General features: G+C 69.0%; 83 protein-coding genes and 1 pseudogene. 27 read left to right on the top strand and 57 right to left on the bottom strand.

Annotated elements, in window-relative coordinates; translation table 11 throughout:
• The first annotated feature begins 17 nt into the window (after nt 1-17).
• From BFN33_RS45060 to BFN33_RS45050, 3 genes are all read left to right on the top strand, one after another.
• Nucleotides 18-275 (top strand): hypothetical protein, encoded by a 258-nt coding sequence (locus tag BFN33_RS45060; RefSeq protein WP_069766030.1) that lies wholly within the window; start codon nt 18-20, stop codon nt 273-275.
• Between the two features lie 236 nt (nt 276-511).
• Nucleotides 512-1,852 (top strand): hypothetical protein, encoded by a 1,341-nt coding sequence (locus BFN33_RS45055; protein WP_069766029.1) that lies wholly within the window; start codon nt 512-514, stop codon nt 1,850-1,852.
• Nucleotides 1,845-2,774 carry a DnaB-like helicase C-terminal domain-containing protein gene (locus BFN33_RS45050; protein WP_069766028.1) on the top strand — a complete coding sequence of 310 codons (930 nt, stop codon included), beginning with the start codon at nt 1,845-1,847 and terminating at the stop codon, nt 2,772-2,774. Before BFN33_RS45055 ends, BFN33_RS45050 begins: the two co-directional genes overlap by 8 nt.
• A gap of 40 nt (nt 2,775-2,814) precedes the next feature.
• Here BFN33_RS45050 and BFN33_RS53535 read toward each other — a convergent pair whose 3' ends face one another.
• Complete coding sequence (locus BFN33_RS53535) at nt 2,815-2,979, bottom strand: hypothetical protein (RefSeq protein ID WP_176742634.1); 165 nt, start codon at nt 2,977-2,979, stop codon at nt 2,815-2,817.
• Between the two features lie 96 nt (nt 2,980-3,075).
• On the opposite strand from BFN33_RS53535, the gene BFN33_RS54995 reads away from it, so the two are divergent.
• The 3 genes from BFN33_RS54995 to BFN33_RS45035 all read left to right on the top strand — a co-directional run bounded on the left by BFN33_RS54995 (nt 3,076) and on the right by BFN33_RS45035 (nt 4,291).
• Entirely contained in the window at nt 3,076-3,663 is a 588-nt protein-coding gene (locus tag BFN33_RS54995; RefSeq protein ID WP_069766027.1) for a hypothetical protein, read from the top strand.
• A gap of 16 nt (nt 3,664-3,679) precedes the next feature.
• Nucleotides 3,680-3,913, top strand: a complete 234-nt coding sequence (locus tag BFN33_RS45040; RefSeq protein ID WP_069744763.1) for a hypothetical protein — start codon at nt 3,680-3,682, stop codon at nt 3,911-3,913.
• Nucleotides 3,914-4,018: 105 nt separating this feature from the next.
• Nucleotides 4,019-4,291, top strand: coding sequence for a DUF6225 family protein (locus BFN33_RS45035; protein WP_069766026.1), 273 nt, complete (start codon nt 4,019-4,021; stop codon nt 4,289-4,291).
• A gap of 14 nt (nt 4,292-4,305) precedes the next feature.
• Here the strand turns inward: BFN33_RS45035 and BFN33_RS53745 are convergent, their stop codons facing one another.
• The gene (locus tag BFN33_RS53745; RefSeq protein ID WP_256096056.1) at nt 4,306-4,551 is read right to left on the bottom strand and encodes a hypothetical protein; all 246 of its coding nucleotides are present in this window, start codon (nt 4,549-4,551) and stop codon (nt 4,306-4,308) included.
• A gap of 365 nt (nt 4,552-4,916) precedes the next feature.
• Between BFN33_RS53745 and BFN33_RS45025 the strand changes: the two genes are divergently transcribed.
• From BFN33_RS45025 to BFN33_RS51585, 12 genes are all read left to right on the top strand, one after another.
• Complete coding sequence (locus BFN33_RS45025; RefSeq protein ID WP_069766025.1) at nt 4,917-5,153, top strand: hypothetical protein; 237 nt, start codon at nt 4,917-4,919, stop codon at nt 5,151-5,153.
• A 95-nt stretch (nt 5,154-5,248) separates the two neighbouring features.
• Nucleotides 5,249-5,443 (top strand): hypothetical protein, encoded by a 195-nt coding sequence (locus BFN33_RS45020; protein ID WP_069766024.1) that lies wholly within the window; start codon nt 5,249-5,251, stop codon nt 5,441-5,443.
• Nucleotides 5,440-6,228: a hypothetical protein gene (locus tag BFN33_RS45015; protein ID WP_069766023.1), complete on the top strand. Its 789-nt coding sequence runs from the start codon at nt 5,440-5,442 to the stop codon at nt 6,226-6,228. Before BFN33_RS45020 ends, BFN33_RS45015 begins: the two co-directional genes overlap by 4 nt.
• Before the next feature lie 2 nt (nt 6,229-6,230).
• Nucleotides 6,231-6,767 carry a hypothetical protein gene (locus tag BFN33_RS45010; RefSeq protein WP_069766022.1) on the top strand — a complete coding sequence of 179 codons (537 nt, stop codon included), beginning with the start codon at nt 6,231-6,233 and terminating at the stop codon, nt 6,765-6,767.
• Nucleotides 6,767-7,048 (top strand): hypothetical protein, encoded by a 282-nt coding sequence (locus BFN33_RS45005; protein ID WP_069766021.1) that lies wholly within the window; start codon nt 6,767-6,769, stop codon nt 7,046-7,048. The genes BFN33_RS45010 and BFN33_RS45005 overlap by 1 nt, the downstream gene beginning before the upstream one ends.
• Nucleotides 7,045-7,287: a DUF6011 domain-containing protein gene (locus BFN33_RS45000; protein ID WP_069766020.1), complete on the top strand. Its 243-nt coding sequence runs from the start codon at nt 7,045-7,047 to the stop codon at nt 7,285-7,287. Before BFN33_RS45005 ends, BFN33_RS45000 begins: the two co-directional genes overlap by 4 nt.
• Before the next feature lie 19 nt (nt 7,288-7,306).
• Nucleotides 7,307-7,741, top strand: a complete 435-nt coding sequence (locus BFN33_RS52885) for a hypothetical protein (RefSeq protein WP_141758070.1) — start codon at nt 7,307-7,309, stop codon at nt 7,739-7,741.
• A 2-nt stretch (nt 7,742-7,743) separates the two neighbouring features.
• The gene (locus BFN33_RS44990) at nt 7,744-8,424 is read left to right on the top strand and encodes a hypothetical protein (RefSeq protein WP_069766018.1); all 681 of its coding nucleotides are present in this window, start codon (nt 7,744-7,746) and stop codon (nt 8,422-8,424) included.
• Entirely contained in the window at nt 8,421-8,858 is a 438-nt protein-coding gene (locus BFN33_RS44985) for a hypothetical protein (protein WP_069766017.1), read from the top strand. The genes BFN33_RS44990 and BFN33_RS44985 overlap by 4 nt, the downstream gene beginning before the upstream one ends.
• A 2-nt stretch (nt 8,859-8,860) precedes the next feature.
• The gene (locus BFN33_RS51590; protein WP_069766016.1) at nt 8,861-9,661 is read left to right on the top strand and encodes a hypothetical protein; all 801 of its coding nucleotides are present in this window, start codon (nt 8,861-8,863) and stop codon (nt 9,659-9,661) included.
• Nucleotides 9,658-10,143, top strand: a complete 486-nt coding sequence (locus BFN33_RS44975) for a hypothetical protein (RefSeq protein WP_069766015.1) — start codon at nt 9,658-9,660, stop codon at nt 10,141-10,143. Before BFN33_RS51590 ends, BFN33_RS44975 begins: the two co-directional genes overlap by 4 nt.
• Entirely contained in the window at nt 10,124-10,591 is a 468-nt protein-coding gene (locus tag BFN33_RS51585; RefSeq protein ID WP_069766014.1) for a hypothetical protein, read from the top strand. Before BFN33_RS44975 ends, BFN33_RS51585 begins: the two co-directional genes overlap by 20 nt.
• A gap of 38 nt (nt 10,592-10,629) precedes the next feature.
• Here the strand turns inward: BFN33_RS51585 and BFN33_RS44965 are convergent, their stop codons facing one another.
• Nucleotides 10,630-11,670: a hypothetical protein gene (locus BFN33_RS44965; protein ID WP_176742633.1), complete on the bottom strand. Its 1,041-nt coding sequence runs from the start codon at nt 11,668-11,670 to the stop codon at nt 10,630-10,632.
• A gap of 329 nt (nt 11,671-11,999) precedes the next feature.
• On the opposite strand from BFN33_RS44965, the gene BFN33_RS44960 reads away from it, so the two are divergent.
• The gene (locus tag BFN33_RS44960) at nt 12,000-12,287 is read left to right on the top strand and encodes a hypothetical protein (protein ID WP_069766012.1); all 288 of its coding nucleotides are present in this window, start codon (nt 12,000-12,002) and stop codon (nt 12,285-12,287) included.
• A gap of 337 nt (nt 12,288-12,624) precedes the next feature.
• Here the strand turns inward: BFN33_RS44960 and BFN33_RS44955 are convergent, their stop codons facing one another.
• From BFN33_RS44955 to BFN33_RS44770, 41 genes and pseudogenes are all read right to left on the bottom strand, one after another.
• Nucleotides 12,625-13,272, bottom strand: coding sequence for a nuclease-related domain-containing protein (locus tag BFN33_RS44955; RefSeq protein WP_069766011.1), 648 nt, complete (start codon nt 13,270-13,272; stop codon nt 12,625-12,627).
• Nucleotides 13,269-13,667 (bottom strand): hypothetical protein, encoded by a 399-nt coding sequence (locus BFN33_RS44950; protein ID WP_069766010.1) that lies wholly within the window; start codon nt 13,665-13,667, stop codon nt 13,269-13,271. Before BFN33_RS44950 ends, BFN33_RS44955 begins: the two co-directional genes overlap by 4 nt.
• Nucleotides 13,664-14,092 carry a hypothetical protein gene (locus BFN33_RS44945; RefSeq protein ID WP_069766009.1) on the bottom strand — a complete coding sequence of 143 codons (429 nt, stop codon included), beginning with the start codon at nt 14,090-14,092 and terminating at the stop codon, nt 13,664-13,666. The genes BFN33_RS44950 and BFN33_RS44945 overlap by 4 nt, the downstream gene beginning before the upstream one ends.
• Entirely contained in the window at nt 14,089-14,814 is a 726-nt protein-coding gene (locus BFN33_RS44940; RefSeq protein ID WP_069766008.1) for a hypothetical protein, read from the bottom strand. The genes BFN33_RS44945 and BFN33_RS44940 overlap by 4 nt, the downstream gene beginning before the upstream one ends.
• On the bottom strand, nt 14,811-15,068 hold the full coding sequence (locus BFN33_RS44935; RefSeq protein ID WP_069766007.1) for a hypothetical protein: 258 nt from the start codon (nt 15,066-15,068) through the stop codon (nt 14,811-14,813). Before BFN33_RS44935 ends, BFN33_RS44940 begins: the two co-directional genes overlap by 4 nt.
• A gap of 72 nt (nt 15,069-15,140) precedes the next feature.
• Nucleotides 15,141-15,458, bottom strand: a complete 318-nt coding sequence (locus BFN33_RS55735) for a response regulator transcription factor (protein ID WP_370743383.1) — start codon at nt 15,456-15,458, stop codon at nt 15,141-15,143.
• Between the two features lie 14 nt (nt 15,459-15,472).
• A complete protein-coding gene (locus BFN33_RS44925) occupies nt 15,473-16,033 on the bottom strand; it encodes a DUF1643 domain-containing protein (RefSeq protein ID WP_218109080.1) in 561 nt (186 codons plus the stop codon).
• 5 nt (nt 16,034-16,038) lie between these two features.
• Nucleotides 16,039-16,398, bottom strand: a complete 360-nt coding sequence (locus tag BFN33_RS44920; protein WP_370743382.1) for a hypothetical protein — start codon at nt 16,396-16,398, stop codon at nt 16,039-16,041.
• A gap of 194 nt (nt 16,399-16,592) precedes the next feature.
• Nucleotides 16,593-16,997: a hypothetical protein gene (locus BFN33_RS44915; protein WP_069766005.1), complete on the bottom strand. Its 405-nt coding sequence runs from the start codon at nt 16,995-16,997 to the stop codon at nt 16,593-16,595.
• Complete coding sequence (locus BFN33_RS44910) at nt 16,994-17,509, bottom strand: hypothetical protein (RefSeq protein ID WP_069766004.1); 516 nt, start codon at nt 17,507-17,509, stop codon at nt 16,994-16,996. The genes BFN33_RS44915 and BFN33_RS44910 overlap by 4 nt, the downstream gene beginning before the upstream one ends.
• Nucleotides 17,510-17,603: 94 nt before the next feature.
• Nucleotides 17,604-18,464, bottom strand: a complete 861-nt coding sequence (locus tag BFN33_RS44905; RefSeq protein WP_069766003.1) for a hypothetical protein — start codon at nt 18,462-18,464, stop codon at nt 17,604-17,606.
• A gap of 149 nt (nt 18,465-18,613) precedes the next feature.
• Nucleotides 18,614-19,078 (bottom strand): hypothetical protein, encoded by a 465-nt coding sequence (locus tag BFN33_RS44900; RefSeq protein ID WP_069766002.1) that lies wholly within the window; start codon nt 19,076-19,078, stop codon nt 18,614-18,616.
• 15 nt (nt 19,079-19,093) lie between these two features.
• A complete protein-coding gene (locus BFN33_RS44895; RefSeq protein ID WP_069766001.1) occupies nt 19,094-19,282 on the bottom strand; it encodes a hypothetical protein in 189 nt (62 codons plus the stop codon).
• A gap of 133 nt (nt 19,283-19,415) precedes the next feature.
• Nucleotides 19,416-20,228 (bottom strand): hypothetical protein, encoded by an 813-nt coding sequence (locus tag BFN33_RS44890; protein WP_069766000.1) that lies wholly within the window; start codon nt 20,226-20,228, stop codon nt 19,416-19,418.
• Between the two features lie 176 nt (nt 20,229-20,404).
• Nucleotides 20,405-20,692: pseudogene (locus BFN33_RS54990) on the bottom strand (WhiB family transcriptional regulator); the annotation flags it as partial.
• A 49-nt stretch (nt 20,693-20,741) separates the two neighbouring features.
• Entirely contained in the window at nt 20,742-21,113 is a 372-nt protein-coding gene (locus tag BFN33_RS44880; RefSeq protein ID WP_069765999.1) for a hypothetical protein, read from the bottom strand.
• On the bottom strand, nt 21,110-21,334 hold the full coding sequence (locus BFN33_RS44875; RefSeq protein WP_069765998.1) for a hypothetical protein: 225 nt from the start codon (nt 21,332-21,334) through the stop codon (nt 21,110-21,112). The genes BFN33_RS44880 and BFN33_RS44875 overlap by 4 nt, the downstream gene beginning before the upstream one ends.
• Nucleotides 21,327-22,091 carry a hypothetical protein gene (locus BFN33_RS44870; RefSeq protein ID WP_069765997.1) on the bottom strand — a complete coding sequence of 255 codons (765 nt, stop codon included), beginning with the start codon at nt 22,089-22,091 and terminating at the stop codon, nt 21,327-21,329. The genes BFN33_RS44875 and BFN33_RS44870 overlap by 8 nt, the downstream gene beginning before the upstream one ends.
• Complete coding sequence (locus BFN33_RS54985; RefSeq protein WP_256123045.1) at nt 22,088-22,219, bottom strand: hypothetical protein; 132 nt, start codon at nt 22,217-22,219, stop codon at nt 22,088-22,090. Before BFN33_RS54985 ends, BFN33_RS44870 begins: the two co-directional genes overlap by 4 nt.
• A complete protein-coding gene (locus BFN33_RS44865; protein WP_069765996.1) occupies nt 22,216-22,878 on the bottom strand; it encodes a hypothetical protein in 663 nt (220 codons plus the stop codon). Before BFN33_RS44865 ends, BFN33_RS54985 begins: the two co-directional genes overlap by 4 nt.
• Nucleotides 22,875-23,132 carry a hypothetical protein gene (locus BFN33_RS44860; protein ID WP_069765995.1) on the bottom strand — a complete coding sequence of 86 codons (258 nt, stop codon included), beginning with the start codon at nt 23,130-23,132 and terminating at the stop codon, nt 22,875-22,877. Before BFN33_RS44860 ends, BFN33_RS44865 begins: the two co-directional genes overlap by 4 nt.
• 26 nt (nt 23,133-23,158) lie before the next feature.
• Nucleotides 23,159-23,563: a hypothetical protein gene (locus BFN33_RS44855; protein ID WP_069765994.1), complete on the bottom strand. Its 405-nt coding sequence runs from the start codon at nt 23,561-23,563 to the stop codon at nt 23,159-23,161.
• A gap of 76 nt (nt 23,564-23,639) precedes the next feature.
• Complete coding sequence (locus tag BFN33_RS44850) at nt 23,640-23,999, bottom strand: hypothetical protein (RefSeq protein WP_069765993.1); 360 nt, start codon at nt 23,997-23,999, stop codon at nt 23,640-23,642.
• Between the two features lie 204 nt (nt 24,000-24,203).
• Complete coding sequence (locus BFN33_RS44845; protein WP_069765992.1) at nt 24,204-24,470, bottom strand: excisionase; 267 nt, start codon at nt 24,468-24,470, stop codon at nt 24,204-24,206.
• Between the two features lie 131 nt (nt 24,471-24,601).
• The gene (locus BFN33_RS44840) at nt 24,602-25,141 is read right to left on the bottom strand and encodes a hypothetical protein (RefSeq protein ID WP_069765991.1); all 540 of its coding nucleotides are present in this window, start codon (nt 25,139-25,141) and stop codon (nt 24,602-24,604) included.
• 249 nt (nt 25,142-25,390) lie between these two features.
• Complete coding sequence (locus BFN33_RS44835; protein WP_141758068.1) at nt 25,391-25,714, bottom strand: hypothetical protein; 324 nt, start codon at nt 25,712-25,714, stop codon at nt 25,391-25,393.
• Nucleotides 25,715-26,533: 819 nt separating this feature from the next.
• Entirely contained in the window at nt 26,534-27,463 is a 930-nt protein-coding gene (locus BFN33_RS44830; protein WP_069765989.1) for a hypothetical protein, read from the bottom strand.
• Nucleotides 27,460-28,440 (bottom strand): ParA family protein, encoded by a 981-nt coding sequence (locus tag BFN33_RS44825; protein WP_079141353.1) that lies wholly within the window; start codon nt 28,438-28,440, stop codon nt 27,460-27,462. The genes BFN33_RS44830 and BFN33_RS44825 overlap by 4 nt, the downstream gene beginning before the upstream one ends.
• Nucleotides 28,441-28,665: 225 nt before the next feature.
• Nucleotides 28,666-28,830, bottom strand: a complete 165-nt coding sequence (locus tag BFN33_RS53530) for a hypothetical protein (protein WP_176742632.1) — start codon at nt 28,828-28,830, stop codon at nt 28,666-28,668.
• Nucleotides 28,831-28,842: 12 nt separating this feature from the next.
• The gene (locus tag BFN33_RS53525) at nt 28,843-29,016 is read right to left on the bottom strand and encodes a hypothetical protein (RefSeq protein ID WP_176742631.1); all 174 of its coding nucleotides are present in this window, start codon (nt 29,014-29,016) and stop codon (nt 28,843-28,845) included.
• 70 nt (nt 29,017-29,086) lie between these two features.
• Nucleotides 29,087-29,881 carry a DciA family protein gene (locus BFN33_RS44820; protein WP_069765988.1) on the bottom strand — a complete coding sequence of 265 codons (795 nt, stop codon included), beginning with the start codon at nt 29,879-29,881 and terminating at the stop codon, nt 29,087-29,089.
• Nucleotides 29,874-30,557 (bottom strand): DciA family protein, encoded by a 684-nt coding sequence (locus BFN33_RS44815; protein ID WP_218109079.1) that lies wholly within the window; start codon nt 30,555-30,557, stop codon nt 29,874-29,876. The genes BFN33_RS44820 and BFN33_RS44815 overlap by 8 nt, the downstream gene beginning before the upstream one ends.
• Nucleotides 30,554-31,663 (bottom strand): hypothetical protein, encoded by a 1,110-nt coding sequence (locus BFN33_RS52880; protein ID WP_069765987.1) that lies wholly within the window; start codon nt 31,661-31,663, stop codon nt 30,554-30,556. The genes BFN33_RS44815 and BFN33_RS52880 overlap by 4 nt, the downstream gene beginning before the upstream one ends.
• A 455-nt stretch (nt 31,664-32,118) precedes the next feature.
• On the bottom strand, nt 32,119-32,901 hold the full coding sequence (locus tag BFN33_RS44805) for a hypothetical protein (RefSeq protein WP_141758067.1): 783 nt from the start codon (nt 32,899-32,901) through the stop codon (nt 32,119-32,121).
• A gap of 361 nt (nt 32,902-33,262) precedes the next feature.
• On the bottom strand, nt 33,263-33,658 hold the full coding sequence (locus tag BFN33_RS44800) for a hypothetical protein (protein ID WP_069765985.1): 396 nt from the start codon (nt 33,656-33,658) through the stop codon (nt 33,263-33,265).
• Entirely contained in the window at nt 33,655-34,563 is a 909-nt protein-coding gene (locus BFN33_RS55300) for a WhiB family transcriptional regulator (RefSeq protein ID WP_176742630.1), read from the bottom strand. The genes BFN33_RS44800 and BFN33_RS55300 overlap by 4 nt, the downstream gene beginning before the upstream one ends.
• A gap of 32 nt (nt 34,564-34,595) precedes the next feature.
• Nucleotides 34,596-34,874 carry a hypothetical protein gene (locus BFN33_RS44790; RefSeq protein ID WP_141758066.1) on the bottom strand — a complete coding sequence of 93 codons (279 nt, stop codon included), beginning with the start codon at nt 34,872-34,874 and terminating at the stop codon, nt 34,596-34,598.
• Nucleotides 34,875-34,910: 36 nt separating this feature from the next.
• Complete coding sequence (locus tag BFN33_RS44785; protein WP_069765982.1) at nt 34,911-35,195, bottom strand: hypothetical protein; 285 nt, start codon at nt 35,193-35,195, stop codon at nt 34,911-34,913.
• Nucleotides 35,196-35,288: 93 nt separating this feature from the next.
• A complete protein-coding gene (locus BFN33_RS44780) occupies nt 35,289-35,591 on the bottom strand; it encodes a hypothetical protein (RefSeq protein WP_069765981.1) in 303 nt (100 codons plus the stop codon).
• The gene (locus tag BFN33_RS44775) at nt 35,591-36,559 is read right to left on the bottom strand and encodes a Rad52/Rad22 family DNA repair protein (protein ID WP_079141350.1); all 969 of its coding nucleotides are present in this window, start codon (nt 36,557-36,559) and stop codon (nt 35,591-35,593) included. The genes BFN33_RS44780 and BFN33_RS44775 overlap by 1 nt, the downstream gene beginning before the upstream one ends.
• A gap of 70 nt (nt 36,560-36,629) precedes the next feature.
• Nucleotides 36,630-37,724, bottom strand: a complete 1,095-nt coding sequence (locus BFN33_RS44770) for a hypothetical protein (RefSeq protein WP_141758064.1) — start codon at nt 37,722-37,724, stop codon at nt 36,630-36,632.
• Nucleotides 37,725-37,778: 54 nt separating this feature from the next.
• On the opposite strand from BFN33_RS44770, the gene BFN33_RS44765 reads away from it, so the two are divergent.
• The 4 genes from BFN33_RS44765 to BFN33_RS44755 all read left to right on the top strand — a co-directional run bounded on the left by BFN33_RS44765 (nt 37,779) and on the right by BFN33_RS44755 (nt 39,957).
• Nucleotides 37,779-38,117 carry a hypothetical protein gene (locus BFN33_RS44765; RefSeq protein ID WP_069765978.1) on the top strand — a complete coding sequence of 113 codons (339 nt, stop codon included), beginning with the start codon at nt 37,779-37,781 and terminating at the stop codon, nt 38,115-38,117.
• Between the two features lie 150 nt (nt 38,118-38,267).
• Nucleotides 38,268-38,585 (top strand): hypothetical protein, encoded by a 318-nt coding sequence (locus tag BFN33_RS44760; RefSeq protein WP_069765977.1) that lies wholly within the window; start codon nt 38,268-38,270, stop codon nt 38,583-38,585.
• An 82-nt stretch (nt 38,586-38,667) separates the two neighbouring features.
• The gene (locus BFN33_RS53520) at nt 38,668-38,823 is read left to right on the top strand and encodes a hypothetical protein (RefSeq protein WP_176742629.1); all 156 of its coding nucleotides are present in this window, start codon (nt 38,668-38,670) and stop codon (nt 38,821-38,823) included.
• A gap of 273 nt (nt 38,824-39,096) precedes the next feature.
• Nucleotides 39,097-39,957: a hypothetical protein gene (locus tag BFN33_RS44755; RefSeq protein ID WP_069765976.1), complete on the top strand. Its 861-nt coding sequence runs from the start codon at nt 39,097-39,099 to the stop codon at nt 39,955-39,957.
• A gap of 80 nt (nt 39,958-40,037) precedes the next feature.
• On the opposite strand, the gene BFN33_RS44750 is transcribed toward BFN33_RS44755, so the two are convergent.
• From BFN33_RS44750 to BFN33_RS44730, 5 genes are all read right to left on the bottom strand, one after another.
• The gene (locus tag BFN33_RS44750) at nt 40,038-40,661 is read right to left on the bottom strand and encodes a hypothetical protein (RefSeq protein ID WP_069765975.1); all 624 of its coding nucleotides are present in this window, start codon (nt 40,659-40,661) and stop codon (nt 40,038-40,040) included.
• Nucleotides 40,658-41,803 carry a hypothetical protein gene (locus tag BFN33_RS44745; RefSeq protein WP_069765974.1) on the bottom strand — a complete coding sequence of 382 codons (1,146 nt, stop codon included), beginning with the start codon at nt 41,801-41,803 and terminating at the stop codon, nt 40,658-40,660. The genes BFN33_RS44750 and BFN33_RS44745 overlap by 4 nt, the downstream gene beginning before the upstream one ends.
• Before the next feature lie 8 nt (nt 41,804-41,811).
• The gene (locus BFN33_RS53515) at nt 41,812-41,985 is read right to left on the bottom strand and encodes a hypothetical protein (protein ID WP_176742628.1); all 174 of its coding nucleotides are present in this window, start codon (nt 41,983-41,985) and stop codon (nt 41,812-41,814) included.
• A 54-nt stretch (nt 41,986-42,039) separates the two neighbouring features.
• On the bottom strand, nt 42,040-42,222 hold the full coding sequence (locus BFN33_RS44740) for a hypothetical protein (protein ID WP_069765973.1): 183 nt from the start codon (nt 42,220-42,222) through the stop codon (nt 42,040-42,042).
• A gap of 449 nt (nt 42,223-42,671) precedes the next feature.
• On the bottom strand, nt 42,672-42,902 hold the full coding sequence (locus tag BFN33_RS44730; RefSeq protein ID WP_069765971.1) for a hypothetical protein: 231 nt from the start codon (nt 42,900-42,902) through the stop codon (nt 42,672-42,674).
• A gap of 83 nt (nt 42,903-42,985) precedes the next feature.
• Between BFN33_RS44730 and BFN33_RS44725 the strand changes: the two genes are divergently transcribed.
• From BFN33_RS44725 to BFN33_RS44715, 3 genes are all read left to right on the top strand, one after another.
• The gene (locus BFN33_RS44725) at nt 42,986-43,243 is read left to right on the top strand and encodes a hypothetical protein (protein ID WP_069740712.1); all 258 of its coding nucleotides are present in this window, start codon (nt 42,986-42,988) and stop codon (nt 43,241-43,243) included.
• A 77-nt stretch (nt 43,244-43,320) separates the two neighbouring features.
• The gene (locus BFN33_RS44720) at nt 43,321-43,776 is read left to right on the top strand and encodes a hypothetical protein (RefSeq protein WP_069740713.1); all 456 of its coding nucleotides are present in this window, start codon (nt 43,321-43,323) and stop codon (nt 43,774-43,776) included.
• A 92-nt stretch (nt 43,777-43,868) separates the two neighbouring features.
• Nucleotides 43,869-44,087 (top strand): hypothetical protein, encoded by a 219-nt coding sequence (locus tag BFN33_RS44715; protein WP_069740714.1) that lies wholly within the window; start codon nt 43,869-43,871, stop codon nt 44,085-44,087.
• A gap of 570 nt (nt 44,088-44,657) precedes the next feature.
• On the opposite strand, the gene BFN33_RS44705 is transcribed toward BFN33_RS44715, so the two are convergent.
• From BFN33_RS44705 to BFN33_RS44670, 8 genes are read right to left on the bottom strand one after another with little or no spacing between them, the layout of a single operon-like run.
• On the bottom strand, nt 44,658-44,936 hold the full coding sequence (locus tag BFN33_RS44705; protein WP_069765969.1) for a hypothetical protein: 279 nt from the start codon (nt 44,934-44,936) through the stop codon (nt 44,658-44,660).
• Nucleotides 44,937-44,940: 4 nt separating this feature from the next.
• Nucleotides 44,941-46,431: a hypothetical protein gene (locus BFN33_RS44700; RefSeq protein WP_069765968.1), complete on the bottom strand. Its 1,491-nt coding sequence runs from the start codon at nt 46,429-46,431 to the stop codon at nt 44,941-44,943.
• A gap of 37 nt (nt 46,432-46,468) precedes the next feature.
• Nucleotides 46,469-46,906 (bottom strand): hypothetical protein, encoded by a 438-nt coding sequence (locus BFN33_RS44695; RefSeq protein ID WP_069765967.1) that lies wholly within the window; start codon nt 46,904-46,906, stop codon nt 46,469-46,471.
• Between the two features lie 21 nt (nt 46,907-46,927).
• Nucleotides 46,928-47,656, bottom strand: coding sequence for a hypothetical protein (locus tag BFN33_RS53510; RefSeq protein ID WP_069765966.1), 729 nt, complete (start codon nt 47,654-47,656; stop codon nt 46,928-46,930).
• Complete coding sequence (locus BFN33_RS44685; protein WP_069740722.1) at nt 47,656-47,946, bottom strand: hypothetical protein; 291 nt, start codon at nt 47,944-47,946, stop codon at nt 47,656-47,658. Before BFN33_RS44685 ends, BFN33_RS53510 begins: the two co-directional genes overlap by 1 nt.
• A 13-nt stretch (nt 47,947-47,959) precedes the next feature.
• Entirely contained in the window at nt 47,960-48,322 is a 363-nt protein-coding gene (locus BFN33_RS44680) for a hypothetical protein (RefSeq protein WP_069740721.1), read from the bottom strand.
• Between the two features lie 11 nt (nt 48,323-48,333).
• The gene (locus BFN33_RS44675; protein ID WP_069765965.1) at nt 48,334-48,684 is read right to left on the bottom strand and encodes a hypothetical protein; all 351 of its coding nucleotides are present in this window, start codon (nt 48,682-48,684) and stop codon (nt 48,334-48,336) included.
• Complete coding sequence (locus BFN33_RS44670; protein WP_069765964.1) at nt 48,681-49,607, bottom strand: N-acetylmuramoyl-L-alanine amidase; 927 nt, start codon at nt 49,605-49,607, stop codon at nt 48,681-48,683. The genes BFN33_RS44675 and BFN33_RS44670 overlap by 4 nt, the downstream gene beginning before the upstream one ends.
• A gap of 139 nt (nt 49,608-49,746) precedes the next feature.
• On the opposite strand from BFN33_RS44670, the gene BFN33_RS44665 reads away from it, so the two are divergent.
• Entirely contained in the window at nt 49,747-50,007 is a 261-nt protein-coding gene (locus BFN33_RS44665) for a hypothetical protein (RefSeq protein ID WP_069765963.1), read from the top strand.
• The last annotated feature ends 98 nt before the right edge of the window (nt 50,008-50,105 follow it).

Raw genomic sequence — 50,105 nt, 5'->3', positions numbered from 1 at the left:
GGTGCTGGTGATCGCCAGTGACCCCGAAAGAACCCGCCTTCGTCACCTTCACCACAGGGGCTCAGCTCCTGATCGATGAGGGCCTGGTGGAGAGCATCACCCCAGACGGCCTCCGGTACATCGCCCGCAAGGCCAAAGACTGGCCGTTCGGGGATGAACCCGACAGGCACCCCTACGTCATGGTCGGCAACGCCCGAACCATGGAACGGGGTGTCTTCCTGGCGTACTTCAAGGCAGGCCCGCCACGTGGTGGCCGAGGCCCGAACAAGCACTAACGGTCGCGCTCCGACCGCCGTGATCGCAGCCACGGCACCCGGAAACGCAAGACGGCCCAGCAGAGAGAGTTCGCAGCTCACTCAGGTGCCAGGCCGTCCAAGCAGCACCAGCGGATTTGCAGCCGCTGGATTCAGAAGCTCCACCACGTCAAAGAGCGAGGCTTCATGCCCATGCTAGCGGCACTTCGCACGGTGCCAAGTAGTCACCCACGTGACCACTCCCACGGCGGTGCGCGGTGAGGAAGCGCTCCGGGCGGCCGCCGAAATACGCCGCCGTTCCCAACGAGACCGTCGACAACGCAGTCCAGCTGGACTTCATGGCGCTCGCGCTGCTGACCATCCTGCTCCGTCACCGTGACGGGTGGGACATCACCCTGGCCGAGATCGGCGCCAAATACGGGTACGGCCGCGACGCCATGGCCAACGCCATGGGGCTGCTCCAGGCGGCCCGGTACGTGGTGAAGATCCGCCTGATGGCGTCCGAGAACAACCAGTGGTCAACGGAGGTCTGCGTGTACGACACGCCGGCCACAGACGCAGAGATTCAGGCCCTGCTGGCTGAAGCGGCCAAAGAGCCCGGCGTACGTGTCGTGCAGGTCATCGAACCCACCAAGACTGCTGTGGCGAACGCGGCCAAGCGGCGGGCCAAGTTGCAGCCGAAGGGCCGCCAGCGGACGCCCAGCGTCGCCGTTCCCCGAGTGCCGGAAAACCCGCACTCGGGCGCGACCTGCGGAAACGACACAGAACAGCAGGTGGGCCCCGAGTGTAGGGATTCCCGACAGTCGGGTGACCCCGCACTCTTTAAGAAGACTGTGGGAGAGAAGACTGAAGAAGACGAAAAACCTGTTCCTGACGGCCGCAGGCCTTCTGCAGGTAGTAGGACCTCGAGGTCTGGCGGCTCCGCCGCGTCCGGCAAGACGAAGCCCCCATTCTCCCGAGAGGAACGCCGCCAGTACGACGCCTTCGTAGCGGCCCTGCCCGCTCCGCTGAAGGCTCTGGTGCCGAAGGGCCTCCCGAAGTCTCTGGTGGATGCAGTGCTGGCCGCCACGAACCCCGACAGCCCGGACGGGCGGACGGTGGAGCAGCTGGTCACGTACCGGTTGATGCCGAAGTGGGACCGGTACTACAGCAGCAAGGAGCAGGCCGGCCCGCTCGAGAAGCCCGTCGGCGTGCTGGTGACGATGCTGAAGCACGACGCCGAGTGCCGGGACCCCCGCTGCGATGAACGGACGAACGTAGACAGCGGCATGCCGTGCACGTCATGCGAGATGCGGGCTGTGGACCGGCGTGCGGACCGCGAGCGGGAGAAGGCGGCACCGGAGCCCACGCGCACTGCTGCGGCTGTTCCAGCGGCGCGTAGGGCCCCGGCTGACGGAATCCAGCGCGGCACCTGCGTGGGCCCCGTGTGCGGCGGAGTCCCGATCAAGCTTGTCGGTCCCGCCCTGGACGATGGGCTGTGCAAAGAGTGCCGCGATCAGCAGAGGCCAGTACCAGCAGTGGTGATCAACCAGGAGCCCAAGCGTGTGTCTGCCGTCGCGCGCCAGGGCATCGTGAAGACAGGGGGACGACGTGGCTGAAGCAAAAGAAGCGATCACGGAACAGGCGGGCGCCACCGAGGAAGCCGGTGCGGAAGCCTCAGACCTCATCGGTGACATCTGCGAAGGCCTGGTGGACACCTTGGAGACCGTGGCGCAGGGGGGCGGCGACACGTTGACCGGGCTCGGTACAGGTTTCGAGGAACTCGACTACCTGACGCGGGGCCTGGAGCCCGGCTCTCTGACCGTGGTGGCCTCCAGGCCGGCCGTGGGCCGGACCACCTTCCTGTCGGACATCTGCCGCCACAACGCCATCAAGAACGGCATCCCCACCCTGGTCTTCACGCTGGAGGAGAACCGCCAGTCCTTCACCCGCCGGGTGGTGGCCGCAGAGTCTCGCATCGCCATTCACCACATGCGCGCCGGGACCATGACCGAGGAGGACTGGGCACGCCTCGTCCGGCGACTGCCCACGGTCGTGGCGGCGCCTCTGTCCATCAGGGACATCCCCCGCGCCGACATGCGGCGTATCCAACTGGAGACGGCCGAGATGGTGGAGAAACGGGACGTCCGCCTGGTGGCCATCGACGGCATTCAGGACGTTCGCCCCGAGAAGCGCAGCGACCTGCGAGAGCGTGAGGTGGGAGACGTGGTGCGTGATCTGAAGACGATGGCGCGTGAGCTGAACATTCCCGTCGTCGCCACATCCCATCTGAACCGGAGCCCCGAGCAGCGAGCGGACAAGCGGCCACGCCTGGACGATCTGCGGGAATCCGGGGCCATCACCTTCGCTTCCGACACGCTGATCCTGCTGCACCGTGACGACGCGTACGAGAGGGACACCCCGCGCGTCGGCGAGGCCGACCTGTTCGTGGCCAAGCATCGCCACGGTCCTGCCGCCAACATCGTCGTGGCGTACCAGGGACACTACGGACGGTTTGTCGACATGGCGCAGTATCCCTGACGCGCGCGGCGCCCCCGGATCCGGTCTGGGGGCGCCGGCGTCAGTCGGCTTCAGTCCAGGGCGGGTCGTGTGGGGTGCAGGTCGTCCCGCAGTTCCAGCAGTCGAAGTCATCCACCCAGTACTTCTGCGACCACCAGGACATGATGGGCTGGCCCCAGACCACGCAGTCCTCGCCGCACCAGCCGCACGAGAAGACGAAGTTCACCCGGCATCCCCCTCCGAAGCCCACCGCTACTGTGCCCCGCGCGCGGGCCCACCGGAAGACGGCCCGGTTGTCGGTGCCGGCTGGAAGACTGCCTTCATGCCCCGCGCCAAGAACACCGTGCAGCCCTACCCGCCCGGCACCAAGTGGACGTTCTCCAATCGTGAGAGCCGATACACCCAGACCGTCGAACTCGTTCTGCTCGCCGAGCCGAGCGGTGCCGGCATCGCGGACGACTACTCGCCAGACGAGATCAGCGCCGCTGATCTGTGGCGGCTGTGGGCTGACGGGAACGCGAACAGCGACCACCGGAAGTGGCCGGACCTTTTTCGGCCGGGCGAAGTTCAGATCTACTGGACCGTCACCTTGCCCGAGATCACCGGCATCTACGAGTGGGCTCCTCACACGCTGACCACCCCACCAGACCCCCAGCTGGTGAAGCTGTTCGGGGACGTGCCGCCGGAGAACTTCCTGACGCACTTCACGCACCCGGTGAACGAGGAGACTGGGGAGCGGCTGAACTGGCTGCGGCTACCCGTGGTGGACCGTGGGTGGAATGCCACGGTGGCGAACAGTGGCGGCTTTATCCAGGAGGCCACCGGGTGGAAGCCGTCCGCGTTGCAGCCCACGATGGATGTCGTGCAGATCGGGGCGGCCGCCGGCCTGTACGTTCCCGACATCCACTGACGTCCCGGAGGGGCTGATGAGCGAGCAGCGTCTGGCGGAGACCGGCGAGTTGTGCACCTGCGGCCGGCCCGCCATCGCCGTGTACTCCAGCACCGAGTTCGGGGACGTCGGCCACTGCGGCGTCGAAGGCAGCGCGCAGTATCCCGTTCTCCCGTGCCCCTGGTGCGGATCGACCGTGGCCCACAAGACGTCCTGGGGCGACCCGGACCGCTGCCCCCACTACAGGCTGCGGCCACCAGCAAGCCCGTAGCGCCGCCCTGCTGGAGGACCCCCGGTCGCTATCCGACCGGGGGTTGCTTCGCGTCAGGCGTCACAGATGCACCCGCACCACGGCACGAGTGGATAGCCTCCCAGCATGCCCGACAACCTTGACCACAAGCCGACCGTCTGGACCGCGCGCAAGCTTCGGGAAGCCATCGCCCACCTCCCCGAAGACGCACCCATCCACATCGGCATCGCCGACTCCCCTGGCGACTTCGACGGCTACCACGACTACGTCCTGGTCGACGCCGAGCACGTCATCAGCCACTGGCCGGCCACTTCTACATCACCGGAACGCTCGGAGACAGAAAAGGGCATCCACTTGTTCGGCGACTATCCGGAGGGCCGGTATGCGCGGGCCGAGTAGTCCGCACCAGTTCCTCACGGCTTGAAGTCGGGATCCTCGCTCGCGGGCGGCAACACCGTGTGGCCCTCTGACCAGTGGTTAGACCACCCGCAAACGCCGCAGGAATACCGGCCGTTCACCCCGGAAGTCTGCGTGCCGCACTCCCGGCAGTCCGTCGTGGTGATCTCCTGGCCGGCGAGGAACGCGGCTGCGGCAGCAGCAGTCTGCACCGGGCTCTGATCCGGCAGTCTGGACGCGGCGGGCTTCACGGGGCGGGTCACGACGGCGACCCTACCCGCGGACCGGGTGTCGAACCCGAGATCGGACCGCACTGAGGACACGACCACGACCCATCCGGGCCCTGCTGAGCCTGGCCGCCACAGTTGGGACAGTTCACCGGCATCCACCGCCCTGGTTGTCGACTGCCGTCCAGGGTGCACCGGTGTGGGGCCGGTTGGTAGGGGGCGGGGTGTGGCAAGGGCCCGGTCGGGAGTGGATTCCGGCCGGGCCCTTCGTCACGTCTGGGTCAACGCGTGGGCGTAGGTGGGGGTTACGGGGTGCGGGAATGCCGTCACGCCATTGCTATGCCATGAACTATGGGTTACGGTGGAACCACCACACCGCACCACAACCCCTGGGGGCACCCATGACCACCAACCTCACCCCCGGCACCACCATCCGCATCACCCGCACCACCCCCCAGGGCACCACCAAGTTCATCAAGACCGGCACCGTCGGCACCACCATCCACCCCGACTACATCGAATTCACCGAAAACCTCACCTCCCCCCACCCTGGCCTCCGCGCCTACGTCACCACCGACCACGCCGTCACTCGCTACATGAAGGGATGGACCCAGCACACCGAAATCCTCCCCGCCTAACCCCCCGCCCCCGCCCCGACTGGGCGGGGGCAACGTCATGCCCGCACCTGCGAGAGCCTGAACCACGCCCTCAACCGCCCCTGGAGGCGACGCCCGTGACCAACCCGCAGCCCACAGGCCGGCCGTTCCGCGAGGAGCCCACCGAGGTTCTCCAGACCGCCCTCAGCCTCGCCAACACCCACGCCGCTCAGGCCGCCCGCTTCCGTCCGGCGCAGCCCGGTGACGAACTGCCCGCCGTCGCCCACCTCTTCCGCACCGAGCTCCAGCACCGAGGGGAACTGCGACCATGACCCACAACCAGACTCCGCAGGCCGCCGACGAGCAGCTGTCGCAGGTCGGCTGGTGGTGCTGGCGCGGCGACAACCACGGCCACCTCGCCACCGAACCGTGCCGCAGCGACAACGTGCCCATCCACGTGCCCGCCGAGTGGGCGGACGAGATGCGGGCCGTGATCCAGCGGATCGAGGACGGCGACGACGAGGAGACCCCGACCGCCGCGCCGCCCACCGGACAGACGCACGGCCTCACCGTCCAGCAGGCCGACGCCCTCTGGGACGCCGTAGCCATCCCCGGCCCCCACACCCCGACATTCCCGGGGCAACACGACCGCGTGTGCCGCGCCGTCGCGGGAATCCTCGCCGAACTGCCGGCTGCTGCCGCGTCGCCCACCGGACAGCCCGCCGAGGTACGCCTAGAGCTCGCCCGGGTGCTCCACGAACTGCACCTGCGCAACGACTTCGATGCCACGGAAGACGTGGACGCGGTGCTGGCCGTGCTGCCGCCGCCCATCGACCGGCCCGACATCCTGCGCGAGGTCGCCGACATCTGCGACGAAGCCGGCGCCGTCTACACCGCCAAGAACCTCAACGGGCACGCCGACGCGGCCTTCCGGCTCATGGAGCGCTTCCAGCGGAAGGCGAACGAGGCCGAGTACGTGGCCACCCCGTGCAGCGTCGGGGGCTGCGAGCCGGGCGGTGAGCCGTGCACCACGCACGAGCGGCTGATGGCCCACGCAGAAGGCGACCACGAACTATGCGCGCCGGACTGCGGCATCTCGCCCGCCAAGGAGGCCTGACCGTGCCCAAGACCACCGCATGGCCGTTCGGCACCGACGCCAACCAGGACGACCCGCTCACCGCACTGCGCATCCCCGTCGTCTCCAGCTTCAACCCGGAGTGGAAGTACATCGCCGCATGGATCGACGTCGACACCGGCCCCTACAGCTGGGGCAGCCAGGAGCGACCCACCGACACCGAAGCCGCCATGCTCGCCTCGTACATCGACGAGTACATCCACTACTTCCTCGGCGACCGGGAACGCCAGCGCATGCTGAAGCGCCCCCTCGACGTCGAAGGGCGCGTCGTCACCCGCGTGTTCGTGAAGTACGGGCCCGACGACTGGGGCTACCGAGTCGTCACCTGGCAGTACGGGCCTCTGTTCGTGCCCACCGGGCCCAAGGTGCGCGGCGGCGAGCACGAGTACGCCAAGCACCCCGGGCCGCTGTCCCTGGAGCAGGTAATGGACCTCGACCACGGCATCTACCCGAAGCGCTGGCTGGACTGGAAGACCGCGCACCCGGACGTCTTCCCGGCCGCTACCGGCCAGGATGCCTGATGGCTAGCGGCCGGACCGGCACGCAGCAGCTCGCCCTGGACATCCCCACACAGGCCACCACCCCGGAGCCGCCGGCCCTGTACTGGGAGAACCGCGGCCCCCGCGACTGGCAGCCCGTGCACGTCGTCGTCCGCTACGGGCCCGTCGCTGGCCACCGCACACTCGACCTCCCCCACGTCACCACGGGCAAGTTGGGCCCCCGCAACGTCTGTATTCAGCGCGCCGACGGGACGGCGGACGTCATGCCCGTCCGCAACCTCCGCAGGAGGAGGCCAACGTGACGGAGCGGCGCACCAGCTGCCGGTTCTGCCCCCGGCGCCTGACCAGCGAGGAGTCCCAGCTGCGGGGGTTCGGCGAGAAGTGCGGTCGGGACCGCGGCCTGATCCCGCCGAAGCAGCGCCGCCGCGCCCGCGCCATGCCCCGGCTCAAGCCCGCACCCGTGCCACCCGCCCCCGACACCATCCCCGGCCAAACCGCCCTCGAGCTCTTCTACTTCGCCCCGACCCTGGAAAGCCTCTAACGAAAGGAGACCCAATCCCGTGAAAGTCCGCTCCGACATCGCCCACCTCCTCCACAACGGACACTCGAACACCCACATAGCCCAACAACTCGACATCCACCGCCGCCACGTCGCCGCCGCCCGAAAAGCCCTCCACATCCCAAACACGGGAGTCGGCGGCAGGAAACCCGCAGCAAGCCCCGAAGACATGTTCTGGCAGCGCGTCACCCTCGCCCCCGACGGCCATGCCCTCTGGAAGGGACACCGCAACAGCAATGGCTGCCCCGTCTTCCGCTACCAAAAGCGAGCCTGGTCCGCCTACCGCATCGCTTTCCTCATCCGGCACGGCAGAGACCCCGAAGGGCGCGTGAGAGCCGGCTGCGGCCGAGACGAATGCGTCGCCCCGGACCATGTCGAAGACCGGCGGATACGCGAACGCGTCGAATCCATATACGACTCGATCTTCGGGAGGTAGCAGTGACCGACCAGCCGCCGACCTGCTCCCAGCACCTCGTGACCGACCAGCCCGCTCGGATGCCGGAGGAGCACCTGGCGCACTGGCACGACGAACTCGCCCGCGTCCTCAAAGCCAGCCCCACCCTGACCTGGCCCAACCTGATCGATTGGGCCGAAGAAGCCGAACACTTCGCGCTCAAGGCCTGCACCAAGTCCGGACGTGCCCGCCTGGCCCACCTGGAGCAACAGACCGAGGCGGCCGAGGCCGAAGTCAAGCGACTGACCCGCGAGCTTGAGCAGGCCCGCGCCGCTAAACTCGCCGAGGCCGAACCGCGCCTGGCCGCAATGCAGAAGCTCGCCGCCGCCTGGCAGAAGGAAGCCGAACGCGCCCGCAAGGACACCGCGGTCCCCGCCGACATGGCAGACGTTGCGGAGATGCGGATCTGGGACGCCCTCGAACGCCCCCTCACGATGGAGGAGGTCGCCGAGCACATCAAGATCCTGCGCGGTGTCCGGAACCTCGCCGTGCACGCCATCGAGATCGCCTCCGGCACCTTCACCGAAGCCAAGAAGCGCGTCCTGGACGCCGCCGAGGCCGGACCCCCCAGCGACACGGCTATTCCCGGGGAGTGGGAGAACGGCTGGGATGCCGCCATGGAGACCGTACGCAACGCCCTCGAGAACAAGGAGCCCACCACGTGACCGCGAAGCTCGTTCAGGCCTGGACCGACATCGACCCGAAGGACGCCAAGGAGATCGACCTCACCCGCGACCTCCACATCAGCGCCCCCCTCAACGAGATGGGCGAGCGCTGTCCCTGGCCGTGGGAGCCGCAGCAGCTGGTCGGCGCCCCGATCGGCCAGTTCCACTGCTCGTACTGCGGTGCCATGGTCATGGCCGGCATGCCCCACATCGACTACGCGCCCGACGAGCGCGTCCTCACCCCGGAGAACCTGACCAGCATCTTCGAGTGGTGCGAGCCGTCCAAGATGCGCACCGGCACCGTCAACGGCCGCCTCGAGACGATCGGCCTGACCGTCATCGTCGGCGATAAGCGGATCCCGGCCCTGTTCGGCGACACCATCCGCGAAGACGCTGGCCAGTTCACCGTCATCCCCGCCACGAAGGAAGACTGACCATGGTCACCATCAACGGGCGGGAGTACTGGAGCCCGCGCACCCCGACCAAGACCGGCTTCGCGGTCACCTTCCCCCGCCTCGGACCCTCCCGGTACGGGCAATCCTCCAGCGCGCAGCGGCGCCGCGACGACCGCATCGCCGACCGCACGCGGGACGAACAGATCGTCACCCTCGAGCCGGACACCCTGGTCGTCTTCCAGCGCTCTCCATACCGGGTGGTAGAGGTCCGCGAGATTCCCCCGGACCTGTGGGGCGAGAAGTGGCACCAGGCCTTCGCCGACGAACTGGACCGCTGGCAAAGCCTCCACCTGGACGCCCACCCCCTGGACCCCCGCCGCCGCGACGACCGGCCCACCCAAGAGACATGGCGAGACCGGCCCGTCAGCGTCGTCCTGCGCCCCGACGGCAAGCCCCAGGCCAAGCCCGTACACCTGCGCGGCCGCGCTTCCTTCCGATGGGACGTGCTGCCCGAGCACTACGCCGTCTGCAAGGCCTGCGGCGAACTCCCGCCCTGCTCCCACGAACTGACCGAGGACAAGGTCCGCGCCCAGATGGTCCTGACCGAGGAACTGATGGCGATTCCGGCCGGGCACTGCCTGTCCTGCGGAGAGGCCATAACCGCCCGCATGCAGGCCGCCCGCTTCCCGGGCCCGAACCTGTGGCGGCCCGACCTCGGCGACGACTCGGCGATATTCCACGCCCGCCAGGAGTGCTCCTACGATGCGCGCCGCTACCGGGAAAAGTGGCAGGCGGCCGGGAACACTGACGTCCAGGCGGAACTGCCCCTGGAGGGCATGTGACGCTGAGCCTCAAGGCCGTGGAGCAGCGTCTCTCACAGCCCGCCCCGGAGCCGCTCGCCGGGCAGCAGACCATCCCCATCCCCACGGAGAACACGTTGAGCATCATGGAGAGCTTCCAGCCCGGCCGCGGAAAGATCCTGTACGGGATCTGGAACGCGGTGAAGAACGAAGACGAGTGGAACGAACGCCGCTGGATGGAATGGTGGCCCTCCCAAGCCGACGCCTTCCGCTCCATGCGGCAACGCCTCTGCCCCGACAAGGTCGACTTCACCACCGGCAACCAGTGCCTGGCCCGGCACATCTACCAGCCCGACCGACCGGACGCCCAGTTCTACGGCAGCAAGGACGGCTCATGCATCCTGCTCTACGACAACCCGGACGCCGACCAGCCGTGCGAGATCATCGACTTCGGACCCCGCGGAGGCCTGCGCCGCCGCCCCTACGCCCGGCAGACTGACCCGCATGGCACAGCACTTCGTTGACGACGACCGCCACCTGCGGGCAGCGATACACCACGCCCTGCACGACCGCCCGCAGGCCGCGGCCGCCGAGCTCACCGCCATCACCCGCAAAGGACCCGACCGCACCTACCGGCTGTGGCAGTCCCTCGCCGAAACCGCGATCTGGCCCATCCGCTACCAGCCGCCCGGCGGCCCCCGCTACGGCCTCGCCATCTTCGACCCGTACGCGGGCACCGACCTGGACGACCTGCCCCCGCACATCAGCCTCGCCATGCGCTTCCTCGGCGCGCAGGCCACCCGCGACCGGGACCAACTCGAGGCGCTGTTCCACCAGCCGCTGAAGGCAGGGTTCACGGGCTTGCTGGAGGACACGCTGGGGGTGCTGCTGGATGCGGCGGTGGAGTCGGCTCGCGCCCAGCAGGCCCACGGCACCAGCGGGCCGGGCGGCACGTTCGGCAACGGGCAGTAGAACCTGCCTACACGCCCGCCTGGCGGCCACCAGGCCTCTCAGGCCGCCGCTTCCTCGCCCTCGCCCTCTGCCCCCGCCCCGCCCACGTCGGTGGTGTGGTCGGTGTCGTCGACCAGCCGGTCCGGAGACAACGCCCACCGGAATGCCAGCTCCGGCAGACTCTCCGCGTCGAACAACGACTTCAACTCCGCGATCTCCACACCCAGCGTCCGCAACGAAATCCCCAACCGCTGCGCCGTCGCCTGCTGAGCACGCCCCACCACAATGTCCCGCAGGATCTCCCGCTGGCGTGGCGTGGTGCGGACCGCGGCCGGCCCGGACACCGTGTCGACTTCCTCCCGGCCGCGGCGGGCGAGTTCCCCGTGCCACGGGTCCGCGCGCCGCCACTTCGCGTCGAACTCCGCGACCATGTAGGCGATCACACCGGGGTCGGTGACCTGCCAGGCCGCATGCTCGGGGGCGCCGGCCACCAGGTGGTTGGAGATGAACGCCACCCGCCGGTCGACGATGATGGCCCGCTCGAACGGGCCGACCAGCGTACGGAACTCAGCCGACTTGCCCGTCGGGCGGGTGGTCATGGTGCGCGCGTACTGGCAGGTGATCGCATTGTCGCGGACCGTCGCCCGGTACAGCGTCCGCTTCGCGACCCCCCGCTCCAAGGCGGCGGTGTCGCGTTCGACGGAACGGTTCAGCTGAACCTCCGTACGCGGCCCGCCCGGTTGCGCGGCGAGGATCTCCCACTCCGCCGAGCCCACCACATCGTCCAGGCGGGCATTGACCACGGCCGCGTCCGCGATGTACTCGGATCCCCCGCCCGCACGCAACTTGGCCCGCTGGAAAGGGCCCGCCAATTGCTGCGTGATCGACGGAAGAACCGTCATCTTCTGGACGCGCCGGTTCGCTTCACGCAGTTCCTGTTCGAGGAGCCGGCGGGAGACGTCGTCCGGGTCGAGTGCCACTGGTCTGTTTCCGTGCTCGGAATCGATCACCACGTATCCCCAGGTGATCAATTCGTTGACGCAATCCTGATCCCCCTCCGGGACCGGCAAACCCGCTGCGATCAGCGCGAATGCGTCCACCGCGCCCTGCGACAGAACAGGTCTGTCACCGCCTGTGCAATCCATGGCCAACGCTATGATCCCCCGTCAAAACAAGGCGGCGCACTGCACGAAGAAGCAATGCACAAACAAGCATCCGATAACCGTTGAGAGTGAAATCAGCCTACGGCAGCATCCTCATGGGGCGTCCCCCGACGCTCGTACTCCCCCCTCCTTCTCTCGCACTGCACCCGTCCACTGCCAGGAAACGGGACCGCAGTTGAGGGATCGCAGCAGGCGGACGGGAGCACGAGAACCGGGCCAGACGCCCCACTATCTTTTTCACGACAACCAACCACCGGAGGACACCCGTGAGCCAAGGACGACACCGAGCCACCCGACCCGCCACCGCCCCACTACGCCGCCTGAGCCGCCTGCGCCGTATCGCCGCTGGCCTCAGCCTCGCCGCCGCAGCCGCCACCGGAACGGCCCTGGCCGCCGACCTGATCACCGGACCCCCGGACACCACGTGGGGTGCCCCCGACACCGCGAACGACACCACCTGGGGAACCCCGCCCATCGACACCACCCCCATCGTGCAGCCCGTCACCGACACCGTCGGCAACCTGCTCACACCCCTCGACACCACCTGGGGATAGCCACGGTAAATGCGTGGGGCCTGGAGTGTGCCCGAGGGGAAGCGGCGCACCCCAGACCCCACGCCCAACTCCGCGTGCCAGAACGGCAAGACGGGGTAGGCGTGCCGGGCATGGTGGCCGGTCCTCTGTCGGCGGAGGACCGGTCGGCCCCGCATCACAGCCCACTGTCAGTCCCGCATGCCACACTTGCCGTACGCCCCGGCCTCGCAAACCCCCGTCGAGACCGGGGCATCACTGCGCCCGGGCCCGGAACGCACGAAAGCGGGCCGCCAGTCCGAAGACTGACGGCCCGCACAACGGGTGCCCCCCAGGCGGTAACGCCCGCCCACCGTACGCCTCACCCCGGCCCGGCCGGAAGAACCCGGTCCACATGCGCGACCAGCGCAGCAGCACGCCCCACATGCACCCCCCGCGGAGCCGCGACCAGCGTCGGCACCAGATACTCCGGGCCCAGCACATGCACCACACCCTCCCAGCCGGGCACACGCGCCGACAGGAAACCGCCCCGCACCCGCGACCCGTGAACCACCAGCAGCGGCAACACCTGAACCCCCGGCAGATTCAACGCCCGCTCCAACCGGCCCGCATACCGGGCCACCGCCGTGACCTGCTTATGCCGGTCCTCCCGACCGCAACACACCCGGCCCCGCACCAGTACCGTCTCGAGGCCGGCATGCCAGCGCTTCGAATCCAGCGTCACCACCGCGGTCCCGCAGGGGGAGATGAGGACGTGGTCGTAGTCGTTGCTGAAGCCGGACAGCTTCCGTCCGTGGAACACCGTCCAGCCCGCCGGGAGTTGCGCGAGCAGCGCGGCAGTCCACTCCTCGCCCACCGCACCATGCCGCGCCCGGACCATCAGGTCGTCCGCGCGCTTCGCCGCAGGGTTCAGGCCGGCCCAGGCCAGGACCTTCCGCCGTACCCCCTTCCTGGCGTTGCGGCGCTCCCTGTCCGCCCACTCCACCGGCGCCCGCCCCGGCCCGCTCACCGGTCCTCCCCGGGGCAGATGAACGGGTACGGCGGGTTGGTGCCCTTGCAGCCCGGGCAGTCCTCCGCGTTCGCCCCGCCACCGACATGCCGGGCCGGGGGTGGTGGGGGCTTGGTCTGCTCGAGCCAGGCGCCCATGGCCTCCCACAGGCCCTGAACCTGCGACCGGTCCAGCACGGCGTCCTCCCGGCCCAGAGAGGCCCGCAGCCACGGCCACGGCGCCCCATCCTCAGGCTGGTCGTCACGCCCGTCCCGGGTGATGTGTGACGGGACTTCCGCCAGCTGCACGGGGCAGCCGGGATCTCGCGGTCCGTCCACGGACGGCAGAACGTGCGAGCCCTCGTACCGGTACGGCGGATTGTCCTCGAGGTCGAAGATCGTGCCCCACACGCTCACTCGCCCTCACCGGCCTCACGGACGTAGCCCTCCGTACTCAGGCCCAGCTCGGCCCGGATGCGGCCCATGCGCTCCCGGTTGTCCCCGCAGCAGTCGCACAGCATGCGCACCTCGGCACGGATCCGCTCGAGCTTGGCCCGCAGCACCTCGGGGTCGTCGTCCCCGGGCCGGTAGCCGGGCGCCAGATACCGCTCGTACTTCGGCTGATACGCCAGACACGACGCGCACGTCACCGCCGTACCTTCGGGGAGGGGGCCCTGCTGCATCGACTCCCCGCAGATCCCCGGGCCGGTCACCCATGCGTCGAACATCTCCAGCCACGAGTACACGGCCAGATGCACGCCAGCCGGGTCATCGGAGATGATCGTGGCGCGTACGGGGCGCAGGTAGCGGCGCGTCTTGTCCAGCTCGCCCGTCTCGCTCACGCCGCCCTCCTCTTCGCCCGGTCCATGGCGGCCTCGAGCTGGTCCGCATAGTCGACGGACACGCCGTGCGGGGAACAGAAGTCCCGCATCTCCGCCGCGAACTTGCGGGCCGCCTTCACCTCCGCCAGCAACGGCCCCACCAACTCGCCCGCCTGCCGGACCACATCCGCCAAATCGGCGTGGCTGTACGGGTCGTCGTCCTCCATGAACCCCGCATCACACAGAGCCCGGCGGATCTCGTCCAGCTGGTGCGCCTTCGCCCGGCGGGCCTGGTGCGCCAGGCGCAGTCGGTTCTGCAACTCCCCGACCATCTCCGGGGCCTCCGCCTCGAACGTGGTCTTCGCGACGCGCACCAGCGCAGCCAACGCCTCCTGCCCCTCGGGGGACAGTTCGCCGGTACCGCGGACGCGGATCGTCTCCCCGTCGACCACGACCGGCCGGCACGTATCCACGGGCTCGGTCGCTTCGGTTGCTGCCTCCATCCGCATCTGGGCCTCGACCTGCACGGCGAGCTCCGCCCCGTAGGCCATGGCGTGCAAGCACGGCGAGTTGACGAGCAGCCGGTCGTTCTCGTCCTCGGTGCCGAGCAGGAACTTCTGGTCCAGGACGGGCTCCCCGCACAGAAAGCACGGCGGCCTGACGCCCGCCTTTTCGGCGGCGATCAACTGGCGGAGCTGGTCCGCGGTCAGGCGTGGCGGTGTCGTTTCGGTTCGGTGCTTCACGGTGCTCCTCCAGGGAGTCGGGGTTTGCGGTGGCGGGTGGTGGTCCAGCGGCGGATGATCGGGGCCCTCCTGCGGCGGCGTATCTCCCGGACGGCGGCTTCCACGGCGAGGGAGGCGATGACGGCCGCGCCCGCGCAGATAACGACCGCGGCCGGACTGATCGGGCCGACCGTGTAGATCCACACGACGGCGATGGTCAGGGCTATGGCGCCGGCCAGGAGGGCGTCGGCGACCAGGGGTGGAATGCGAGGCATGGCGCCCTCCCGGGGCGTGACATGACTGGGGTTACCGGCTCGTACGGGTGCGACCTGCGAAAACGTGGCACCTCAGGGCGTTCGGCGAGGCGTCAGCCCAGCCTTCGGCGACTCGTAACGGCGGCGCGGCGCCCGCAACTCCACCTCATCCGGCCTCACTAGACCCCGCACCAGAGCGATGGCCACCGCGTTCTCCCGGTTCTTCGCCCCCAACCGGCGGTAGATCTCCCGCCAGTAGTCGTTGACCGTGTGCCGGGACAGGAACAACGCCTCAGCAATCTCTGGGGTGCTGCGGCCATTGGCAGAGAGACGTAGCAGCTCGAGGTGCTGCGGGAAGAGGTTCAGAGCCGGAGACGGATCGGGCCCGCCACCCTGCGGCGACGGGCCCACCTGAACCGGGGCGGTCACGACGCCAGCCCGTACGGCTCGAGGGCCGCAGCACCCGGCAGATACAGCGGATGCCGGGGCTGCCCGGTGGACGTCATCCCCAGGCACGCCAGCGGCACCCTGCGGGCCTTGAGCGCCTTCACGACCTGCGGGCCGCGCCCGTCTTGGACTCCGGCGGCGCCCCACGCGCACACCACCGTGCCGGCCATGTCGGTGGCCTGGCGGATGAACGCGTCGTTGTACCGGCCGACCGGATCCTCGTGGTGGAGCAGGGCGCGCGGGTCCGTAGAGCGGACGGCGAACAGATTGACCACGACGATTCCGCCCGCACGGTGCCGCCGCGCGAACCCGTTCGGGCCGGCCAGGCGCCGTATCGTCGGATCGTCCACGAAGGCGTCCGCCGTGGACGGGTTGAGCATCACGACGACCATCGGCTTGCGCTTCCGGTCCCACACCCGGGTCAGCAGGTACCGGTACTCGCCGTCCTCCGACAGGACCGCGGCCGCGAGCCCGCCCGCCAGGTCCTCCTCCTGCTCCACACGCACGTCCAGCTCGGCGTCGGTCGGCATCAAGGCCATCACGCTCACTGGCCACCGTCCGGGTCTACCTGCGGGTGCGTGAACCGCACCGGCTTCCCCAGAGACCGCGCGTACCGGATCTCCGACGTAGTGGACGTCCCGATGTAGTCCCCCACCACCAGGACCTCGTCAGCGAGCCGAATCTTGGCCCGATGCAGCTGGTCCAGGCGGCCCTTCAGACGCTCCGCCTCGAGCGGATCCGCCCACAGAGGGTGCTCCTCCTTCATGTTGCAGCCCGGCTTGACGACGATGTTCCCGGCCGCAGTCTCGTGAAGGTCGGCCTCGGTCATCTCCGCCATGAACTTGGTGGACCCGCAGATGGCCACGACCGTCGGCTCGGCCTCGCGTCCCTTGGTCCAGCCGATGGGCTGTTCGTCGGCCGGCTTGCGCTCCACCGCCTCGGCGAGTGCGCGGGCGGCGAGGGCGAGCTGCTCGACGGCGTACTCGTAGGAGGCGTCCTCGTGCGGGTCGTCGGCCCGGCTGTAGTGCGTGGCCTGGACGACGTGCAGGGCGGCCGCCACGACGGTCTCGTGTTCGGCGACGGGCGGGTGGTAGATGCTCATGCGGTCTTGTGCTCCTTCTCCCAGGCGTCGGTGTTCTTCGCGGATTCGGCGGCCATGCGGCGGCCGTCCTCAACCCACTGCTCCAGCAGCTCCGGGCCCTGGGCCACGTACCGCTCGAGCCAGTCGGTGTGCTCCTCCGGATCCGGGCCTTCCTCGAACGGCCCCTGGAACCAGGTGGTGATCTCCTGCGCCTTGGCCGGGCTGGTCTCGTTCAGGGCGTGGAGGGCGCGGGCGAAGCCGGCCGCCATCGATGCGGTGGTGGCTTGCCAGCCCATCGCGGCGGGGTGCTTCGGGAGCGGGGATACGAGGGTGCGGGTGTGGAGCTCGCCGAGGTCGTGGAGCAGCTGCTCCGGGGTCTCAGCGATCCGGGTGTCGGTCTCGGTTTCGGGTGTGGTGGTCATGCTGCTGGGGTCTCCTTGCGTCGGGTGTGGGTGTAGGGGAGCCGGCCGGATGCGCGGCTGATGAGCGAGCGGACAGGCGAGCGGACAGGCGCCGCAGGCTCAGGCGTGGGTTCGGGGGTGGCCTGGACGGTCACAGGCGGCGCAGGAGCGTCGTGTACGGGCTCAGCGGCCTTCGGGGCGTCCACGGCCGTCTCCGGGTGCCACAGCTCCACCCACACCCCGCCATACCGCCACACCAACACCGTGCGCCCGGGCTGGGTGATGTCGAACTGCGGGCGTACGTCCCCTAGGTTCTTCAGGTTCAGGTAGAAGTCGCGGGCGAACCGGTCCAACGCCCACACCGCCCGCCGGCCCGTCACCCGACCGGACAGCACCACACCCCCGTCCGTAGCCGTCTCCTGCCACTCCGGCTTGGTGTCGGCGGGTATTGCCTTCTGGAGGGCGAACAGCGCCCAGGACTCATCGGCGTGCAGACGCGCCGCATGCAGGGCGGTCAGGGTCGTGTCGGTCATGGGCGGTCCTTCGGGGTGAGGGCGGTGTGCAGGCGGGCGAGGATGCGCGGGGCGAGCTCGAGAACGGCCAACGGCCACAACAGGAGGGCGGCCATCAGCGGCTGTACTGCTCGGCGCCGTCCGGGACGTGCCCGGTGCCCCCGCAGGCGTTGCAGGCCGCCACAGAGGCGTTCCGGACCACGGACACCCAGAACTCGGCCTGCTCGTGCCAGTCGTCCACGGCCATCTCGTAGTTCGGGGCGGAGATCGATGCCGGGACAGGCAGGCGAAGTTCCCTGGTGACGAGGACGGCAACGTTCCGGCCGGTCTTCAGCGGCTTGCTGGTGCGGCGGCTGAGGTCTGCCTGCCACCGCGTTTGGGGCTTCTCAAACGGCACCCTTACCGTGACGTGGAGGCCCGTGTAGTTCTGGTAGTTGTCGAAGCAGTACTGCACGCCCGGCATCTTCTTGATGGCCTGCTGGACGTGGTCGCGGAAGCCGTTGATGCGGCCGGGGAACAGGTGCAGGTACTCAGGGCGGGACCCGAGCATGTGCGGGAGGTCGGCCTGCCAGGGCAGTTCTTCGGGAGTCGGGGGCTCCCGGCCCTCCAGGACCATGACGGGGCCGTCGTAGACGTGCTCCACGGCCGGCTGGTCCTCACAGACCGCGCTGTAGAACTCCCACAGGTTCTCTTCGTCCTCGCGACGCTCGTTGTACGCGTCGACGGTCAGGGTGGCCGGGTAGCGGACCGACTCGGCGTCCGCGGCCTTCAGCGTGTAGCTGAGGGTCTTGGGGCGCGGCTGCCCGGTCACGGTCAGCCGGCTCGCCTCGAAGGAGACTGCCCACCAGTCGCCCGGCAGCTTGCCCATGGGCTGCCCGTCCGCGAACACGCCGGTCACGTTGAACGGGAAGTCCTTGGGCTTGGGCAGGTGGTAGAGCCAGCGGCCGTCGGGGTGCTTGAGGGCGTACACGGTCACGGTGAGGTTGGCCTTTCGGCTGGTGCGGGTGTGGGGTGGTCCGCCGCCCGCCCCGAGGGGGGTGTGGGGCGGGCGGCGGTGCCGCGCAAGGGGGGTGCGCGGCCGGACGGTCCCCGAAGGGGGGCGAGGGGACCGGGGTCAGGGAGTGGTCACTCGTACATGCGGGCAGACGCCTCAGCGTTCCGCGCAGCCCGGATCTCCTTGTCCGACAAGCGGCGCAAGCGCGCGGTTTCGTCGTCCCCGTATGCGATGAGTCGCCACGTACCCGGCTGCATGCCCGCCGTCAGGCGGTCCAGCTCCAGGTAGTTGCCGACGCCGAGGTCGTGCAGGTTCTCGCCGCTGTCCAACTCCACGTCCGCGCAGCTCACGACGACCTCGGTGGGGAAGACCTCGTCGAGGATGGCCCGGATCTCGTCGGCGTCCCGCTGAGACAGCTCGACGGTGCGGAGGTTCTTGCTGCGGCCCAGGTACTTGGGGCCCATCAGCCGGTATCCGTGGCCGCTGTCCTCGCCGTCCATGGCGTTGATGCTGAGCTGGTAGGCCGGGAACTGGCGGTCCCTACTGGCGTTGTCGAGGGTGATGGTGGCCTTCTTGGCGGCCGGCTGGTCGGTCATGCAGTTCTCCAGTACTCAGGCGGGCGGGTCGTTGAGAACGCGGTAGTCGGCGGCCCGGTAGCCGAAGTCGGCCCACTGGGCGGCGTGTTCGGCGGCGAGCTGCTTGAGGTCGGCGCGGACCGCGGCGTCGGTGTCCGGGGTGGTGGTGCGGATGCTGCCCGGGACGGTGTAGCCGTCGGCGTCGAGTAGGCGCAGCTCGGTCATGGGTTCCCCCGGGGGTGGTGTGGTGCGGTACTGCCAACATAACCCATATCCCATGGCATAGCAATGGTGCGGCGGCACGGCATACGAAAAGGGGCCCAACCCGAAGGCCAGACCCCTTGATGCGCGCGCGACGTCACGCCGCCGTACTCAACCGATGCCGCTTCACCCCCAACTGCGAACCAGACCCATGCCCACACATGAAGTCCCGCGACGCCTGCAACCCCCTCGCACCCCGCCCCTCACGCACCGGCCCACCAAAGTGCGGATACCGGCGCCCACGGCAGATCGCCGCCACCAGATCCCGCTTGCAGTCGAACGACATCGCAATCTCCAGGTCCGTCGCACCGCCCGCAGACCGCGTACGGATCTCGATGACCTCCTCCTCCGTGAACTCCCGAGCCGTCACCGGCGGAGCCAGACTCGGGAACTCCCGGCCCGCACGCTGGTACCGCTTCCGCAGCCGGTTCACCCAGTTCTCCGCGGTCTTCGCCGGCCAACGACGCAGCTCATCCACATCGCTCAAAGCCATCCCAGCAGCAACGCACCGCTGCACAGCGGCCAGGAAGTCCGCATCCGTCATCTCCACCCGGAAGCCCTTCACGAACTTGGCCACGGCAGCCCAGTCCACGAAGTCCTCCTCCAGCTCCTCCGCAGCCTCCGGAGCGTGCTCGCGCAGCGGCTTCTGCTCCAGCCACGCCGGCATCGGCAGAGCACCGTTCTTCGTCACCGCGGTCCAGGACAGGCCCTTGCCCACGGACTGGTCCGGGTCGACCATCCCGGCCAGGACGACGATGAGGGCGTTCTTCTCCGTGTCGTCCAGCCGTTCCAGGACCGCAGCGATGTCCTCGGGGCCGCCGTCGCCGTGGACCAGGACGGCCAGGTTCGCGGCTTCGGGAAGCATCCGCTCGATGAGGTCGCCACGCTGCTCCACACTCAGGGCGCTCATGCCGACACCGCCTGCTTCTTCTCCGTCGCCAGTGCCTCACGGACCCGGTTGATGGTGTGCGCGTTCGTCCGCATCCGCTGACCGATCTCCCACGCCGACAACCCAGCCGCCTCCAACTCCCGATACTCGTCAAGCCGCGTATCCACGATCACCTGCCAGGCCGGCCGGTCATCCGACGACGTCCGGTACTGCCGCTCCCGCCCCGACAACTCGCCGCGCTCCCACTCCGACAACCCGCCCCACACGCCGATCTCCTGGCCGCTCTCCAACGCCCACGACAAACATTCCTGGCGGACCGGGCACCGGGTGCAGATCTCCTTGGCCTGTTCGGTCTGCTTCAGGGCGGGGCCGGATGTGCCGACCGGGAAGAAGATCTCGGGGTCGGTTTGGCGGCAGGATCCGTACCGGGCCCAGTCGTCTACGGGCGCGGCAGCCGTTATGGCGTGGCGGGTGGCGGTGGTCATTCGGGGGCTCCGGGGAGGGTCGGCTTGGGCGGGGTGGTGGTGTGGTCTGTCACGCGGCTTCGTCGTCGGTGTCCGGCAGTGCGGGCAGGCCCTGCTGTTCGCGGAGGAGGCTGGCGAACTGGGCGCCGCTCATGGTGACGAACCAGTCGGCGGGGTCGGTCTTGCCGCGTCGCTTGTGCCAGACGACGCCGAGGCTGGCTCGGTCGTTGTCCCGTTCGCGTTCGGCTTCGGCGACCCAGGCGGCGAGTTCCTGCCGGGCGCAGTTCTTGACCTCGATGACGACGCCGGGGATGCCGGTGATGTCGCCGCGGTCGAGGATGCCGTTGAGGGTGCGGCGTTCGGCTTGTATGAAGCCGATGGTGCGGAGGAAGCGGACGACGGCTGTTTCGGCGCTGGTGCCTTTGGCCTTGGATCGGTTCACGGTGTCTTCTCCGGGGCGGGTTGGGGGAGGTTGAGGGCTTGGGCGAGGTTCTGGAGGTTGAGGTCTCGGGCGAGGTTCTGGCGGATGTCGAGGGCGATGGCGGGGTTGCGGAGGAAGTTGGTGACGGCGGTCTTGAAGCCGCGGAGTTCCTGGAGTTCGTCCTCGGCGCCGCGGAGTTGGGCGGCGAGGGCGGCGACGTACCCGGGCGTGTGCTCAGGCATGGTCGGGGTGCTCCATCGCGGTCTCGGTGTCGGCGGCTGCGGCGCGGGCGGCGAGGCCTTCGGCGATGGCGTCCTTGGACATGGGCTGGGTTTCGGCGGTGCCGGTGTCGGAGTGGGCGAGGGTGTCGGCCAGGACGCGCGGTTCCGGGTCCGGGGTTGGGATGGGGACGGGGATGGTCTCGGTGATCGGGTCGTCGCCGGGGACGTTCTGCGCCCAGGTGGGGGTGTGGAGGAGGCCGAGGTCGGCGAGTTCGTCCGCGGTGAGGGCAGGGATGGTGGCGAGGTCTGCGTGGAGCTCGGTGCAGGCGTCGGCGTGGAGGCGGGCGGCGCAGGCTCCGGAGCGGGTGGCGAGCCGGTACTGGTGGACGGCGCCCATGCGGCAGACGGCCTGCCAGGTGAGAGTGCGGGTGTCGAAGTTGTAGTGGAGGGTGCTGCCGTCGCGAAGCTTCCGGGTGCAGGTGCCGTCACGGTGGTCGCGCCAGTCGCGGATGTGGACGGTGGTGATGCCGACCATGAGGGCGGCGAGGGTGGCGTAGCCCTGGGTGTCGGTCATGAAGGGCAGGTCGCGGGTGGGGAGTTCGGGGCGGGGCTTGACCAGGGACAGCTTGGGACGGTTGTTGGCGGGCTTGCGGGTGGTGCGCTTGCGGGCGGCGGGACGGGAGGCGGACGTGGTGGTCTTGCGCGCGGCGGCCGTCTTCTTCGCCGGGGTGCTGGGGGTGGTGTCGGCGGTTTTGGCGGCGGTGCGTGTCCTGCTCATGGTCGTTCTCCGTCCTGCTGCTGCGGTGTTGTGTCGTGCTGGTGGGTGGTGCTCCGGTGCTGGTGTCGGGTGAGGAGGTAGAGGGTGGTGACGCCGATGGCGAGGGCGATGGCGTCGGGCCAGGTCATGCCGGCGGGTAGTAGGCGCGGTTGAGGACCAGGCGGCGCAGACCGGTCACGTCCTGCGACGAGAAGCGGCGGTCGCGGAGGTCCTTGTAGGGGTTGCCGCACATGAGGGGCTGGAGGCCGGCCTTGTCGCGGGGGCACGTGGTCGGGTGGGCGAGTCCGACGGCGTGGCCGCTTTCGTGCCAGATCACGTTCATGCGCTGCCACTCGTGGAAGCGGCGGCCGGGCGCCCAGTAGTCGCTGTTGATGTAGACGTAGGCGCTGTAGGTGGCGGCCTTGAGGGAGCAGGTGCCGGTGAAGGACTGGTTGGGCCTGTCGGGGTTGGGCTTGCTGATCCACCGGTAGCTGATGGTGTGTCTGGGCGGGCACTTGCCGACGGCGGTGGGCACGATGCGGTTGGAGACGGTGACCGGGATGCCGTACGAGGTGAGTTCCGCGGCGACGTTCTTCACGTAGGGGGTGAGCCGGGTGCGGCTGGTTGTGTCGTGGAACGCGATCGTCAGGGGTTGCGTGTCGATGTGGGTGATGCGGGGTGCCTGGAGCTTCCAGCCGGTGCCGGAGACGACCGGGCCGGTGGCGGCGTGGGCCTGGTGGGGGGCGGCGATGACGGCGGCCGCGGTGAGGGTCAGGGCGAAGGCGGCCTGGGCTATGCGGGTTTTCACTGGGGGTCCTTCCGGCTGGTTGCGAGGAGCGCCTTGAGGCGGTGGGCGGCGTTGGCGGCGGTCTGGTCGAGGAAGCCGTCCATGTAGCCGTCGGCGTAGGCCTGGTCGTACTGGGCGGCCATGGAGGCGCGGGCGTGGGCGCGGCGGGAGGACAGGCGGGTGATGGCGGCGAGTTCGCCGTCGATGCGGCCGTCCCGGTAGGACGGGTTGTCGTCGGGGCTGGTGGTCGTCGTCTCGGGGCTGGTGATGCTCATGGCGGGTGGTCTCCGGGGTGGGGGTGTCAGGCGGCGTTGGGGTGGGCGTCGGCCTTGTCGGCGGTGCGCAGGACGCGTCCGACGACTTCGTTCGCGGTCGGCGGGTTCTCCTCGCCCGGTCCGCGGGTGCTGGCCCAGTTCGAGACGTGCTCGATGTAGTCGGGATGGTCGGCGGTCTCGCACACCGGGGAGTCGAGGGCGTCCGAGATGGCCTTGATGGCGGCCATGGCGGTGGGGCTGGCCTCGATCGTTGCGATGGAGGTGGCCTCGTCGTTGAAGAACTCGGTGGGGAACTCGCTCTCGGCGGCGATGTAGACGGCGGCGCAGATGTCGAGGCCGGTGTAGATGCCGGCGAACTGTTCCCCGGTGTGGAGTCCTTGGTTGGTGATGAGGCGGGCTGCTCTGCGCAGGATCGCGGCGGTGTTCGGCATGCGGGTCTCCCCTGGTGGTTGTTCACCCGGCGGCGCGGTGTGGGCTTCACGCGCCGCCGGGAGGTCTGTGGGTGCGTCAGTCGGCGATGCGGCGGGGATGGTCGTGGCCGCATCCCGAGCACTGGAGGCGGCTGAGGTTGCAGTCCGGGTCGTTGGGGGCGGTGACGACCAGGCCGGGGAGGGCGGTGTCGAAGATGGCACCGCATCCGCAGCCGCCTGCGTCGGTGAGGCAGGAGCAGACGGCGAGGTCGCGGGAGGCGGGGAGCGGAATGCCGGCGGCGATGGCCACGAACTCCATGGAGGCCGTGTATGTGCGGGTGTCGGTGGCGTTGTCGGCGTCGGTCATGGCCTTGTCGATGACGGCCTGCGCGGTGGGGCTGAGCTGGGTGTAGTCGGCGGTGGTGGCCTGGGTGCGGGCGTGCGTCATCACGGCCATGGGTGGCTCCGGTGAGGTGAGAAGTCGAGGTCAGCGCCCCGATGGGGTTGCTGGCCTTGCGATACGACTACCGTAACCCATAGCCCATGGCATAGCAATGGTGTGCGTGGGTGGGCATGAGAAAACCCCCGGGCCGCTGATTCCTAACGGCAACGGGGGTGGGGCTTCAGGGCAGAGGAGTCCGGGCGGGGCCGGGCGACCGGCCTACCAGTTGGAGGAGGCTCTCAGCTTCACCGCGGTCCGGTCACGGTGCAGCTCGAGGACCGCCGTCCAGGACACGTAGTCGGTGCGGCCGGCCTTCACCACCGGGACGGTCTCCTCACCCGCGTTGGCCTCGCGGACCCAGCGGGCCACGGTCTCCTTCGACGCCGGGTGACCGGTGCGGGCGAGCAGGGCGGAGGCCTCTTTGTAGCTGACCGGGTCCTCAATCCCCGGCGTGTACGGGAGCGGGCTGTAGTGCGTTGCGGCCATCGTGCGGCCTCCCCTGGACGGCGACCACAGTTCGCAGCTCCGGCGGCCGTAACGGGTGGACCCCCGAAGGGATCCGGATGTGAACGTTGTGTGTGCAGTAGGTCGTGTCAGGTAGACCGCCGAGACGGGGGTCAGGTTGCGTTGCGCCGCCAGATTTCCGTACGCCGGACCTTCTGCCCGGCGAGCCGGGCCGGGGACCAGGTGGAGGCGTTGCCGTCTGGGGTGCGGCAGCGGCGGTTCAGGCACAGCGCCCGGTTACCCCCGTGGTCCCATTCCAAGCCCCAGCAACCGCAGCGGGGGCAGGGGTGCTTGCAGACCTCTTCGGTTTCGCCGAGGCGTATGGCGTGTTCCAGGGCGTGGGTTTCGATGAGGGTGTCGCGGCGGCGGCGTTGCACGTCGTCGGCTTCGGCGGTCTGGTCCAGAAACCAGGTGTACAGGTCGCCGATCTGGCGGGGCAGCGGGGCCGGTTCGGGGGTGACGGCGGTGGCGTGGTCGACGATCTCGCTGACGGTGCGGGCCAGGTAGTCGACCATGCCGACGTTCAGGGGGGTGCCGGGCGTGCTGCTGGTGCTGCGGCGTTCTCGGGGGCCGTGTTCGGGGTTCTCCCGCAGGTCTTCGCTGTTGAGTAGACGGAGGGCGCTTGCTGCGTCGCCTGCGGTGTTTCGGCCCATGCGGGTGTCCCCTTCCCCATGGCCTGCCCGGGGGCGCGTGGGGGCACCGTGGCGGGTGGGGGCGCGCGCCGGGTTGGCCGGAAACTGCGTATTCCGGGTGTCCGGACGCCCCATCCTGGCATGGGTGTGACGGGAGTTGAACGGGCTGTGTTAAATGATCAACGCAACGTGAACACTGTTACGGTTTCGTCATGTTTGTGAAGAACAGATAACCCCAGGCGTATTCGGACAATCAGGTCGCGCCGCTGGTCACACCAGCAGACCGGGCGCGGTCATCATGCCCTCCAGCATCACGTCCAGGTCCTTGTACGCCTCCTCGCCCACCAGTCCCTGCTCGCGCGCACCCCTCAGCATGATGCGCACCGCCTGCAAGGTGATCAGGAAGTCCTCCGCGGTCTCCTGGTCCGTGAGTGACCGGCCGTGTTTGGCGAAAAGGTCCTCGACGGTCGCGGCGAGTTTCTCGTGCGGGGTGAGATCGGATGTGGGCTGCTGCGGCACGCGTAGCGCCTCCCTGCGCTTCTCCCGGCGCGGGGGGCGGGCCGCCGTACGGACGATCGGGGTCACTGTGGCCATCAGGGCATGGTCAGGGCCCGAATGGGTCGGCTCTGCTGCGGACATGGAGGCGTCTCCGCTCCTCCGGCAGATGGGAAGGGTCCTCGTCAGCCCGGACAATGTCGGCGTGCTGGCCGGGCCCCGTATCCCGCTGTCGCCAGCTGCCAGTCCGGCGTGCGGGACTGCCACTGTTGCACCTCCGTGTGTCCGTGGGTAAGGCATGGCTGGGTTTTGGCGGCCTATTCTGGACAGTTTGGCCTGAGGCTGACGGTGTGTTGACATCAGGACACCATGAAGTGACGGGTCCGTGTTTGGGGTGTGGAGGCCGGGTGATGGTCCGGCCTGTCGTCGTGTTTGTTGCCGGGCCGTGGGGTGTGGGCCCGGGGCATGAGGAAAGCCCTCCCCCCGATGAGGGAAGGGCCTTTGAGACCTCGCGGGCACACGCCCGGTCGATAGACCAGGAGTCTAATCCCCGATCTCTTTACGCGGGAAGGGTTCTTTCCCGCCGGGTTGTACGGGCAGGTGGGGGGACTGGCGTCGCGGTGCGGGGCCGGGTGTGGGGGGTGGCTGTTGCGCGTGGGCCGGGATGCGCCGCGGTGGGCTGCGAACCACACGCGGCCTCCCGGCCGTGCGACTACCAGTCCCCAGGGCTGGCAGCGATTTCCACCCAACGCCCGGATATATGCGAGGGGAAGGGGGCCGGGGGAAGATCACTCGTGTGGGTGACGGCAAAACCCCGGCAACCGGGACATTTGAATATCAGTCAAACAGGTTGGGTGACCTGCAAAAACGGTCCCGCACCCCGTGTGAAACGGAATGCGGGACCGTGCGTCCCGTTCGCTACTTCCGGCGGCCCGCTGCGGGCAGTTGGGGCAGGAAGGCGTCCAGGACCGCTCCCAGGAAGTCGGAGCGGGACGGGAAGCCGTACGCCTGGCTGTAGGCGTCGTACGTCACCAGCTCCTGCTCCGAGGGCCTGAACGACTGCTGCCCGGAGTCCTTGAGCCGGCCGCGCACCACACGCCGGTCGACGACCTCGCCGAGCATGCCGTCTTCGTCGTAGTCCTCTTCGTCGACGGCGTTGTTCTGTTGGTACACGTCGGTGAGGAGGGCGACGAACAGGTCCTTGCGCTTGCAGTACAGGAAGGCGCGGCGCACGACCAGGGCGTTGGAGGGCTCCTTCTCCCCCGCCATCTTCTTGGCCAGCTGGTAGTGGGCGAACCGGTCGCGGACGCTGTTGCTGACCATGACGGTGCACTGGGTGGCGCGGACGCCGGCCGGGCCGAGGGCGGGGACCCGGACTTCGACGGGTCCGCCCTGGAGGCCGGGGGGTACGGGGGTGCGGGTGCTGGGCACCGATACCGCCCGGACGTCGACCTCACGCCCGGGCGCGGCGGGCGCCGCCTCTTCGACTCGAGGTGAGGCTGTCGGCTCGGTGTCGGGCGCCCGGGTCGGCGTGGGCACCGTGGCTGCTGGTGCCGGCGCGGACGGCTCGGGGCGGGCCGCCGGTTCTGGATCCGGCTCAGGCTCCTTGGCCGCGGCCACCGGAGTGGTGGGCGCCTCGGTGGCGGCGTCCGGGGCAGCCTGCTCCGCCTCCTTCTCCGGATCCTGGGCCGCGTCATCCACGGCTGGAGCGCCGGACGCGGGAGCGGCGCTGTCGGCGGCCTGGGCGCGGCGGCGCCGGCGTCCCGGGCCGAGGGCAGAGGTAGCGAACGCGGCAAGCGCGTCCTGGTCCGGGAGCTCGCTGTTGACGTGCTTCTTGGTGTCGCTCACGCACCCTCACCCGCTTCTGCCTTCTCGCGGCGGGCCGTCATCTCCTGCAAGACCTCCATCGTGAGCGACTGGTAGTCGCCGGCCAGAGCCTTCATGCTCTTCAGCAACGGAGGTGACAGCTCCTTTGAAGTGCGTAGTTCCTGCGGAACCTTGCCGTGCAGGCGCGCCTCCACGGCGGCAGCTTCGACGTGGCGGATGGTCTGCTCGAAGAGCGGTGCGGTGCCCTTCAGGTCGTCTTCGAGGTGTTCGCGGATCTTCTCCTGGACCTTGGTCGCGGAGGAGTTCGTGGCGAACAGGACGACGCCGAGCAGCTGGAGAATGTCATTGATCTCTTTGGCGCGGGCGAAGCGCTTGGCGACGGCGCGTAGGCCCTTTCTGCTCGAGGGGTCGGACTTGGAGGGGATGAGGACATAGTCGGCGGCGACCAGGGCGGCGAGCTGGAGGACGTCGGAGCCGGGGGCAACGTCGAGGATGATGAGGTCGTAGTCGTCGCGCACGGCATCGAGAGCGGCAGCGTAGATGCCCATCCAGGCGTCTCGGTCGTCGGGATCGCTGTGTCGCTTGCCGGCGCGGCGCTGGCAGTACAGCTCTTCGATGATCTCTTCGAGCTCTTCGCCGCCCGGAACGACGTGCAGGTTGGGGCGCGCCTCGCCGGTCGGGGCAAGCGGCTTGCCCTCGATGATGGCGGAGGCCTGCGCGGTACCCCCGTCGTTCAGGGCGGTGTTGGAGATGCCGAGGTCTTCGCAGTTGTTGCCCTGCTCGTCCAGCTCGATCAGCAGAACCTTGTGACCGAGTTTGGCCAGGGCGACTCCGAAGGCGGAGGACAGGGATGATTTGCCGACGCCGCCCTTGCCGTTGACGACGGCGATGACCTTGGGGTCGTGCTGGCCGGAGTCGATGAGGGTGTAGCGGCGATCGATGGCGCGTTTCACCCCGTCCAGGTTCATCAGGGTGAGCGGGACTTCGATAGTGGCCATGGGGGCGCCTTCCTGCCGGGTGTGGGTGAGGTCTCGGCGCACGAACCTACACGGTGATCATGGCGAGGCTCGGGACACCCCGGCAGTGGCGGGCGAAGAGCTGCTAGAGGGCGAGGGGCATAGCGCGTCTTATGGCGTGACCACTAGCGCGCTATATAGGACGACCGCTAGGGCGACCCCTAGCGTGATTGCTAGCCCTTTACCTAGCTAGGGGTTGAGTGGACGTCAGCGCGCGCTAGTGCGCGGCTCGTCGTCCTCGCTGTCGCTCCCGTTGTCGTCCTGGTCGTCGAGGGTGATGGTGGGGTCGTAGGTGGGCTCGCGGAACAGCTCGGACCGTTCCCAGAGCGGGCGCACGCGCGGGGCCGCGACGGTAGGGGTGGTGGTCTGCATGGTGTTCCTCTCCTAGCCGCGCTCGGACTGCTGCTTGATGCGCAGGCTCCAGCGGACGTACGCGTCCAGCCAGACCCTCTCCATGTCCTCCTGCTCGCGATGCCACTCGGGGCTGTAGGCGAGGCCGGGGATGAGGGCGGTCTCGGGTTCGGTCTGCGGGGGTGGCGGGTCAGCCAGTGCGAGCATGAGTGCGGCTCCGTTCGTGCAGTGTGATCACGTACACGGTGCACCAGATTCCGCCTGGTGTTGCCCCCGCTCAGGCGACGTCGAAGGCTTGGCGGGGTGCGCGTCCGGCACGCTGCTGGCGGGCGTAGGCGCGTGCGCGGGCCAGGGACTCCTCCACACTGCCCGGCGCCGGGCCGGCTTTCCGTGCGGCGTCGTCCTGCGCCCACACGGCGTCACGGTGCTCGGTCTCGGGTTGGCGTCCGGCGCGGAGGGCGTTCTCCTGGCGGGCCATGGCCTCCTGGACGTACGGGTTGACCGGGGGCGGTTCGGGTTTGTGCTCGAGGGCGATGGCGCGGTTGTTCTGGTAGCCGGGGCAGCCGTCTTCCCGGGTCCGCACCGGCGCCTCCGCATCGGCCCAGCCGGGTTCGGCGGCCGCGGTCTGGGTGGTGGTGATGTTCCCGACGGGCAGGACGCGGATGGTGCGGACGACGGGCCGGCCGAGCTTGTCGTTGATCTGTTTGGCGAGCTGGCCGCCGAGGAGGCGGAGTTGGGCGGCGTAGGCGTGGCTGCCGGGGCGGAGGTCGAGGCGGCCGCGTTCGTCGTCGTAGGCGACGGCCTGGACGAGGCCGACGTACTGGGGGCAGAGGGTGGGCCACTGGGCGAGGATGCTGCCGCCGTCGAGGTTGTTGTTCCAGCCTTGTTCGGCGGTGAGCTTGGCGAGGATGCCGGCGAGTCCGGTCGGGTCGGATCGTTCGCCGCGGTGGGCGCGGATGGTGGGGCGGGTCTTCTTCGCCTGCGGGGTGGGGGTGTTCTGGGCGTTGGCGCGGGCGGCGGCCAGCGCCTGGCGGGCGAGGTCGGCCCCGGACGCCTGCGGGGTGTCAGCCATGCTGGTCCTCCAGGATTCGGACGGGGATTCCAGCGCTCTTGGCGCGGTTGATGCAGTCGGTGGTGCCGCGGGAGTTGTTGCGCCGGAAGGCCAAGACCAGATCGATGCCCATGTCGACCATCAGCTGATTACGGTGATGGCCGGCCAGGGGGCAGTACTCGCCGCGCCGAGACGTCTTCCGGTGCGGTGTGGGCGGGCAGTCGGGCGTGCAGGGCCCTGCCCAGTCGGCGGGGACCGCGTGGTGGAACACCCGGTTGTCGATGGCCCACTGCTTAGCGATGGCGTCGGCGCCACTTGGGCAGTCGCCGTGAACGACGGTGAAGTGGACTTCGGGGGAGACGGTCTGCACGGCGTCGTGCCAGGCGTCCAGGAGGGCGTTGGCTACGGCCTGGTGGTCGTCCCACGTACGTGATCCGGTGACCAGCACGTGGACTTCCTGGATGCAGCCGACGACCTTCTTGATGATCGGCGCGGGGAGCGCGGTGTTCAGTTTCTCCGCCATCTTCGGCGCGGCAAGGCGTAGCTGCGTCAGCCAGGCCGTGTTGATGCACTCCACGACCAGGAGACCGCGAGTCTCGTCGAACCAGGCCGGCGTCCACCCGTACGAGCCGTGCGGCTGTCGAAGCAGGGACGCCCATGCGGCGACCAGTTCGGTGTTGAGGGCGGGCTCGGTCATACCCATGCTCCCCGGCGCTCGAGAAGGGCCTGCTTGCTGATGGCGAACTTGCAGATGTCCTCGCCGTACAGGTCGATGGCGTCGTCCTGGTCCTCGGCGAGGTGGTCGGCGACTTCCTCCCACTGCTCCCAGCCGTAGAGGCGGGCGTACTCCCGGTCCTCCGCGGTGTACGCCTGCTTCACCTCCGGCTCGGGTTCGGGGGCACCGAGGAGAGCGGCCAGGGCGGCGCGGGCGGCCTGCTGCTTGCGGTAGGCCGTGGACTCCTCCCACGGAATCGCCGCGGCAAGGGCCTCGCGGGTCTGCTGGTCCTGCTCCTGGCGTTCGGCGGCGGCGTACAGCTCGGCGGCAATCAACCGGTGGGGTCGGGCGGGTTCCCACGTGTATCCGGCCTTGTGGGTGTGGCCGGCGTCGACGACGAAGCGGACGGCCTGGTCCTCGGTCCACTGCTGCTCGGCCATGTCGGCGCACACCCACCGCAGCTGGTCGTGGGTGGCTTTGCGGGTCCAGGGGACGCGGCTGCGGATGGCCCGGGCGAGTTTGTCGCCGAGGTGGATTCCGGCGGCGGTGACGGTGTTGCCGAGGATCGTGGCCCGCTTCTTGCTGCGCTTTGGGGTCTGGGTGGGGGCGGAGTCGTTTCGCGTCCGCGTTGCGGTAGTAGTAAAACCACCCACTAGATCAACCTGACCCACTTCCTTAACTACCGCTAGGGAAGGGGTCTCAAGGCCCTCAGAGCCAGAGTTATCCACAGGCGCGTTACCGGCAGTATCCACAGGGCGGGTAGGGCGCTTCCGGAGGTCCACGATGACCCGCGCGCTGTATCCGGTGCCGACGATCGTGTGGCCCATGGCGTGGTCGAAGACGGGCGGGATCACGCCCGCGTACACGGTCGCGGTGCCCGCGTAGCCCTTGAGACCCATTGCAGCCAGACGGTTCATGCGGGAGCCGTGCTGGACCCAGGCGAGCGCGCCGAGCTCCCGGAGGTAGCTCACGTGCCGGTAGAGGTTGGCGCGGGAGATCCCGGTGCGGGCGACCATGTCGGCCTCGCGGTAGAGGACGTGCCCGGTGTCGTAGTCCATCCGCTGGGCGAGGTCCTCGGCGGCCTTCAAAGTGGTGGCGTTCGCCTTGGGGTGGAGGCCGGCCTCGATGAGCCACCGGACCGCCCGCAGCCAACGTCGCGGGCCCGTCTTGCGGGATGCCGTGTGGTCGATGGACTGGCGCGCGGTGCCGTGTACGAGGGGGGTGGTGAGGCACTGGGTGCCGCCTGATTGGGGGGAGATTGCTCGCTTTTCGGGCGCGTGAGAAGCGCCAAGCTGACAAGAGGGTGCCGCGTGCTGCACTATGGACCTGCCTTCGTTGACGGGCTTGCGGGAACGCAAAGGCCGTCTCGGTGGTGAAAGTGGTTCGGGGTGAACCTGATGGACGCCCTTTCGAGGGCCTTAGCTCGAAGCGCCAACTTCGGGCCGTTGCACGAAGGCCGCAGACGGTGCGCCAACACCAAGCGGCCAAGCGGTAGAGGATGAAGCCCCCGCCAAGGGGCTCACGGACCTCCCGCTCACACTCGCTACGTCACCTGATCTCCCTTACTGGGTGAGGTCTGTGCATCAACCGGCTCGCCGTGAAGAACGACCAGTTGAAGTTTCGGTGCGGCCTCAGCCGCCTCTGATTCCCGACCCGGCGTAGGCCACAAGGCGGCGGCCATGCCATGCGACGGAGGCTGCCAGGCCTCATGCCGGAAGGGGTCCGCCTGGTGGGCCGCCCACCGGTAGTTCTGCTCCCAGCTCGCCAGCCCGCCCTTCAGCCGGAAGTACCCGGGCAGCAGACCGCCCCGGTTCGGGATGGGCTCAGGAGCTTGCTCCAAAGCGCGATCAGCAGCGCGCCCGAAGTCTTCGTGGCGACGGCAGAACCAGAGGGGCGTGCGCCATCCGGTGACCAGATCCACGGTGAAGGAGTTGTCCCGGGCGGGCTGTCCGCAGACACCGGAGCGCCGGATCATCGGAGCGGCGCAGGTCTGGTCAAGCCATTCCGGTGTGGTCCGGTCGACTTCATAGCGGGGCAAGTCGTCCGCCAGGAGGAGGCTCGCCACGGACTGGGTGTGGCGGCCGTACTTCTTGGTGCCGAGGATCGCTTCTGCACGGTGCCAGGCGCCCGCGCTGAACCTGTTCGGGTCGCGGCAGATCAGCCAGGCCAGCAACAGCGCGATCTCGCGGGTCGGCCTGCCCATCCGGGGGTCCCGGTAGATGCGCTCGACGGTCGCGTCGTAGCCGTCGCTGCCGCCGCCTCCCTTTCCCTTGGTGCGCGGGGGCGGGACGGTGTGTAGGGCGCGCACTGCGCCCCGGGTGGTCACGCGACTGTGGGGGTAGTGGTGACAGGACCCGTCTGCATCGCCGGTGTGATCTTCACGGCGGTGTCTGGGGTTCGACTGTCTGATCGGGGGACGCCCCGGGTACTCTTCGTCATGTCGACGCCTTCATTCGTGTGAGAACGGTGTGGTGTCGGCAGCCCTCGCGTTCCGGCTTCGCAAACCGGGACCGCCACTGAAGTGGCAGCGGGGGCTTCCAACTTTGTTGGCCCGCGTCCTCCGCCCAGCCTCGCAACTGACTGGATGTCTGACGCTGCGCTCAGCTTACCCGTTGACGTGCGCACTGTCCCAGGTCCTTCCCATCCGTGTCGTTCGTACTACTGGTCACACCACAGGTGAGGCACCGTCAGTGCCCGCGCGCCTCCTCGTCATCGATCGCATGCAACTCCGGGAACGCGGCCGGGCCCGACAACACCGCATCCGACGACCTGGCCATCGACGCATACGCCGCATCCGCCAACTCCTCCCGCAACCGCGCCAGCTTGTCCCGATAGAACCGCGGCGACTGCATCAACTGGCCAGCCCGCACCCCCACGACGAGCGCCCGCTCCCACACCGCCTGAACCATCTCCGGCGGAAACTCCGGGAACAGATCCATCGGCAACTTCCGCGGCGAGCCCGCCGTATCCAACTGAGCGTCCGCGATGATCCCCGCCAGACGCACCGCCGCCGCCGCGTTCCGGGCATCCAGGACCGCATCCACGTGGGCCACGTCCACGCCCTCCACGCTCTCCGTGCTCACGCCGCCACCCCCAACACCGGCGCCTGAGGGAACAGCGCCACGTCCGCCCACCCGGCAGGAACCGTCACCGCAACCTCCAACGCCTCCTGCCCCCGGACCCGACGGAACTTCGCCCGCAACGCCTCCGAACACACCGACCGACCAGACCGCACCGGCACCGCCACCCGAACCCGGCCAGGCGCACGCCGCACCGACTCCACGTGCTTCACCTCCGCAGGATCCGACGGCCACAACAAGAACTGACCCTCCACCTCGATGAGCAGCTTCCGCGTCTTCGGAGGGATCGCCGGCACCGAGCCGTCATCAGGCACCACCAACGACCCGTCCACCAGCCCGGCCTTCACCGCGGCCGCCAGCAGGTCGTTGCGGGACGCAGACTCCTCCAACCCGAGATCCGTCGTCAGGTGGGAGCGCTGCCAATTCGCCTTCCTGACGTCCAGGCCCGACTCGATGGCCACGTCGTATTGGTCCGTGAACGCGGCCAAGGCCCGCAGCACCGCGAGCTTCTGCGGCGTGCGCAGCCGGTCCGCCGGCACCGGCTTCCGCTTCCGCGACCCCGAGCCCGCCCGGGCGCCCGACTCGGCCTCCTGCGCGGCGACCAGCCGGCCACGCTCCCGCACCGTCCGACCCGCACGAATCCCATCCGCCAACCCCGGAGCCACCATCGCGTACGCATCACACTCCGCCAACACCGGACACCCCCCACACACCTCCTTCGCCGCCGCCACCCGCGCCGACCGCACCCGCTGCTCCTCACCCCCATCCACATCCGGACCACTCCACGCATCCAACGCAACCCGCACGGTCTTCCCGTCCCGCTCCACGCTGCCCGCGGCCAGGCGCGGTTCGTCCGGGTCCGGGGCACACCCCCTGTACTTGAAGAAACGATGCTCAGTCCACGCCATGTAAGCGACGTCAGTCGGCGACATACGAGGGCTCACTGTTGCCCCCCTTCCAGGTCGTACGTAGCGAGTTCGTCATCGAGAATCCGTTCGGCCTCCGTCAGGACGGCCCGCTCCAGCAGGAGCTCATTCACGCGCGCACGGAACGCGTCGTAGTCCCGGGCCTGCATGGCGCCCGCGATACGCGAAGCGGCGCGCTCCGCGATCAGAGCGCGCCGCAACCGGTGCAGCCGATACACCGCCACACCCGCTATCCCCACAGCCAGGGCGGCGAGCGCAGCAACAACAACAGGCGGTTCTGGCACTTCGCTCACCTCCCATCGGTGGTGTGCCAGACGAACGGGACAGGGTCAGGGGTGGAACAGGGCGTTCGTCTGCACCCGGTGAGCAAGGAACTCCGCAGCCTCCGCCGCATCCGCCCGGGCATCCAGATCCGCCTGCTCACCCACATCCAGAGCCGCAGCGTCCATCTCCTCCTGCGTCTCCGTCGGCAACTGCGCCCACCACGCCAACTCACCCTCCGGAACCCGCCGCGTGAACGACGTCGGATACTTCCGCTCCATACGCACCGCCCACACCCCGCCCACAGCGGCGGCGACCAGGACGACGATGAAGATCAACGCGAGTTCGAGCATGACGAAGCTCCGATCGGCTACAGCCGGATGATGGATGGGTGATGCGACGCCCCAGGGAGGGGACTTGGCGGGCCGCGCACGGCGGCCCGTAGTTCAGGACTCCGGCTGCGCGCCGGCCGGATCGCTCGGGAAGCAACGCTTGCACTCAGCGACCCAGGACATGCAGCGCCGGTCCACCGGCATCGCGGTCCTCCCACAGCGCGTACGGACCAGAACACGGACGCTCATGCCCCAGTTCCAGCACACGCCCTCGCACTCCACTGCGAGGTGGACGATGGGCCGGCTGGTGAAGGCGGGCACCACCGGATACGGCACGTCCTCGAAGGACACGTCCAGGCCTTCTCGCAGTCGCACCGGCGGCTCTGCCGGGACGTTGCGTTGTACCGAGCCGGCCATCAGGCGGCCTGCCCTTCCGTGGCGTCGCCCTGAGCGGCCTGCTGCTGGATCTCGGCGATACGGTCGTCCAGGATCTTCCGCAACGTCGTCACCGCGCCGCGCTTGTCCGTGAACTCCTCGTCCAGGGCGCCGTGCCTGTCGCCGTCCTCCCTGATCTGGTTGAAGATCAGGACGTTGTTGCTCTTCCAGCAGTCGGACACCTGCCGCAATAGCTTGGCCAGGTACTCACTCGGAGGCTTCGGAGCAGCAGGGGCGGCCTGGGTCTGCGCCTCCGGCTCCTGGCCCGCGGGCGCCGCCTCAGCGGCCTCCTGGCGGGCAGCAGCCACATCCGGCTCCGCCTCCACCTTCTCGTCCTTGAACTCCGCCTCCTTCGGCGCCTTCCAGTACGGCAACGCCGCCTGAACCACCGGAGCCAGACGGCCCTTGTTGTACAGCGACAGACCGAACTGGTCACCCAGGTTCGTCGCCGCCCGCTTCAAGGCCTGCGAGTCGGCCGTCTTCAGCGCCAGGTCGTGCGCGTCCGCCCGGGACGGCTGGTTCGTGGCATCCCCAGTGGCGATGCCGTGCCAGTGCCCCAGCTCAACGCCGTCGACCTTGACCGACAGACGGACGGCGACCCGGTAGATGACGGTCCACGCCTCATACGGATTCCCGTACGGCTGCCCGTTCTTCCCGATCTTCTGGTGGTTCGGAATGCTGGTCTCAGCGATCAGCGAGGACTCCAGCAAGTCCGTGTCGTGCCCGCCGAACCCGAAGATACGGATCAGGTAACGACGGATGTCCCAGGCCTCCATATGCGCGAAGCCCTTGCCGTCCGAACCGACGCGGTCCGGGTCCACGGGGCGCAGCAGCTGGGCGATCTGAAGGTCGGAGAGAGCGCCGATACGGCGGCCGATGCCCTGGTTTTGGGTGTGCGAGGTCGGGCCCTCCGCCATGCTGCCAGCGGGGGCCTCAGGCGAATTCGCCATGAGGGGTATCTCCTAGGTGGTCACACGGGCTGCGGGGCGGCCCCAAACCGGGGCCGGCATCCCGCCCCGGTCAATCGTCAGTAGAACTTCCACCAGCAGCGCCGTACTCGGCATCCGCCAGCTCTTCCAGACTCAGCTCGCTGATCAGGTAGTCGATCGCGATGGTCTGCGCCGTCACCCGGTACTTCAGCTCCCGCTTCAACGCGAGAGCCTTCTCCCGCACCCGGGCCACCAGATCACTGTCCACGTACACGCTCAGCGTGGCCCGCTCATACTCCGAGCCCTGCGGCGCCTTCGGGATCACATACGGCGTCCACGCCCCGGCCAGGACCTTCTCGAAGCCCTCCGCCACGATCTCCCGCAGGCCCGTGTCCACCACCGCCGGATGCTTACGGATCGCGTCAGCCAGCCGCGGGGGAACCAGCAGGTTCAGCAGGGTCCTGCCCTCGAACTCGTTCGGGACCGGCTCGTAGTCCAGCCCGTACTCGTCCAGCAACAGCCGAAGGGCGAGCTTCGCCACCGTGGCATTCGCCCGGAACCCCAGACGCTCACCCAACTCCGGCAGCTTCTCCCGCACCTCGGCCAGGACCGCGGAGTCCACCGGCACGTTCAGGTTGACCTTCTCCACCGCCGAACCGCGCGGATCCCGCGGAATCTCCTCCGCTTCCACCTCGCCGTCCAGCAGCTGCCGAAGCCGTACCGACGCAGCCTCCGCAAGCAGCGGCTGCACCTTCACCGCCGCGCGCTTCTTCTCATCCGGCTCCGCCCGACGCACGGCAGCATCCTGGATCGCCGTACGCAGATGCACGGGAACCGAGATCGACACGTTCGTGAAGTTGGCCGGCACCCGGGAAGCCTCCCGGTCCACGGTCAGCATCCGATGCCCGAACGGCCTGGCCAAAGCCTCCAGCGTGGCGGCAACCTCCGGAAGAGTCGCCTGCAACGCCTCCGCTCCCATCGTCAGGTGCTGGCGGTAGCGGTCAACCTCGGACTTGCGGGCCACGTGGGGTCCTCTCGGCAGTGCGCGCCGATCGGAATGGTCCGGCAGGCGCGTGGGGGCATCTTGCACGGCATCATCCTCCATATCTCGTGTAGGTGCCATGGCGTATGGGCTGCGGTTGCGGCCCTGGTGACGACTGTACGCACAAACCCCTTGCTTGTCCATGTCGTATGGACTACGTTTGACCTATCACCGCAGGGCAACAAGGGGGACACCACGATGAACGCCAGCAGCCGCGAGGCCCGCCACACGCTCCGCACCCGCACCCGCACCCAGCGCGCCGCCTCCCGCATCAACCGCCGCGGCAACGGCTCCCTCACCACCCACTGCATCGCCGCCGGCCTCACCCCCAAGGAAGCCCGCACCGTCGCCAGCAGCCTCCGTAAAGCCGCCACCAAGCTCGGCATCACCGGAACCCCTGCCCGCACCCACGCCGCCGGCCGCATGCGCGACAGCCGCCGCTACACCGCCCTGGAAGTCGCCCGCGCCGCCGTGGTCTACCGTCCCCGCAAGGCGGCCTACAAGGACGCCGCCGCCCGCCTCGCCCTCGCCGCCTGACCCCAGGAACGACGAAAGCCGCCACTCCGAACAGGAGTTGACGGCCGATCCCCCCGGGCACATGCCCGAATAGAAGGACGCCAGTCTAAGCCCGGACCTCTTCACCGATCAAGACCCGTTCAGAATCCCAGCTCAGGAGGACCCCAAGAGATGACGACCAGCAGCATCGTTGAAGCGGCGGTGCGTGCCCTGACCCCGCATCAGCGTCCGGTGATCCGCAACGACTACGGCAGCCCGATCGTCGCCGGCTTCTCGGTCACCGCGGGCCTCGGCGGTACGGCACGCGTCACGCACACCACTCCGCAGCCCGACCTCACCGACCCTGAGCGGCCCAGTGACGACGAGCTGGCGCAGGCGCGGCATCGGATGGTGAACGCCTATGCGCGGACCTTGGCGGAGGCGGGGTGGACGCAGGTGGATCGGCGCGGTGTGAACTCGCGCTATCCGTACCTGCTCGCTCACCGCTGACCTGGCAGGGGGAAGGGACCCAAGCGGGGGTGTGTGATCGGGCATAGCGTCCGGTGCAGGGAACGCGAGGAGGAGCATCGTGGTGCAGGAACCGTCTGAGCAGCGTCTGTGCGGTCGTACGGAGGCGCTGTCCGGGGCCGTGTACCCGCCGTGTGTGCGGGAGGCGGACCACCGGGAGGCGTTCTGCCGCAGCGCGGCCGGTGACCTGTTCCTCGCCCCCGGCACCGGCCAGCCTTGACCGGACGGCGGCACGGGGGAAGGCACCTCAGACAAACCCGCGTTCTCGGCATAGCGTGAGCGCACAGGCTGAAGAAGGCCCCGCATGGCACCCGTTCCATCCACCTTCCTGATCTTTCCGTGAAACCTCAGGGAGCCCCCACCACCAGCCCGCCATGGTGCCCGACTCGGGACGGTGCACGGCACGGCGCACGCGACCTCCCCTAGTGGGTGGAGGTCCCTGAGGTTACGCAGAAACTTGATCCATCGTGTGGGACCGGGATACTTAACGCCCATGGACCCCCGCCTGCTCCTCGAGGACTGGATCGCCACCAGCGTCCTGCGGCCCTCCACCCAGCTCGCCTACCGCCGCGACGTCACCTCCTGGCTCGACTGGTGCGCCGGCAACCGAGTCGACCCCTACGCCTTCGGTATCGAGCACGTCGCCCGCTGGGCCTACGACCGCTACCTCAAAGAGGTCCTGGGCAGCCGGCCCTTCAACGACCCCGCTGACCTCGCCTGGATCGCCGAGCACCACCCGGCCGTCGCCAAGTCACACGACCGCCGCATCAGCTCCCTCACCGGCTACTACGAAGCCGCCCGCGACCAAGGCTGCATCCGCATCCCCCCCGACCTGACCGAACTGCGCTCCGGCCTCGACCGCGACGGACAAGCCCCCCAACGCCTCCTGCCCGAGGAGCGGGACGCGTTCCTGACCGCGATCGGATCCTGGGGGCCGGACAACTCCCGCAACCACCACCGCGACCGCCTCATCGCCCACCTCCTCCTCGAGGGGATCCGCCCGGGCCGCATCGTCCTCCTGGACATCCGCCACCTGTACGAGATGACCTCAGGCACCGGCATCCCCTACTACGAGGTACGCGCCCCCGACGACCACGAGAACGTCGGCAAGCCGTACGTGCTGGGCCTGTTGGCCTCCGCGGCGGTGCGCGCGTATCTGCCGAAGCGTCGCAAGCCCGCCGATGGCGTCCACGCCCTCATCATCGGCGAAGGCGGACAGGGCCTGACCTCCGACTACCCCAACAAGATCGTCCAGTCCATTGCCGCCACATCCGTCCTCGCCGGCCGCGAACCACCGGTGACCGCCGACGCCCTTGCCCACACCGGCACCTGGAACACGACTCAAGCCGGCTAGTCGTCGTTGCTGGGCAGGCGTTCGGCGATGCGGGCGGCAATGCGGTAGCCGGGGCTGTTGTCCAGGCGGCCTCGGCTACGTCAGGCCACCAACGGGTGTCGCAGGTTCAGCAGGATGTAGAGGTCCGTGCTGTCGTACGCCCATCGGGCCACTCCGCCGTCCTCTTCCAGGTGCAGCAGAGTGCGGCTGGGCATGGTGGTTCCGACCTCCAGCGGGACGCAGAAGGCCCGCAGGACGGTGGGGATGGTCAGAGACTCCGGCGCCGCGCACCCTGCCGTGTAGGGCACGCCCGTGGAGCGCGTGACGACGATGTCCTCAGTCCACGCCACCGTGCCGTCCTCGTCGGCTGCGTTCTGGTTGCTATCCAGTTGTGTAGTGAAGGGGTCTGGTAGGTCAGCCAGGGCTGCGGCGTTGGCGGCCCGTGCGGCGTCCGGGCGCGGCACCGCGCCGACTTCAATCTGCACCATGGCGTACCGGCCCGCTCCGACTTCAGCATGGATGTCGAGGAAGGCGGCGACCTGGTGCACGGGCCAGCGCCCGGGCTTCAGGCGGTGTATCTGCCCGACCGCAGCTACGAACCCGGGCGTGAAGTGGGTGCCGCTGGCGAGGCGGTTGCGTGTGCGGACGAGCGCGGCCGCCGTGGGTTCCAGTGTGAGGATGCGATCCAGGACGGCGTGGGCGCCGCGTTCGTGGCTGATGGTCACAGGTCGGTCCCTTCAGGCTCTTCGGTGGCCTTGCGCCCGATCTGCGCCAGGGGGTTGTTCTCGCCCGCGGCATCCTCCTCGTCGACGTAGCCGATGAGGGCCTTCGACTTGTCGTCCCAGCCGCCGTGCCGACCGATCTGCACGATGTCGACGCCCGCGGCCCGGGCGGACTTGACGAAGCCGCGGCGGGAGGAGTGGGAGCGCCACCGTCCGGGGAGGCCGGTGCGTTCGATGGAGCGCTGGACGATGTCGGAGGCGGCTTCGATGGTCATGCGGCCGTCGGGGTCGCCGATGGGCTTCCCCTTGCGGTGCATGGGGGGTGCGAGGTAACCCCAGCGGTCCATGCGGAGGAAGAGGGCCCCGGTGTGGTGATCGTTCTCGGCGAGGGCGGCAACCAGGGCACGGACGGCGCGGACGGCGCAGAGTTCGGGGTCGGGGTCCAGGGGGACGTCGGGGGTCTGCCAGAGCTTGCGCTTCTTGCGGTACACCCGCACCTGGAAGCCGCCGCCGGGGAGCTCGGTGAAGCTGCCCGGCCAGTCAAGGGGGACGAGTTCGCTGCCGCGGGAGGCGAGGGCGTGCCCGAGGAGCATGAGGGCGGCGTCCCGCTTCCCGGCCAGGGTGGTGCGGTCCAGTTCGGCGAGCGCGGCGCGGAGGACGGTGCGGTCGGCGGGGCTGGCCTTGCGGGGTTGGGAGGCGGGGTCTTTGGCGAGGGCGAGCTGCTCGCGGTAGCCGGCGACGACTTTGCGGGCGCCCATGGTGTCGGGGGGCTGGTATCCGGCGGCGCGGTGGGAGGAGCGGATGGAGGCGATGATGCGGTCCATCGTCTTGGGCCCGTACGGGCGGCCGGTGCGCGGCCGCGGGGTGCGCTTCAGGTAGGAGAGGTATTCGGTCACGGTCTGGGGGGCGGCGGGCAGGGGCCGACGGCGGACCGTGGCGCACCATTCGGCGAAGCGGTCCATGTCGCCCTGGTAGGCCTTGGTGGTCTGTTCTGGGATGCCTGCCTGGACGTCTTCCTGTGCTTCGGGGGACAGCCAGGCGTCCGGGTCCTCTTCCGTCAGGGGGACGGCGGGCGCGCGGTCTTCGGGGATTGCGGGCAGGTTGTCGACCAGCTCCGCGTCCACTACCTCGTCGTGCTCGTTCATGGCCTGCTTCACCGAGACCGGTAGGCGTACGCCATGGCAACAGCAGACGATGTCACGAAGGGAGTCGCAGCCACGATCAGCCACTGCATGAGCGAGTTGGGCCACACGGCCAGTACCACGATGCCGGTCACGGCAGCGGGAACTGTCAGGCCGACAACGAACATGCGCTTCATCGGGTCCACGTGCGTCTCTCCTGCCTCAGAATGATCCCTCTTCAGAAGGAACATTAACCGGAGCTATGTGGCACGTTGCCCCCATGCCGCCTCCGGCTCGTCGCGCAGCAGCCCGGCCTCACGGAGCATGGCGACTTGGTGCCTAGCGTGGGACTTGCCCAGTTCGGCCCAGCCGCACAGGCAGCTGCTGATGTCGCGACGCTGGTGGGCGACGAGGATCAACTCGGCATCCTGCATAGAGTCCATGCCGACAGTCTGGCCTCGCTGCCGTCAACCGTTCCCCCGCTGCACGACCGGTGATCTTGTCGCGCCTCACAGACCGTCAGATTCTTCGTCAGGAGCGATTCTCCGGTCGCCAGTGCTCCGCGCGACGACACAACCAGTCCGCCTCCGGAAGGCAGGGGCAAGCCCCGCATACGGGGCACAATTCCTGACGGCATCCGCTGCACACGGTCGGCTGGTTCTGCTCGGGCATCAGTACGTGCCTGGGATCGTGGCGACCTTGCAGTCCGGGCACCGGTCTTCCTGCCGGTACTCGTTCGGCCGGTAGGACTTCCACCCAGCCTTCTCATGCGCCCGACGGTGGATCAGTCCCTCCCCATCGGTCTCCGCCTTGCCGTCGCTCCAAGTGGTGCCGCAGCGGTCGCATTTGATGGTTCCGATGGGGCGCTCACCCAGCCCCGTCCACGTCACGGTCATAGCGCTCCATCCTGCCGCATCGACGCGGGTTCGGGGCGCGTGGGCAGTTCCGCGCCGGGCCGTCCCGCGAACCACTCCCAGAGTTGGCGGGTGATGTTGCTGCGGTCGCTTCCGACGGCGTGGGTGGCCGCGTCGAAGTCGGCCACCAGTTCGTCGGGGATGCCACGCACGACGCGCTGCTTGTGGCGGTGGCGGTGCTGCTTGCGTCGTTCTTCGTCGGTGGCCATGGGCCAATCATGCGGGGTGGCTTGCCACCGGTCAAGCCGTCTGCCATAGTGGTGGCAAGCCACCAAAGAGCAGGGAGACCACGATGAGCGTCACGACTCGCGAGCAGGGCACGACCAAGGTTGCGGAGATGGCGGCCAAGCTCAGCGACGAGGCTCTCTGCCTCGCCTGGATGGGCACCGAGAACAAGCCCGTGACTCAGGAACTCGCCATCGTGCGCGGCTGGATGATGGACGAGCTCCACACCCGCCTCGGTGACGACCTGTTCGACGAGTGGCTGGCGGGCGACGAGAACGGCGACACCCTCAACCCGCTCGCCTTCCTGGCCCTCGCGAGCAAGTGACCACTCGATACTGTGACGCCCCGGCTGAGGAAAGCAGCCGGGGCGCCGCCCGTACCGTATCGAAGTAGGAGGCGACCATGACGATGAAGCCGCACCCCTCGGAACAGGAAGCCGCCGCAACTCTGGCCCGCGAGTGCACCGACCACGCGGCGGTCATTCTCTGGTGCGCCGACCGAGTGCGATCCGTGGACGACAGCGAGACGGCCCAGGATGCGGCGGACCACCTGCACGGCCTGTCCACCCGGGCGCAGGTCGACTCCTCCCCCGTGACGGACCGGGCCGCCATCATCCGCTGGTGCGCGCAGCAGATCCACTCCATGGGCGGTGACGCTGACGTGGAGCGGGCCGCCGAGTACCTGGACGACCTTGCGACCGAGGCGCTTTGGGTCCAGCACGACGAGGCCGTCTCTGTCCGGCAGGAGGGAGAACAGCGGAGCTGCGGCTACACGAAGCGGCACCCCTCGCACACGTTCATGCGCCTGGAAGTCCTCTTCCAGTGCCCCGGCCAGCACGAGACGGAGGACGAGCGATGAGAGCGATGAGCGGCGACCTCGCCCCGCGCCAGCCGGACGCCACCCCAGCCACCGAGCGAGATCTCACCACAGCACCGAAAGGACCACCACGCATGACGGCCAACCAGGATCGCGCCTACGAGGCCCGCATTCAGGCACTCATTGACCAGGAGCAGCACGACGACGATCACGAGCCGGGGTGCGCCTCGCAGAGTTACCCCGACCCCGGTATCTGCTATTGCGAGAGGAGCGGCGACTTCGCCGTAGAGAGAGGCGCCCAGTACCTCGACGGCCTGGCAACCGAGGCTGGAGAAAGCGAGAAGCGGCAGTGATCGAATCAGTCGAGGAGTTCGGCAACCGGTGGCGCGACCGCGCCCTTGAAGCCGAGATAGAGATCGAGCGCCTCCGAGCGGAGTTGGCTCAGGTGATCGAACATCGGGATTACTGGCACCAAGAAGCGATGTCGGCGACCGCCCGCATCGGGGAACTTGAGACCGGAGCGCAGACTGATCGCGCCCGCTAGACTCTGTGTAGGCGTTCGCGCCGCAGGACTCCCACATAAATAGCAGGGGCGTCCAGGGATGGGATGCCGGTCCGACCCTACGGGGCGCCACCGGCGAGGCTGCCGCAATACGGCCTGAACGCGGACCCTGCCGCCCCGCCCGCAGGAAACCGAAGCCCCGCCATGCGCGGGGCTTCGGCGCGTCCCCTACTTGCCGCGCCCGGCCTCCACGGCGGCCAGGCACACGACGCACAGTGGGCAGCCCCCGGACCCGTACCGGTGCGTGGGATGCCCGCACCCGGTACACGGGCCGACCTGCGCGGGCGGACACGTCGGGGAAGGAGGCTTCGGCCTGTCGGTCAGCATGCCCGCCATCGTACGTACGCCCGGGTCCAAGCCCTCACTTGTCCCTGATCACGAGATAGATCGGCTCTTCGTCGATCAGCCCCCCAACAGTCTGGATCCGACAGACCATCTTGTAGACGTCGTCCAGAACCCCGCCCTCCACCCGCTGCGTGACATCGCCGCCATCGACGACGGGCGCCCCGACAGCCGTCAACCCCTCAGGCACCGTGACCGTCACAGAGTCGATGGTGTCGGAGACGTCAGCGAGCCATGGCCCCCATTCCCAGGTGTAGTCCAGGCGGGCCACAGGGACCTTGGTATAGCTGGCGGCCATCGGCCTACCTCCGAATGGTGTGGGTGCGAGGCTCGACCGGGATGCTGTAGTGCCGTTGCCGGGCGGGCACGACGAGCCGCCGAGGCTGGACGGGAATCCTGTACGTGCGTTTCAGGCTGGGCAGGCTGGTGGAGGGCGTGGTGAGCGGATGGGCCGCGTCAGTCTCCAGCGCGGGCGTCAGGGTTGCGGTCTTGGCGCCGGCGAGCGGTTGCGCCGTTTCGACGGCTCCGGCAGCAGTGAGCGTGCCCGCCTTCGTGCCGGTGAGGGTCTGGGTGGTGTCCTGCTCGGTGGCCGGCGCGAGGGCGGCTGTCTTGCTGCCGGTGAGAGGCAGTGCCTCCTCGAGGGCGTTTGCCGTACCGAGTACTCCCGGGGCGCCCCCGGTGAGCGGCTGCGCTTCCTCCACGGCGGCCGCGACGCCGAGCGTGGCCGCCTTCTCCCCGGCGAGGGGCTGCACACTGTCGTGCGTGTCGGCTGGCGTGAGGGGGGCGGTCTTGGATCCGGCGAGACTCTCCGCCGTGTCAGCTTCGGCGGCCGAGGTGAGCCCCGCGGTCTTGGTGCCGGTAAGTGGCTGAGCGGTGGACGTGTCCGTGGCCGTGCCGAGAGTGGCGGTCTTGCTGCCGGGCAGGGGCTGCGCATCCTCCGCCTCGGTAGCGGGGGCCAGGGGAGCGGCCTTCGTGCCAGTCAGGGGCTGTGCCGATTCGGCGGCAGCGGACGGTCCGAGAGCACTCGTCTTCGCGCCGGTCAGCGGCTGCGCCGTCTCCGTGCTGCTGGCAGGGCTGAGAGCGCTGGCCTTGCTGCCGGTGAGCGCCTGGACTGACTCCGTTTCGGAAGCGACGGGCAGGGCCCCGGTTTTCGATCCCGTGAGGGGTTGCGCTGTGTCGGTGGCGCCGGCGGTGCCGATCGTGGCCGTCTTGGCGCCCGTGAGTGGCTGCGCCGTCTCCGCTTCGGTCGCAGGTGTGAGGGTGAGAGTCGTGCCGGTGGTGACGTCTGCCGCGGCGAAGTCGTCGAAGCGGAGCGAGCTGACGGATTCGGCTCGGAGGCCGACGGACGTTCCTGTCGTGACGGCGGTGTTGACCACCGACACCCTCTCGATTCCGTTGACGAAGCCCTTGATCGTCGAGCCGACGGCCTGGATCTTCGCCACGTCGCCTGCGACGGCTGCCCCTGCGAAGGAGCCGATGGAGGTAAATGAACCTCCCACGACGCTGAACAGATTCCAGGAGGAGCCGTCATTCCTCCACAAATAGCCGGACGTGATGTTGGTGTTGCCCCTGGCCCACACGCCATGGGAGACGGCCGCGGTGGCGGAGATTTTCACCTGCGCCGAGTGATCGGATGTTGCCATCGCTGTGGCGGCGCGCAGAATGATCGTGCCGCCCGCAGACCCGCTGCTGAGCTGGTTGGAGATGATCGACCAGTCGCCGCTCACTTCCACCCAGGTTGCGCCGAGGCTGGTGGAATCCACCCTGTTGAAGTCGTCGGTGATCGTCGTCACGGCATCCTCCCGCCAGGACTACCCGCCGTTACGCGGCCTAGCTGGCTCGGAAGAAATCGGCAATGTTCAAGGTGAAGGTGGTGCCGTCCGGCGACCAGGTCGCGTCAGCCTTGGTGACGGGGATCAAGTCGGCGTCGGTGCCAGTGGTGTTGTCCGGGTCGTAGCAGACCACCAGCGCGCCCACGGCGTTGCCGGTCGGCGACGTCCATGACACGTCGGCGGCGTCGATTTCCACACGGTCGAGAGTGTCGTTGACCGTCACCGTGATGCCGGTGAGGGTCTTCCGGCCGACGGTGGTCTGCTCGTTGGTGGTGCCCGACACGACGTCGGCGAAGGTGTCCTTGTCCTTGAGGACAGCGTCGGTCTCCAGGCCGCTGGACTCCAGCGGGATCAGGATGAGGGCATCGCTCGCGGCAGGCAGCGCAGCGAGCGCGGCCGCCCGGCCGAGGGCGACGTTGAAGGTGAAGTTCGCCATTTCGATCTCCTATGTGGGTCGTCAGGTCTGCCGCGCGGGCCTTCCTGACGAGGTGCGTCGGCTGAGCAGGTTGATCGGCAGCAGTCCCGTCGACTGGGTGTCGCTCGGGGAGGGCTGGTCGCCCGGTGTGGGGGTGGGTGACGGGTCTGAGCTGGACGTCGGCCCGGACGTGCGGGTGCACTGGTAGCGGGGGTTGTTGGGGTCGAAGTCGTCGACCGGCACGCACTGGTACTCGGCGCCGTCCTGGTCGGTGTACGTCCACTCCGATGGCGGGGCCCCGTTTTTACCGTCGGTTCCGTCCTTGCCGTCCTGGCCGTTCGCGCCATCGGCTCCGTTCGCGCCAGCGGGCCCGGTCGGGCCGGGGATGGTGGAGTCGGCGCCCGGCTGCCCGGAAGCGCCCGGTGCGCCAGACGGCCCGGGCGGACCCGGACTTGGGGTGAGGGTGGGCGCCGGCTTCCCTGACGGTCCGGAAGGCCCGGGAGGACCCGACGGCCCGCGGGCACCGATGACCGTCTGGCCCGGCTCTCCCCGCGATCCGGGCGGACCGCCTACCGGCGTATGCCCCAGCGATTCCACCTGCTGAGCCAGTGCGTCCCGGGCGTCGTTGGAGGTGCGCAGGTCGTGCTGGAGTCCCTGTACGGACAGCAGGATCCACGCGACCGCGCACCCCAGTGCGAGGGCTGCGATCAGTGCGATTCCGTCGCCGCGGCGCCACCGGCGTTCCTGGGCGCGTATCTGTGCCCTGCCCATCACGTCCCCCGGCCGAGCAGGAGGATGACAGGTAGGAGGATCCCGACCAGGGGCACGACAACGGCTCCGATCAGCCACCGTCGGGTGGCTACAAGCTTTTCGGCGTCCTTCTCTCGCAGGGTTTCCAGCGTGGACACCCGCCCGGTCAGCGCCTCATGGCGAAGGTCGTAGATGCGTTGGTCGACCTTTTCGTCGAGGCGCCGACCGAGCTGTTGGATGTCGTCGCGGACGTCGGCGAGCCGATCTTCGAGGCGCCGGACCATTTCTCCGGGGGTCGGCTCGTCGGTCATGGTGAGGCTCCGGTCAGACAGCCCGAACCGTGGCGGGCTGCGCCGGCACCGGCGCGGTCACCTGCGTACGGTCGTAGGCGCCGAGCGCGAGAGACACGAACGACAGCACCACGGCCTGCGTATTGACGTCCCAGTCCAGGCCCAGACCGACCGCCAGGGCGATGACGGCCTGCGTCAGGCCGAGGACCGCGGCGACGACACCGTCCTTGGTGATGACGGCGATGATGACGCCCATGGCGGCGGCCGCGGCCGCGTTCACCCAGGCCTGCGTGTCCACGTCCACGTCGATGACGAACGCGGAGAACATCTTCACCGCGACGGCGAACAGGGCCAGCAGGGCTGCCGGTTCGCGGCCGAGCAGGAGGATCGGTTTCACGTGTTTCTCCTTCAGACGGGTTGGGCGAGTTCGCGGAAGCCGATGACGGTGCCGTCGGCTGTGGTGACGGGCCGGTAGGTGACCAGGAGGTCATCGCGGCGCGGCTGGGCGAGAGCGACCTCGAGGGGCACGATGCGCTTGGTGCCGTCCCGTGGGGCGGGCAGCTGCTGGGCGTGCCCGAACTCGACGAGTTCCACGGGGATGTCGTCCTCGTAGAGGGTGACCAGCGGCATCGGGGTGAGCTGCACGGCGGGCGGGTCGGGGTCGAAGGTGTGCAGGAGGCCGAAGTCGATGTCGTCGACGCCGTCCGGCCGGGTTTCGGCGTAGATGCGTACGGTGCGCCCTGTGTTGTTGACGATCACGGGGTCACCGTGAACAGGCCGGTCTTCTTGCCGAGTTCGGTCAGGGATGCCTTGCCGGGGATGCCGTTGGCGTCGGCGCCCCGGTAGCCGAGGTGCTGCTGCCACTTTCCGTACGCGGTGACGGTGGTCGAACCGAAGGAGCCGTCGCCTGCGTACGTCTTGGAGAGGTAGCCGAGCTTGACCAGGGCCGCCTCGGTGAGGTTGGTGCCCGCCATGTAGGTGACGTGGCCCTGCCTGGCCCCGGGGTCGGTCTTCGCGGCGGCGGTGAGGCGGGACAGGTCCACGCGCGGTGTGCTCGGGGTGGGCTTCGGGACGGCCGTGGTCCCGCCGGGCTTGATGGCGAGCTGCTTCTTCACGTCCGCGCGGAAGTCGTCCATGTCGAACGACGGGTCGATCTTTCCGGGCTGGACTTCCTTGTGCCCGGCGACGGACTTCTCGGTCCAGCCGTGGTGGCGGCAGTGCGCGGCCGCCCACAGCACGGCCTGCCGGTACTGGGCGGCCGGGTAGGGGTCTTTGCCGTTGCCGAGGTTCTCTATCTCCAGGCCGTACAGGACGTCGTTGCCGTCGGTGTCTGCGCGGTCGTCCGTGGGCAGCGGGCTCTTCTCCGCCATCAGCGCGCGGACGACGTCTCCGTCGACGAGGCCGGCGTGGTTGGCGCGGCCCTGGCCGATCATCCACAGGCCGGCGGTCTGGCCCAGCCAGTTGTGGCACAGCGGGCCCGGCAGGTCGGATCTGCCCTTGTAGCAGATGTCCTTGTCGTTGTGGCCGGCTGTGTGGTGGATGAGGACTCCGACGACCGGGCCGAAGGTCTTGCCGGTGGCGGTGTCGCGGTTGTGGGTGCGCCAGCCCGGATATTCGTGGACGGTGAGGCCCTCGGCCTTGTACGCGGCGAGCCGCTGGTCCGCGGTCATCGGTGTGGCCATCGGGTGCCGTCCTTTACATCGAAGAAATGAGGGGGCGCAAATCTCTGATCCAAAGGCTAGGGACTTTTAAGCCGGGTGTTCCCCCCACCCGAATCGGGGCAGGGGGAACACTCTTCTCGAACGTGCCTACGCTCGGGATATGCCGCCGAGGATCTCCGCCCGCACCCTCGTCCTGGCGCGAACCCTCCAGGACTTCCACGCCTGGTGCCGCGCACAGGGCCGAAGCCCCCGCGACCGCACTCTCCTGTACGCGTCCGGTCCGCATGTCCTGCGCGGCCTGGCCGGTGCCACGATCGTCCGTCACGGGGATTGGTGGAACCGTCCCGACGGGCACGCCCTGAAGACCGCGGTCGAGCGGCTCGAGGGAAGCACCGCCGTGGAGGCCGTGCTTCCTGTCTGACGTGCACGCCGCGTCGGTCCCTCGCCTCATAGCGGTGCGATCTTGAGTTCGATGGCCGCTCCGTAGGCGGCCCGGAACTGATCCGGTGTCCACGTCCG

The organism is Streptomyces sp. LUP47B, from assembly GCF_001746295.1.
Taxonomy (GTDB): Bacteria; Actinomycetota; Actinomycetes; order Streptomycetales; family Streptomycetaceae; genus Streptomyces.
Note: the sequence above shows the minus strand (reverse complement) of the source record. Positions and strands in the feature narration are given on the sequence as shown.

Bases quoted from the DNA above. Each gene is read 5' to 3' on its own strand.
- BFN33_RS54995 (WP_069766027.1), top strand. From the start codon at position 3,076: ATGCCCCGCGCCAAGAACACCGTGCAGCCCTACCCGCCCGGCACCAAG.
- BFN33_RS45040 (WP_069744763.1), top strand. From the start codon at position 3,680: ATGAGCGAGCAGCGTCTGGCGGAGACCGGCGAGTTGTGCACCTGCGGC.
- BFN33_RS45035 (WP_069766026.1), top strand. From the start codon at position 4,019: ATGCCCGACAACCTTGACCACAAGCCGACCGTCTGGACCGCGCGCAAG.
- BFN33_RS45025 (WP_069766025.1), top strand. From the start codon at position 4,917: ATGACCACCAACCTCACCCCCGGCACCACCATCCGCATCACCCGCACC.
- BFN33_RS45015 (WP_069766023.1), top strand. From the start codon at position 5,440: ATGACCCACAACCAGACTCCGCAGGCCGCCGACGAGCAGCTGTCGCAG.
- BFN33_RS45005 (WP_069766021.1), top strand. From the start codon at position 6,767: ATGGCTAGCGGCCGGACCGGCACGCAGCAGCTCGCCCTGGACATCCCC.
- BFN33_RS51590 (WP_069766016.1), top strand. From the start codon at position 8,861: ATGGTCACCATCAACGGGCGGGAGTACTGGAGCCCGCGCACCCCGACC.
- BFN33_RS51585 (WP_069766014.1), top strand. From the start codon at position 10,124: ATGGCACAGCACTTCGTTGACGACGACCGCCACCTGCGGGCAGCGATA.
- BFN33_RS44935 (WP_069766007.1), bottom strand. From the start codon at position 15,068: ATGCCTCGCATTCCACCCCTGGTCGCCGACGCCCTCCTGGCCGGCGCC.
- BFN33_RS44925 (WP_218109080.1), bottom strand. From the start codon at position 16,033: ATGGCCTTGATGCCGACCGACGCCGAGCTGGACGTGCGTGTGGAGCAG.
- BFN33_RS44915 (WP_069766005.1), bottom strand. From the start codon at position 16,997: ATGACCACCACACCCGAAACCGAGACCGACACCCGGATCGCTGAGACC.
- BFN33_RS44910 (WP_069766004.1), bottom strand. From the start codon at position 17,509: ATGACCGACACGACCCTGACCGCCCTGCATGCGGCGCGTCTGCACGCC.
- BFN33_RS44900 (WP_069766002.1), bottom strand. From the start codon at position 19,078: ATGACCGACCAGCCGGCCGCCAAGAAGGCCACCATCACCCTCGACAAC.
- BFN33_RS44895 (WP_069766001.1), bottom strand. From the start codon at position 19,282: ATGACCGAGCTGCGCCTACTCGACGCCGACGGCTACACCGTCCCGGGC.
- BFN33_RS44890 (WP_069766000.1), bottom strand. From the start codon at position 20,228: ATGAGCGCCCTGAGTGTGGAGCAGCGTGGCGACCTCATCGAGCGGATG.
- BFN33_RS44875 (WP_069765998.1), bottom strand. From the start codon at position 21,334: ATGCCTGAGCACACGCCCGGGTACGTCGCCGCCCTCGCCGCCCAACTC.
- BFN33_RS44870 (WP_069765997.1), bottom strand. From the start codon at position 22,091: ATGAGCAGGACACGCACCGCCGCCAAAACCGCCGACACCACCCCCAGC.
- BFN33_RS54985 (WP_256123045.1), bottom strand. From the start codon at position 22,219: ATGACCTGGCCCGACGCCATCGCCCTCGCCATCGGCGTCACCACCCTC.
- BFN33_RS44860 (WP_069765995.1), bottom strand. From the start codon at position 23,132: ATGAGCATCACCAGCCCCGAGACGACGACCACCAGCCCCGACGACAAC.
- BFN33_RS44855 (WP_069765994.1), bottom strand. From the start codon at position 23,563: ATGCCGAACACCGCCGCGATCCTGCGCAGAGCAGCCCGCCTCATCACC.
- BFN33_RS44850 (WP_069765993.1), bottom strand. From the start codon at position 23,999: ATGGCCGTGATGACGCACGCCCGCACCCAGGCCACCACCGCCGACTAC.
- BFN33_RS44845 (WP_069765992.1), bottom strand. From the start codon at position 24,470: ATGGCCGCAACGCACTACAGCCCGCTCCCGTACACGCCGGGGATTGAG.
- BFN33_RS44840 (WP_069765991.1), bottom strand. From the start codon at position 25,141: ATGGGCCGAAACACCGCAGGCGACGCAGCAAGCGCCCTCCGTCTACTC.
- BFN33_RS44835 (WP_141758068.1), bottom strand. From the start codon at position 25,714: ATGGCCACAGTGACCCCGATCGTCCGTACGGCGGCCCGCCCCCCGCGC.
- BFN33_RS44825 (WP_079141353.1), bottom strand. From the start codon at position 28,440: ATGGCCACTATCGAAGTCCCGCTCACCCTGATGAACCTGGACGGGGTG.
- BFN33_RS53530 (WP_176742632.1), bottom strand. From the start codon at position 28,830: ATGCAGACCACCACCCCTACCGTCGCGGCCCCGCGCGTGCGCCCGCTC.
- BFN33_RS53525 (WP_176742631.1), bottom strand. From the start codon at position 29,016: ATGCTCGCACTGGCTGACCCGCCACCCCCGCAGACCGAACCCGAGACC.
- BFN33_RS44820 (WP_069765988.1), bottom strand. From the start codon at position 29,881: ATGGCTGACACCCCGCAGGCGTCCGGGGCCGACCTCGCCCGCCAGGCG.
- BFN33_RS44815 (WP_218109079.1), bottom strand. From the start codon at position 30,557: ATGACCGAGCCCGCCCTCAACACCGAACTGGTCGCCGCATGGGCGTCC.
- BFN33_RS55300 (WP_176742630.1), bottom strand. From the start codon at position 34,563: ATGGCGTGGACTGAGCATCGTTTCTTCAAGTACAGGGGGTGTGCCCCG.
- BFN33_RS44785 (WP_069765982.1), bottom strand. From the start codon at position 35,195: ATGCTCGAACTCGCGTTGATCTTCATCGTCGTCCTGGTCGCCGCCGCT.
- BFN33_RS44780 (WP_069765981.1), bottom strand. From the start codon at position 35,591: ATGGCCGGCTCGGTACAACGCAACGTCCCGGCAGAGCCGCCGGTGCGA.
- BFN33_RS44775 (WP_079141350.1), bottom strand. From the start codon at position 36,559: ATGGCGAATTCGCCTGAGGCCCCCGCTGGCAGCATGGCGGAGGGCCCG.
- BFN33_RS44770 (WP_141758064.1), bottom strand. From the start codon at position 37,724: ATGGACAAGCAAGGGGTTTGTGCGTACAGTCGTCACCAGGGCCGCAAC.
- BFN33_RS44765 (WP_069765978.1), top strand. From the start codon at position 37,779: ATGAACGCCAGCAGCCGCGAGGCCCGCCACACGCTCCGCACCCGCACC.
- BFN33_RS44760 (WP_069765977.1), top strand. From the start codon at position 38,268: ATGACGACCAGCAGCATCGTTGAAGCGGCGGTGCGTGCCCTGACCCCG.
- BFN33_RS44755 (WP_069765976.1), top strand. From the start codon at position 39,097: ATGGACCCCCGCCTGCTCCTCGAGGACTGGATCGCCACCAGCGTCCTG.
- BFN33_RS44745 (WP_069765974.1), bottom strand. From the start codon at position 41,803: ATGAACGAGCACGACGAGGTAGTGGACGCGGAGCTGGTCGACAACCTG.
- BFN33_RS44740 (WP_069765973.1), bottom strand. From the start codon at position 42,222: ATGGACTCTATGCAGGATGCCGAGTTGATCCTCGTCGCCCACCAGCGT.
- BFN33_RS44730 (WP_069765971.1), bottom strand. From the start codon at position 42,902: ATGGCCACCGACGAAGAACGACGCAAGCAGCACCGCCACCGCCACAAG.
- BFN33_RS44725 (WP_069740712.1), top strand. From the start codon at position 42,986: ATGAGCGTCACGACTCGCGAGCAGGGCACGACCAAGGTTGCGGAGATG.
- BFN33_RS44720 (WP_069740713.1), top strand. From the start codon at position 43,321: ATGACGATGAAGCCGCACCCCTCGGAACAGGAAGCCGCCGCAACTCTG.
- BFN33_RS44715 (WP_069740714.1), top strand. From the start codon at position 43,869: ATGACGGCCAACCAGGATCGCGCCTACGAGGCCCGCATTCAGGCACTC.
- BFN33_RS44705 (WP_069765969.1), bottom strand. From the start codon at position 44,936: ATGGCCGCCAGCTATACCAAGGTCCCTGTGGCCCGCCTGGACTACACC.
- BFN33_RS44695 (WP_069765967.1), bottom strand. From the start codon at position 46,906: ATGGCGAACTTCACCTTCAACGTCGCCCTCGGCCGGGCGGCCGCGCTC.
- BFN33_RS53510 (WP_069765966.1), bottom strand. From the start codon at position 47,656: ATGGGCAGGGCACAGATACGCGCCCAGGAACGCCGGTGGCGCCGCGGC.
- BFN33_RS44685 (WP_069740722.1), bottom strand. From the start codon at position 47,946: ATGACCGACGAGCCGACCCCCGGAGAAATGGTCCGGCGCCTCGAAGAT.
- BFN33_RS44670 (WP_069765964.1), bottom strand. From the start codon at position 49,607: ATGGCCACACCGATGACCGCGGACCAGCGGCTCGCCGCGTACAAGGCC.
- BFN33_RS44665 (WP_069765963.1), top strand. From the start codon at position 49,747: ATGCCGCCGAGGATCTCCGCCCGCACCCTCGTCCTGGCGCGAACCCTC.